Annotated in this window: 37 protein-coding genes and 1 riboswitch; of the genes, 12 read left to right on the forward strand and 25 right to left on the reverse strand. The window is 72.8% G+C overall.

The annotated features are described in order from the left end of the window. Positions 1-187: 187 nt before the first annotated feature. From ABZ484_RS24375 to ABZ484_RS24390, 4 genes are all read right to left on the reverse strand, one after another. Positions 188-4954, reverse strand: coding sequence for a hypothetical protein (locus ABZ484_RS24375; protein WP_358868039.1), 4767 nt, complete (start codon positions 4952-4954; stop codon positions 188-190). Positions 4955-4991: 37 nt separating this feature from the next. Beyond that, positions 4992-5882, reverse strand: a complete 891-nt coding sequence (locus ABZ484_RS24380; protein WP_358868040.1) for a hypothetical protein — start codon at positions 5880-5882, stop codon at positions 4992-4994. 31 nt (positions 5883-5913) lie between these two features. Next, a complete protein-coding gene (locus ABZ484_RS24385) occupies positions 5914-7443 on the reverse strand; it encodes a hypothetical protein (RefSeq protein ID WP_358868041.1) in 1530 nt (509 codons plus the stop codon). 194 nt (positions 7444-7637) lie between these two features. Beyond that, positions 7638-8333, reverse strand: a complete 696-nt coding sequence (locus tag ABZ484_RS24390) for a GntR family transcriptional regulator (RefSeq protein WP_358868042.1) — start codon at positions 8331-8333, stop codon at positions 7638-7640. Between the two features lie 184 nt (positions 8334-8517). Here ABZ484_RS24390 and ABZ484_RS24395 point away from each other — a divergent pair, with 184 nt between their 5' ends. Continuing rightward, on the forward strand, positions 8518-9837 hold the full coding sequence (locus ABZ484_RS24395; protein WP_358868043.1) for an MFS transporter: 1320 nt from the start codon (positions 8518-8520) through the stop codon (positions 9835-9837). Positions 9838-9929: 92 nt separating this feature from the next. After that, entirely contained in the window at positions 9930-10727 is a 798-nt protein-coding gene (locus ABZ484_RS24400) for a putative hydro-lyase (RefSeq protein WP_358868069.1), read from the forward strand. A 169-nt stretch (positions 10728-10896) separates the two neighbouring features. Here ABZ484_RS24400 and ABZ484_RS24405 read toward each other — a convergent pair whose 3' ends face one another. Next, the gene (locus ABZ484_RS24405) at positions 10897-12315 is read right to left on the reverse strand and encodes a HEAT repeat domain-containing protein (RefSeq protein ID WP_358868044.1); all 1419 of its coding nucleotides are present in this window, start codon (positions 12313-12315) and stop codon (positions 10897-10899) included. Between the two features lie 322 nt (positions 12316-12637). After that, the gene (locus ABZ484_RS24410) at positions 12638-13042 is read right to left on the reverse strand and encodes an ankyrin repeat domain-containing protein (RefSeq protein ID WP_358868045.1); all 405 of its coding nucleotides are present in this window, start codon (positions 13040-13042) and stop codon (positions 12638-12640) included. 373 nt (positions 13043-13415) lie between these two features. Here ABZ484_RS24410 and ABZ484_RS24415 point away from each other — a divergent pair, with 373 nt between their 5' ends. Both ABZ484_RS24415 and ABZ484_RS24420 read left to right on the forward strand, forming a co-directional pair. Further along, complete coding sequence (locus tag ABZ484_RS24415; protein ID WP_030175692.1) at positions 13416-13610, forward strand: hypothetical protein; 195 nt, start codon at positions 13416-13418, stop codon at positions 13608-13610. 49 nt (positions 13611-13659) lie between these two features. Next, the gene (locus tag ABZ484_RS24420) at positions 13660-15240 is read left to right on the forward strand and encodes a hypothetical protein (protein WP_358868046.1); all 1581 of its coding nucleotides are present in this window, start codon (positions 13660-13662) and stop codon (positions 15238-15240) included. Between the two features lie 64 nt (positions 15241-15304). On the opposite strand, the gene ABZ484_RS24425 is transcribed toward ABZ484_RS24420, so the two are convergent. Next, positions 15305-16804 carry a PLP-dependent aminotransferase family protein gene (locus ABZ484_RS24425; RefSeq protein WP_358868047.1) on the reverse strand — a complete coding sequence of 500 codons (1500 nt, stop codon included), beginning with the start codon at positions 16802-16804 and terminating at the stop codon, positions 15305-15307. 34 nt (positions 16805-16838) lie between these two features. Here ABZ484_RS24425 and ABZ484_RS24430 point away from each other — a divergent pair, with 34 nt between their 5' ends. The 4 genes from ABZ484_RS24430 to ABZ484_RS24445 all read left to right on the forward strand — a co-directional run bounded on the left by ABZ484_RS24430 (position 16839) and on the right by ABZ484_RS24445 (position 20401). After that, positions 16839-17570 (forward strand): hypothetical protein, encoded by a 732-nt coding sequence (locus tag ABZ484_RS24430; protein WP_358868048.1) that lies wholly within the window; start codon positions 16839-16841, stop codon positions 17568-17570. Further along, the gene (locus tag ABZ484_RS24435; protein WP_358868049.1) at positions 17567-18334 is read left to right on the forward strand and encodes a glycerophosphodiester phosphodiesterase; all 768 of its coding nucleotides are present in this window, start codon (positions 17567-17569) and stop codon (positions 18332-18334) included. The genes ABZ484_RS24430 and ABZ484_RS24435 overlap by 4 nt, the downstream gene beginning before the upstream one ends. Before the next feature lie 66 nt (positions 18335-18400). Beyond that, positions 18401-19747 carry an MFS transporter gene (locus ABZ484_RS24440; protein WP_358868050.1) on the forward strand — a complete coding sequence of 449 codons (1347 nt, stop codon included), beginning with the start codon at positions 18401-18403 and terminating at the stop codon, positions 19745-19747. A gap of 279 nt (positions 19748-20026) precedes the next feature. Next, entirely contained in the window at positions 20027-20401 is a 375-nt protein-coding gene (locus tag ABZ484_RS24445; RefSeq protein WP_003977404.1) for an RNA polymerase-binding protein RbpA, read from the forward strand. A 145-nt stretch (positions 20402-20546) separates the two neighbouring features. Here ABZ484_RS24445 and fxsA read toward each other — a convergent pair whose 3' ends face one another. The 4 genes from fxsA to ABZ484_RS24465 all read right to left on the reverse strand — a co-directional run bounded on the left by fxsA (position 20547) and on the right by ABZ484_RS24465 (position 24824). Beyond that, positions 20547-21104: an FxsA family membrane protein gene (gene fxsA, locus ABZ484_RS24450; RefSeq protein WP_358868051.1), complete on the reverse strand. Its 558-nt coding sequence runs from the start codon at positions 21102-21104 to the stop codon at positions 20547-20549. A 41-nt stretch (positions 21105-21145) separates the two neighbouring features. Continuing rightward, positions 21146-21946, reverse strand: a complete 801-nt coding sequence (locus ABZ484_RS24455) for a polyprenol monophosphomannose synthase (RefSeq protein WP_358868052.1) — start codon at positions 21944-21946, stop codon at positions 21146-21148. A 585-nt stretch (positions 21947-22531) separates the two neighbouring features. After that, positions 22532-24136 (reverse strand): amidohydrolase, encoded by a 1605-nt coding sequence (locus ABZ484_RS24460; protein WP_358868053.1) that lies wholly within the window; start codon positions 24134-24136, stop codon positions 22532-22534. Positions 24137-24383: 247 nt separating this feature from the next. Next, the gene (locus tag ABZ484_RS24465) at positions 24384-24824 is read right to left on the reverse strand and encodes an Lrp/AsnC family transcriptional regulator (RefSeq protein ID WP_358868054.1); all 441 of its coding nucleotides are present in this window, start codon (positions 24822-24824) and stop codon (positions 24384-24386) included. A gap of 238 nt (positions 24825-25062) precedes the next feature. Between ABZ484_RS24465 and ABZ484_RS24470 the strand changes: the two genes are divergently transcribed. After that, positions 25063-25500: a hypothetical protein gene (locus ABZ484_RS24470; RefSeq protein WP_358868055.1), complete on the forward strand. Its 438-nt coding sequence runs from the start codon at positions 25063-25065 to the stop codon at positions 25498-25500. A 368-nt stretch (positions 25501-25868) separates the two neighbouring features. Here the strand turns inward: ABZ484_RS24470 and ABZ484_RS24475 are convergent, their stop codons facing one another. The 5 genes from ABZ484_RS24475 to ABZ484_RS24495 form a co-directional block, all read right to left on the reverse strand. Further along, positions 25869-27041: an acyl-CoA dehydrogenase gene (locus ABZ484_RS24475; protein ID WP_358868056.1), complete on the reverse strand. Its 1173-nt coding sequence runs from the start codon at positions 27039-27041 to the stop codon at positions 25869-25871. Between the two features lie 259 nt (positions 27042-27300). Beyond that, positions 27301-27960, reverse strand: coding sequence for a TetR/AcrR family transcriptional regulator (locus ABZ484_RS24480; protein ID WP_358868057.1), 660 nt, complete (start codon positions 27958-27960; stop codon positions 27301-27303). 118 nt (positions 27961-28078) lie between these two features. Beyond that, on the reverse strand, positions 28079-29449 hold the full coding sequence (locus tag ABZ484_RS24485; protein WP_358868058.1) for a peptidase C39 family protein: 1371 nt from the start codon (positions 29447-29449) through the stop codon (positions 28079-28081). 208 nt (positions 29450-29657) lie between these two features. After that, on the reverse strand, positions 29658-31112 hold the full coding sequence (locus ABZ484_RS24490; RefSeq protein ID WP_358868070.1) for an amino acid permease: 1455 nt from the start codon (positions 31110-31112) through the stop codon (positions 29658-29660). Positions 31113-31220: 108 nt separating this feature from the next. Next, on the reverse strand, positions 31221-32177 hold the full coding sequence (locus ABZ484_RS24495) for a hypothetical protein (RefSeq protein ID WP_358868059.1): 957 nt from the start codon (positions 32175-32177) through the stop codon (positions 31221-31223). Between the two features lie 247 nt (positions 32178-32424). Between ABZ484_RS24495 and ABZ484_RS24500 the strand changes: the two genes are divergently transcribed. After that, complete coding sequence (locus tag ABZ484_RS24500) at positions 32425-33045, forward strand: hypothetical protein (protein WP_358868071.1); 621 nt, start codon at positions 32425-32427, stop codon at positions 33043-33045. 428 nt (positions 33046-33473) lie between these two features. Further along, positions 33474-35339 (forward strand): AAA family ATPase, encoded by a 1866-nt coding sequence (locus ABZ484_RS24505; RefSeq protein WP_358868060.1) that lies wholly within the window; start codon positions 33474-33476, stop codon positions 35337-35339. A gap of 91 nt (positions 35340-35430) precedes the next feature. Here ABZ484_RS24505 and ABZ484_RS24510 read toward each other — a convergent pair whose 3' ends face one another. The 9 genes from ABZ484_RS24510 to ABZ484_RS24550 all read right to left on the reverse strand — a co-directional run bounded on the left by ABZ484_RS24510 (position 35431) and on the right by ABZ484_RS24550 (position 42997). Continuing rightward, positions 35431-36516: a hemolysin family protein gene (locus ABZ484_RS24510; RefSeq protein ID WP_358868061.1), complete on the reverse strand. Its 1086-nt coding sequence runs from the start codon at positions 36514-36516 to the stop codon at positions 35431-35433. Then, complete coding sequence (locus tag ABZ484_RS24515; protein WP_358868062.1) at positions 36513-37859, reverse strand: hemolysin family protein; 1347 nt, start codon at positions 37857-37859, stop codon at positions 36513-36515. The genes ABZ484_RS24510 and ABZ484_RS24515 overlap by 4 nt, the downstream gene beginning before the upstream one ends. 233 nt (positions 37860-38092) lie before the next feature. Then, entirely contained in the window at positions 38093-38560 is a 468-nt protein-coding gene (locus ABZ484_RS24520; RefSeq protein WP_358868063.1) for a PH domain-containing protein, read from the reverse strand. A gap of 52 nt (positions 38561-38612) precedes the next feature. Continuing rightward, entirely contained in the window at positions 38613-39461 is an 849-nt protein-coding gene (hisG, locus tag ABZ484_RS24525) for an ATP phosphoribosyltransferase (protein ID WP_030175635.1), read from the reverse strand. Positions 39462-39542: 81 nt separating this feature from the next. Then, the gene (locus ABZ484_RS24530; RefSeq protein WP_016434182.1) at positions 39543-39815 is read right to left on the reverse strand and encodes a phosphoribosyl-ATP diphosphatase; all 273 of its coding nucleotides are present in this window, start codon (positions 39813-39815) and stop codon (positions 39543-39545) included. 34 nt (positions 39816-39849) lie between these two features. Further along, a complete protein-coding gene (gene ribH, locus ABZ484_RS24535; RefSeq protein WP_358868064.1) occupies positions 39850-40335 on the reverse strand; it encodes a 6,7-dimethyl-8-ribityllumazine synthase in 486 nt (161 codons plus the stop codon). A gap of 48 nt (positions 40336-40383) precedes the next feature. Then, positions 40384-41751: a bifunctional 3,4-dihydroxy-2-butanone-4-phosphate synthase/GTP cyclohydrolase II gene (locus ABZ484_RS24540; RefSeq protein ID WP_358868065.1), complete on the reverse strand. Its 1368-nt coding sequence runs from the start codon at positions 41749-41751 to the stop codon at positions 40384-40386. After that, positions 41748-42392 carry a nicotinamide riboside transporter PnuC gene (gene pnuC, locus ABZ484_RS24545; protein WP_358868066.1) on the reverse strand — a complete coding sequence of 215 codons (645 nt, stop codon included), beginning with the start codon at positions 42390-42392 and terminating at the stop codon, positions 41748-41750. Before pnuC ends, ABZ484_RS24540 begins: the two co-directional genes overlap by 4 nt. Next, positions 42389-42997, reverse strand: coding sequence for a riboflavin synthase (locus ABZ484_RS24550; protein ID WP_358868067.1), 609 nt, complete (start codon positions 42995-42997; stop codon positions 42389-42391). Before ABZ484_RS24550 ends, pnuC begins: the two co-directional genes overlap by 4 nt. A gap of 154 nt (positions 42998-43151) precedes the next feature. Continuing rightward, positions 43152-43282: riboswitch (FMN riboswitch) on the reverse strand. 491 nt (positions 43283-43773) lie between these two features. Between ABZ484_RS24550 and ABZ484_RS24555 the strand changes: the two genes are divergently transcribed. Further along, entirely contained in the window at positions 43774-44535 is a 762-nt protein-coding gene (locus ABZ484_RS24555; RefSeq protein ID WP_358868068.1) for an SDR family oxidoreductase, read from the forward strand. Positions 44536-44963: the final 428 nt, after the last annotated feature.

The raw sequence follows: 44963 nt of genomic DNA on the forward strand, positions 1-44963 counted from the left end.
GACGCCGCGCTCGCCCTCGACGATCGTCATGTTCGACAGGTCGAAGCCGCGTACCTGGTAGATGCCCTCGGTCACCTCGAACAGCCCGTGCTCGCGAGCGCCGCAGAGCCCGGCGGGAGGAACGGGCGGCCGAGCGCGCCCAGCAGCGAATACGCCGACGGGGCGGCGCGGGCCGGCTGTCTCACTCCTAGATCGGGTACGTCTGGGCGGGGCGCTTGTACATCCGTGTCGCCGTGATCTCGCTGTGAACCGCCTCTCCGGCGGGGGTCGGCTGGGGCAGGCCCGGGCGCAGGTGTTCCTCCACGCTGATGTACTTCAGCCCGGCCCTGAGGTCGGCGTCGTTGCGCAGCCGGATGACCAGCGGGAATTCCGCCAGCGCCGTCGTGTCGAACAGGCCGGTGGTGTACAGGAGCTGGACGCCGAGCGCGTCGGAGACGGCCCGCTGGAGCTCCAGCAGGTACGTGGCGTTGGCGCGGCCGATGGGATTGTCCAGGAACAGCGTGCCCGCGTGCCGGTGCTTGTCGCGGCCGCGGTCGTTGGAGCGCAGCGCGGCCATCGTGCAGTACAGGGCGATGGCCGCGGTGAGCAGCTGACCGCCCGAGAACACGTCGCCCATCTGACCGACGGGCACGCGCTCGGCGCGCAGCACGGCGTCGGGCTTGAGGATCTCCACGGCGACGCCCTTGGGCTGAAGCGCGGCTGCCACTCCGCGCAGCAGCAGGGACATGCCGTCGCGCCGCAGGTCGGAGTTCTTCCTCACGGCGGCCCGGGTCGCCTCGTCGATGACCTCGCCGAGCCGCTCGGTGAGTGTGGCCTGGTCGGGTTCCTCGAAGCGGATGCGCAGGAACTCCTGCCCCGACCACTCGCCGAGGCCTTCGGGGAGACGGGAGAGGCGCTGGGCGGAGCGGAGCGTGGCGAGTGCCGACTCCACGAGGCCGCGCAGCCGGTCGACGATCGAGTCGCGGTTGCGTTCCAGCTGCGCCAGCTCGTCGGTGAGGACGCGCAGCCGGGGTGCGAAGGCCTCGGCCCACTTCTGGGCGTGCTCGGGCAGGGCGGAGGCGGGCAGCTCGCGGATCTGTTGCCGGGCGGGGGTGCGCACCTGTTCGTAGCGGGTGGAGTTGGCGTGCCGGACGAGGACGTCGCCGGCCTCGCGCACGGCGGCCTCGGCGGCGGACAGGTCGGCGGCGCAGCCGCGCAGCGACCGGCGGGCCTCGGCGGCGGCCTGCCGGGCCGCATCCGGGCTGCCCGGGTACGGCTCCGGTTCCTCCTGCTCCTCGTCGACGCTGTGCTCGCGCAGCAGGTCGCGGAGCATGGCGGCGATCTCGTCGAAGCCGCTTGCCGCGTCCTCGGCGGCGCGGTGGGCCTCGAGCAGTTCGGCGTGCGCCTCGCGGGCCTGGGCCAACGCCTCGGTGCGGGAGGCGAGTTCGGTGGTGGCCGTGCGCAGCAGGGCCTGGGCGTGCTCGGCGTCGCGTGGGAGCAGTTCCTCGGGCAGCTCGGTGTGCGCCTCGCCGTCCTCGGGTGCCAGCCGCTCGGCCTCGCCGCGCAGCCGGCCGAGCTGTTCGCTGGCGGACGACATGCGGGTCTCCAGGAGCTGCACCAGTTCCTCGGCGCGGGCGGCGGCGGCCTGCCGGGACGGTCCGTCGGACCCGTCGGGTGACTCCAGGAGCTGCTCGGCGCGGGTGCGGACCTTGTTGCTGAGCCGGTCCAGTTCGGCGCGGGCCGCGCTCTCGTCGCTCTCCGCGCGAGCCTGTTCGGCGCGCAGGTCGGCGCCGACGCCGACCTTCTCGTACACCTGGGAGGCGGCGCGGTAGGCCTCGCGGAGGGCCGGCAGGGACGCCTTCGGCGCGTCCCCGTCGGTCTCGGGCAGGTCGTCGGGGGCTCCGGCGATCTCCGATCGTTCGGCGCGCAGCGCGCGGGCGGTGCGGCGGGCGTCGTCGGCGGCGCGCTGGGCGGCGCGCCGGTCCTCGTCGGCCGCGCGGGCCCGTTCCAGGCAGGTCTGGGCGCGGGCCTCCGACTCGGTGGCCTCGTCGGCGAGTTCGCGAAGTCTGGCCTGCCAGCCGGCGCGCTCGCGCAGCCGGAAGGCGAGCCCGGCGAGGGCGTCGGCGGCGCGCCGGGCCTTCTGCGCGGCCTCCTGGCGTTCGTCGCGCACCTGTGTGGCCTCGGCGGCGGCCTCCTCGGCCTCCGCCCGTGCGGTCCGTGCCTCGGCGAGCTCTGCCTCGGCCTCCTCGGCGAACGCGCGGGCGTCGCGGGCGGTCTCGGCCAGTTCGGACAGCCGCCCGGCGGGGCAGCCGGTGCGCCAGGAGGCGAGCCGGGCGGCGAGCTCGCGGTCCTTGCCGAGCCGGGCGGCCATGCGGCGGATCTCCTCGTCCCGCTCGGTCGCCCGCGCGCGCAGCGCCTGCCGTTCCTCGTCGGCGGCGTGCTCGTCGTGCATGGCCGGGTTCGGCGGCACCAGGAAGACGTCGGCGTTCGCCGAGTCCGCTGCCGGGGTGGGGGCGAGCAGGGCGGCCGCGGTGCCGACGGCCACGGCGGACCGGGGCAGCAGGGCGGCCTCGGCGAGTGTCTCGCGGGCGCGGGCGTGCGTGTCCGGGTCGGTGATGACCACCCCGTCGACCAGTTCGGGCCGGGCGGCCAGCACGCGCGCGTGGTCGGCGGGGTCGACGGCCTGGGCGAGGTAGCGCCAGCCGGGCAGCGCGGGGATGCCGTGCTCGCCGAGGAACTCGACGGTGGCGAGCACGTCGGGGCCGGGCGGGAGCAGACCGCCGTCGCCGAGCGCGCCCAGGATCCGGGCGTCGTCGGCGGCCGCCGTCCGCAGTTCGAACAGGTGCCGCTCGGCGGAGGAGACGGCGTCGTCGAGGAGTTCGCGCAGTTCGTCGGCGAAGCGGTCCAGGTCCTCGGGGCTGAGGGGGCCTTCGGAGGGCGGGCGCGGCGTGCCCTCGGCCGGGGCGCTGGCCGGGCCCGTGGCTCCGGCGCCGTGCCGCCCGGTCGCGTCGGCGCCGGGGTGCGCCTCGTCCGCCGCCTTCCCCGCCCTCTCGTCGACCGGTGTGCCGGCCGACGCGCCGTCCGATCCCGTCCGGGGAGCGGGTACCGCGGCCCGCCCGGCCGTGACGGCGCCGGGCACGCTCAGCAGTTCGGCGAGCCGCTCCTCGGCCGCCAGCGCCTCGGCGATGCGCCGCTCGGCCTCGTGGGCCCGATCCGCCGCCGCAGCGGCGTCGGACGAGCGGGCCGCGGTGAGTTCCGCGCGGGTCTCTGCTGAGGCCGTCTCACGCGCGTGCTCCGTGGCCCTCCGGGCGGCCTCGCGGGCCTCGTCCCAGGCGGCGACGGCCGTCTTCTCGGCGTCGCTGGCGGCCAGCGCGGCGCGCGCCGGATCGGCGTCGGGGGCGCTGTCGTCGAGCCAGCCGGCGCGGACGGCCTCGGCGGTCTCCTGCTCGACCTCGGTCAGCCGCTGGCGCAGGTGGCCGGCCTCGCTGCGGGCCCGCTGGGCCTCGGTTGCGGCGGCCGTAGCGTCGCGGTGGGCCGTCTCCCCCGCCTCCTGAAGCTGCGCGGACCGCTCGTCGCCCTCGTTGGCGAGGGCTTCGGCGCTCTCCGCGGCCGCGTGCAGGGCCCGTACGAGGTCCACGGCGGCCTTGGCGCGTGCGGCGAGCGCCGGAGCCGCGTCCCGCTCGGCCTCCTGGATGGCCGCGGAGACGCGGGCCACGCGGTCGGCGGCGGCCCGGTGGCGCAGTACGGCCTCGGCGGCCTGCCACGCGGAGTGCAGGGTGCGGGCGTCGGCCAGTTCCCGCTTCTGCGCGGCGGCGGACTTCTCGGCGGCGGCCAGGGCCAGCGAGGCGTGCCGGTAGGCGAGTTCGGCGGCGATCAGCGCGCTGCGCTCCCGGGCGCCCTCGGAGTGCGTGACGGCGTAGGCGGCGGCGGTGACGCGCTGGGCGAGGTCGGCGGCGCGCACCCGTTCCCGCACGGCCCGGGCGGACAGCCGGCGCGCCAGCGTGCGCGTGCGCCGCTCGGCCGAGGTGTGGATGTCCCGCGCGCGGGTGCGGGCCTCGGCGGCCTCGACGATCCGTCCGAGCAGGTCGACCGAGCCCGCGGTGAAGTCCCGTTCGGCGATGAGTTCGGCGCGCCGGCCCAGCTTGTTGCCGAAGCCGCTGACGAGGTCGGCGAGTCCGTCGGTGTCGCGGGTGTCGGTGACCGCGCGCAGCAGCAGGTCCGTGAAGTCGGAGTCCTTCTTCACCGCGAACAGGCCGGCCGCCTCGCCCTCGTCGGCGTTCATCTCCCGCTGGTAGCGGAAGAGTTCCGGGTCGAGGCCGAGGTCGCCCAGGTGCTCGGTCCAGCGCTCGTGGATCTCCTCCCAGTGCACCTCCAGGTGCGGGTAGGCCTTGCCGGCCTCGCTGATCGCGTCGCGGAAGCCCTTCATGGTGCGGCGCCGGCCCTGTGCGCCGGAGGCGCCCTCGGCGGGCGGCCGCACGGAGGTGGTCTCGGCGACGGGGAGGTTGTCCAGGGTGAGTCCGGGGCCGGGCCGGAAGGAGTACCAGGCCTCGGCGAACTTGCGCGGGTCGCCCGAGACCTGGCGTCCGCGCCACTCGCTCACCTTGCCGACGACCACGCACTCGCCGGTCTGCACATGCTGCCACTCCAGTGCCACGTGCCCGCAGTCGTCGGCGAGCAGGAACTTGCGCAGCACGCCGGAGCTGGCGCCGCCGAGGGTGTTGCGGTGGCCGGGCAGCATCACCGAGAAGATCAGCTTGAGGAGCACCGACTTTCCGCCGCCGTTCTCCAGGAAGAGCACGCCGGCGGGCGCGGGGCGGCGCGGCGGACCGACCGGCTCCTCCTCGAAGAACTCCGCCTGGATGGGCGCGGGGTCGGGCACCGGCTCGCCCACGCCCCGCAGGTCAAGCACGGTGTCGGCGTAGCGCGCACCGGCGGGACCGATGGAGTAGAGGCGGACCCGGGACAGCTCGTACATGGCGGACTCTCGTCAGTCTTCCGGCAGATCGGGGGGTTCAGGAGTGGGACGGGGCGTGGAGCGGCAGTCCGGCGTCGGCCACCAGGTCCAGGTCGTCGGTGTCCTCGGCGGGCAGCAGGCTCGGGGTGCCGTCGGTCACCGGGACGACGCCCAGGTCGAGGAGTTCGGCCAGGGCGGCGCTGCCCGCCATGTCGCGCACCTGGAGCTGGTAGCGGGCCGTGGTGCGGTAGGTGCCGCCGCTCTCGTCGCCGGTGCGCTGGAGGAACCCGGAGTCGGTGAGGAACGCCAGGGCCTTGGCGACGATGCCGGTCGTGGAGGCGGCGGGGCGGCGGGCGTCCTTGGTGGCGCCGGTCGCGCTGCGTCTGGCCCAGATCCGCCAGGCCGCCTCCAGTCCGGGCGCGTCGGTGGCCGGGTCGGTGTTCTCGCCCTGTGCCTCGGCGCGCTCCTCCAGGCGGCGGCAGGCCTGGCGGACGAAGGCGTCGACTCCGTTGACCGTGACGCGCCCGATGTAGCCGTCGTCGGCCAGGTCCTCGGGGCGCGGGAAGGCCAGGGCGGCCACGGCCAGATGGGCCAGTCCGTGCAGGAAGCGGTCCCCGGAGTCGGCGGCGGTACGACGCGCGTAGTCGCCCATGCGGACGGCGAACACCGAGTCCTCGGCGGCCGTCACCGCCATGCCCGCGCGAGGGGACACCTCCAGCACGATCAGTCCGAGGCCGGCGGCCACGGCGTCCGCCAGCCGTGCGAACGCCGGGTCCTCGCGGTGGCGGCGCAGCAGCTCGGCGTACTCCTGGTCGCGCGCGGGCTGCAGTTTGGGCTGCAGGCCGAAGGCGACGAGCCGGGCCGCGTCGGCGGCGTCGGCGGGGGTGACGGCGCCGGACGCCGACGGGGCGGGGGTCTCCGCCTCACTCCACTCGACGTGCTCGCTCACGGGTTGGGCTCCTTGTCACGCTCTTGATCACTCATGCCGCCTCCGTCCGGTCGGCCGCCATGCCGGCCGCGTCCAGCGACGCGGTTCCGACGATGAGATCGGCGCCGCCGAACTCGGGGTCGTCCAGCTCGGTGCCGTCGTCCACGGCGAACAGCAGCTTCTCCTCGCCCTGCCGGTAGGCGGTGCCGACGGCCGGGCTGGCCGCGTGGACCGCCAGCAGGGCGACCAGGTAGGCGAGATCGGGGTCCCCGGTGCGCCGGGCCTCGGCCAGCAGTCCGGACAGCCGGCGCGGCGCGTCCGCCGGGAGGTCGAGCAGTTCCGTCGCCGCCGCCAGCTGCTCCTCGCTGAACCGGCTGTCGTCGGGGGTGGCGATGAGGTCGGGCTCGGGCATCTCCGCGCCCAGGTGCTCCCGCTCCACGGGCGGGGTGAGCAGCAGGTCCACGAGGTCGCCGACCCGGACGGACACCGGTGTGCGCAGCCCGGTGCCGTGCGCGAAGAAGGCGTCCGTGACGCGGATCGCGTGCTCCAGGGGCAGCGGCAGGGTGGGCGCGAGCAGGTGGCCGTAGAGGTCCGTCCCGGAGGTGGTCAGGGGGGTGGCGAAGGCCTGGCGGTCCTGTTCGGCGCGGAAGAGGGGGCCGGCCTCCAGCAGCCGGGTCTGGAGCTGTGTGTGCCGGCGGATGCAGTCCTTGACGATGTCGACGAGCTCGGCGGCGCGCCGCTTGTGCTCGGGCTCCTCGGACTCGTCGCGCGCCTTGCGGATGTTGGTCAGGATCGCGTTCTCGTGCCGGTAGCGGTCGGCGACGTGGTCCAGGGCCTCGGTGATCATGTCCGGTACGGCGCGCAGCCAGTCCACCGCGCGGACGTTGCGCCGGGTGGCCTCCAGGGCCCGGCGCAGGGTCTCGGAGTACTGCACGGTGCGGTAGCGGGCCTGCTCGGCGGCGAGCTGGGCGTCGGCGAGGCGGCCCCGGTTGATGAGCACCTCCAGCTTGACCTCGGCGGCGATCTGCGCGCTGGTGACGTCCGTGTCCAGGGCGCCCACGAGGACGTTGACCGCCTCGTCCGTGGTGCGCAGGTAGACGCTGCCGCCGGGGCCGGGCACCTCCTCGATCAGCTTGAAGTCGTAGTCCCGGCGCACGTACGTACCGTCCGGCGCGAAGGTGCCGTAGACCGCGCGGAAGCCCCGGTCGACGCTGCCGACGTTGATCAGGTTCTCCAGGACCCAGCGGGCCACCCGCTCGTGCTCGGCGGCCGGCCGCCGCGGCGCCTGGGCGGCGACGCGCGGCAGCAGCCGGGCCACGATCTGCTCGTGGTCGGCGCCGGTGTCGAAGTCCATGTTGAGCGTGACCAGGTCGATGGCGGCGAGCGCGACCTCGGCCATGCCGTACACCGAGTACTCGCCCGCGAGGTTCGCCTTGCGCGTGTCGAGGTCGTGCAGCGGCGCGGTGCAGGCGAGCGCGCGCAGCCGCCGCGCCAGCCCCTCGTCGGCGGCCGGCCCCGGGGCGGGGCGCGGCCCCGCGCTGAGCTGGGGCGGAACACGGTCCGTCGGTGCAGGCGAAGTCACGGTGCACAGACTAGGTCCTCGGTCTGACATCGGCCCAAACGGCGCAGACGCACCCCCGGCGCCACCGCGACCGCACCCGGCTCGCGGGACCCCTGGCACGGCTCCCGACCCGCGACCCGTGACCTCCGAGCGACCCGTGACCTCCGACGCGCGGCTTGGACCCGCGACCCACGGCTCCGGCTTCCCGCTCCCGCCTACGCGTCCTCGCCGACGCGCCGCCGGTACACCTCCACGACCTTCTCCAGCGAGTCGTCGAGGTAGACCGCGAGCATCTTCTCCGCCCCGTCCCGGTCGCCGGCCTGGAGCGCCTGGAGGATCTGCTGGTTGCGGGTGAGGTACGGCTCGTGCAGCCGCCGCGGGTCGTCCACGACGTGGAAGGCGAGGCGCAGTTCGGCGAAGACGCTGCGCATCAGTTCGTCGGTGCGCTCACTGCCCGCGAGCGCCACCAGCTCGGTGTGGAAGTGGATGTTGGCCGTGCCCAGCTCTTTCCAGTCGCTTTCGCGGGTGGCCCGCCGTCCCTCGGCGACGGCCTCGGCCAGTCCGTCCAGCGCGTACGGCGCGGGTCCGAGCCCCCGTACGACGGCGCACTCCACGAGGCGGCGGGTGCGGTAGATGTCCTCGACGTCCTCGACGGTCAGCACCCGTACGAAGACACCGCGGTTCAACTCGTGGACGAGCAGCCGCTCGTGCGTCAGCAGCCGGAACGCCTCGCGCAGCGTGTTGCGGGAGACGCCGAGCGCGCCTCCGATGCTGTCCTCCGACAGCCGGGTGCCGGGCGGGAAGTAGCCGTCGGCGATACGGCTTCTGAGGATGTCCGAGACGCGCTCGGCGGTGCTGGTGCGGCCCAGCAGGGCGCGGTCGTCGGCCAGTCCCTTCAGCTGCTCTGCCATGCCCGGAATTCAACCGCAGATACGAGAACGAGACAACGGGGGTATTGAAGGATCGTTGAACGATCCTCTACGGTGCTGGGCGCGGCGCCGCTCGTCCCCGCCCACCCGGACACCGGGGGGCCGCCGCTTCCGCACGGCACTGCTCACTCACCAGCACCCTCCGTCCCTCAACTGCGAGGTGCCCATGAGCACGACCCCTCCACCGCAGGCACTGACCTCCGGCAAGCGCCCCCGACGCGGTGAACGCGATGCCGGAGACGGCACGTTGGGCTGGCTGCGGGCCCTGGATCCACGGGGCCGGCGCGCCTTCGCGGGCGCGTTCGGCGGCTATGCGCTGGACTCGTACGACTACTTCACGCTGCCGCTGAGCATGGTGGCGCTGGCCTCGTACTTCGGCCTGGACAGCGGCCAGACGGGGCTGTTCACCACCGTCACCCTGGTCGTGTCCGCGATCGGCGGCGCCGTCGCCGGCGTGGTCGCCGACCGGGTCGGGCGGGTCCGGGCACTGATGATCACGGTGATCACCTACGCGGTGTTCACCGTCGCCTGCGGTTTCGCGCCCACCTACGAGACGCTGCTGGTCTTCCGCGCCTTGCAGGGCCTCGGTTTCGGCGGCGAGTGGGCGGTCGGCGCGATCCTGGTCGCCGAGTACGCGAGCGCGAAGCACCGGGGCCGCACACTCGGCGCGGTGCAGAGCTCCTGGGCGGTCGGCTGGGCGCTGGCCGCGGTCGTCTACACGCTGGTGTTCTCCGTCGCCGGCGACGACCTGGCCTGGCGTGTGATGTTCTGGACGGGCGCGCTGCCCGCGCTGCTGGTGGTGTGGGTGCGCCGCCGGGTGCACGACGCGCCGGAGGCGATGGCGGTGCGCGAACAGAGCGCGCGGAGGGGCTCGTTCGCGGCCATCTTCACACCGGGCACGGCCGGCTCGCCGGGGCTGCTGCGCACCACGGTCTTCGCGGGCCTGCTCTCCGCCGGTGTCCAGGGCGGCTACTACACGCTGGCCACGTGGGTGCCGACGTATCTGAAGACGGAGCGGGGCCTGTCGGTCGTCGGGACCGGCTCGTACCTGACGTTCCTGATCTCGGGCGCCTTCGCCGGCTATCTGACCGGCGGTCACCTCACCGACCGGCTGGGCCGCCGGCGCAACATCTGGCTGTTCGCGCTGCTGTCCGCCCTGTGCGTCGTGGCGTACGCGAACATCCCGAGCGGTGCGAACGCCCTGCTGCTGGTGCTCGGTTTCCCGCTGGGTTTCTGCATGTCGGCGATCTTCAGCGGTTTCGGCTCCTACCTGAGCGAGCTGTACCCGACGGAGGTGCGCGGCACCGGTCAGGGCTTCACGTACAACACCGGCCGGGCCGTCGGCGCCGTCTTCCCCACCCTGGTGGGCTTCCTGGCGGACAGCTGGGGCGTGGGCGGGGCGCTGGTCTTCGGCGCGGTCGGCTACGGCGTGGCGGCGCTGGCCCTGCTGGGGCTGCCCGAGACGCGCGGGAAGGAGCTGGCGTGAGCCGCACGGACACGGACACGGACACCACCGGAACCAGGCGGGCCGCGCATGTCACGGACTCCCGCCGTCCGGTCGGGGCGCAGGACCGCCCCGTGATCCTCGTCGACGAGCACGCGCGCGCGTGGAGCCCGCGTACGGCCCGGGAACGCTTCCGGGACGGGCTGGCGGGGCCCACCGCCGGGGTCGCCGCGGGGCACACCCAGGTGAACCTGATCTCTGTCCCCGCCGACTGGGCGTACGAGACGCTGCTGTTCTGCCAGCGCAATCCCAAGCCGTGTCCCGTCCTGGACGTCACCGACGCCGGTTCCTTCCGGACCGTCCTCGCCGACGGCGCGGACCTGCGCACCGACCTGCCGCGCTACCGGGTGTGGCGGGAGGGCGAGCTGGTGGACGAGCCGACGGACGTGCGCGGGCACTGGCGCGGTGACCTGGTGACGTTCCTGATCGGGTGCAGCTTCACCTTCGAGTGGGCGCTGTCCTCCGCGGGCGTGCCGATCCGCCACATCGAGCAGGGACGCAACGTCCCCATGTATGTGACGAGCCGTCAGTGCAGGTCGGCCGGGCGGTTGCACGGCCCGATGGTGGTGTCCATGCGTCCGGTGCCGCCACGCCACCTGCCGGCGGCCATCCGGGAGAGCGGACTGCTCCCGGCGGTGCACGGCAGCCCGGTTCACTGCGGCGATCCGTCCGCGCTGGGCATCGCGGACCTCGCCCGCCCCGACTTCGGCGACCCGGTGGCGGCCGAGCCGGACGACATCCCGGTGTTCTGGGCCTGCGGGGTGACTCCGCAGGCCGCGGTGATGGCCTCCCGGCCGCCTTTCGCCATCACTCACGCACCGGGGCAGATGTTCCTGACGGACGCCCGCGACGAGCGGTACCGCGTGGCCTGAGGGGCCCTCATGGCGCCGCTTCCGGGGCGGGCCGGCGGTGGCGGCGCCCCGGCCGGGCGGGTCAGCCCGTGTCCAGATCGCGACCGATCCACGCCCTTCACGCCGCCGACAGACCAGAACCGGCTCCGGACGCTCACGCGGCCGGCCGATCACGGCCGGTCCGCGACGTTCACGCGGCCGGCAGGTCGGGGTTGATCCGGCTGCGTACGGCGGTCTGGACCTCGGCCTCCTCGGCGGGGTCGGCGGCGAGGCGCCGCAGTTGCTCGACGACCCGGGCGTCGCCGGTCTCGGCGTGGCGGGCGGCGAGTTCGCGGGTGGTCTCCTCGCAGTCCCACAGGCACTCCACGGCGAAGCCGGCGGGGAAGGACGGGTCGGTTGCGGCCAGCGCGCGGGCGGCGCGGCCGCGCAGATGGGAGGAGGCGGTCTCGCGGTAGACGTGCCGCAGGACGGGTGCGGCACAGGTGATGCCGAGGCGTCCGGTGCCGTCGACGAGGGCGCACAGGGTGGGCGCGTCGGGGCCTTCGCCCCGGACCGCCTCCCGGAGGGCGGCGAGGACGAGGTCGCGGTCCCGGGCTCCGCCGCGACAGGCGAGCATCCGGCCGGCGGCGGCGCCCAGCGGGTCGGGGCGGCGGGCCCAGCCGCGGGCCCGGTCCACGGCGGCGACGCTGCGCATGCGTTCGAAGGCGTCCACGGCGGCCTCCACCGCGGTGGACGAGCCGTCGGACACGGCGGCCTCGATCAGGTCGAGGGCGTCGGGATCGTTGCCGTCGGCGAGATAGCGCAAGGCGGTGCAGCGGGCGCCGTCCGTGCCCTGCCGGGCGGCCCGGAGGATCTCCGGCCGGTCCTCGGGACCGGCCACGGCGGCCAGGCACCGGGCGGCCGGGACGTGGAGGGCGGCACCGCGGTCGATGCCCTGCTGGGCCCACTCGAACACGGCCTGCACGCTCCAGCCCGGGCGTGGCCCGGTGGGCCGCAGCTGCCGCTGCCAGCGGTCGAAGCAGCCGGCCTCGTGGGCGGCACGCACGCGCGTGGCGATCGATGCGCGCGGATCCTCCGCCCACAGCCGCCACGGCCGTGGCTCGAAAGCATCGCGTACGGCGGCGGCCAGTTCGGCCTCGCCCTCGGTGTCGGTGGAGAAGCGCGCGAGCACGGGCGCGGCCAGCGCGCGCAGGCCGGCGTCGTCGTCGCGCAGCGCCAGTTCGTCCAGGGCCCAGGCCCAGTTGGCGCCGGTGGCGGCGTACCTGCGCAGCAGGACGAGCGCGTCCCGCCTGCCGTAGGAGGCGAGGTGCCCGAGGACGGCGAGGGCGAGCCCGGTGCGGGACTCCTCGGTGTCGAGGACGTCCTCGGGGTCGAAGAGGTGCGCCTCGATGGAGTCCAGCTCGCCGTTCAGGTCGAGGTAGAGCCGGGCGTAGTACAGGGAGCGGTTCTCCACCTGCCAGTCGTGGCGGGGGTCGCGCACCACGCAGTGGTCGAGAGCCGCGAGCGCTTCGGCGCGCGGGGCGGTGAGCGCGTGCAGTGTGCCGTCGCCGCGGCCCCGCTGGAGCAGGCCGAGCAGCGTGCCGCTGGGCGCTATGACCGGATCGAACATGGGAAACAGCCTCACATCAAGCGTCGACGCAACCGGGGAACACGCACTACCTGGCCGCGTGACAACACGTCGGGGCGCCCGCCGTCTCTTGCTTGCTGTAGACCATCTTCCTCTGCCTCTCGTCGGTGGCCCATGCGGACCGATCACGGTCCGCGCGGTGCGGCAACACCTGCCCAGCCATCGCGTCCGTGAATCACGACGTCATGATGACCCGGCGTCCGTGCCGCCGCGACCGAAATTTCCGGCGGTCTCGCACCGCCTCCCCCGTTTTCGGTGTCTTTACTGGTCAGAACGCTGCTTCAGCAGTCCCCGGCGCCGGGGTTCACTGCTCGGTCGGCTGCTCGCCGAACAGCCGCAGCAGTTCGGCCCGGCCGAACATCCGGGCCGTGTCCAGGGCCGACGGCGTGCCCGCGGAGGGGTCCGCGCCGCCCTCCAGCAGGGCCTTGATCACGTCCTGCTCGCCCTTGAAGACCGCTCCGGCGAGGGGTGTCTGGCCTCTGTCGTTGACGCGGTCGGCATCGGCACCGCGGGCCAGCAGGGCGCGGACGGCGTCGGCGTGACCGTGGTAGGCGGCGAGCATCACCAGGGAGTCGCCGCGATCGTTGGTGAGGTCGGCCGGGACGCCCGCGTCCACGTACGCCACGAGCGCCTCCGTCCGGCCCTGCCGGGCCAGATCGAAGATCTTGGTCGCGAGCTCCACGACCTCGGGGTCGGGGGCTTCACTCATGGCCGGACCGCCTCTCACTGCGAGCGTTGGGGACTGCGGGTACTGCTGGGGGACGGGTACTGCTGGGGAGTGCGTGCGGGCGCCGCTTCGCGGACCTGCGGGGAGAAGCGTACGACCGCGAGCGCTACTCGGCCGTACGGGTGAATCGCCAGGGTACTGGCTCGCGCGGCACATGGCCCGGGACACCCGAGGCAAAGATCACCATGGACCAGGACGCACGGGACAGGACCGCTCGACCACCCCGCCCACCGGCTCCGCCGGCCGAGGGAAATCGAACGAAATTCACCCACTTGCACCTTTTGTCATATGGATACATCCTGTGATGCTGGAAGGACTCAGGGTGACTGTCCCCCTCGACACCAGGAGATCTCTCATGATCCTCTCCATCTCAGGCGTCGTCCTGTTCGGCACCATCGGCTTCATCTTCTTCCGCAAGGACGGGCTGAAGCCCTCACACGCATGTGTGTCGGTCCTGTTCGGTTTCTACCTCGCGAGCACCGCCATCGCTCCGAGCATCAGAGCCGGCGGCGAGTCCCTGGCGAGCCTGATCGGCGGCATGAGGTTCTGACGCACCCACCCCGGGGACCCCTCGCCCGTACGCACGACAGGAGGCAGCAGTGGCCCGGCGCCCCCTCCCCCGCATTCTGAGCACAGGCAGCGCGCAGCTCGCCCGGAGCCGGGAGCTCGCCCGGACGGCGGCGGACAACGCCACGGACATCCTCCACCCGCTGATCACCATCGCCCGCGGTCTGTGCCGGCTCGCCGCGGCCGGCCGGCGCAGATGGGCGGACACGCCCAAGGACCGGCGCGGGCCGCTGCTGTTCCTGGTGGCCTCGGTGATCCTGGTCCTGATGATGGTCCCGTACGGCCCGCTGCTCGCCGCCGTCGTGGTGACGGCGGCGGCGGCCTGGCTGGGCCGTGACCGCACCCCGCCCGAACCCGAGGGCCCCGACGAGTCGCACGTCCGCCGCCTGTCGTCGCTGTACGAGGCGCTGGTGCCGTACTTCTCGGCCGCCGAGGACCCGGCGCCGCTGTACGCGCACGGCGGTGAGTGGCAGAAGGCCTTCCCCTCGTACACGTTCGACGACTCGGGCCGCGTCGCCCACCTGCTGATCCGCTACCCGGCGTACTTCACCGACGGCGAGCCCGAGGCGCGGGCGCGGATCGAGCACCTGCTCGCCGTCAAGACCGGCCGCGGCCGCGAGTACCTCTTCGCCTGGGACGAGGAGGGCAACGAGCTCGCGGTCACCGCGCTGACCCCGCTGCCCACCGGCATTCCGGCCCAGCGGTTCGTCACCGCGCCCGGCGAGACCGTGCTGGGATTCACCGATCCGAGCGAGGTCCAGCGCACCCTCCCCCTCGCCTTCGGCGAGGAACAGCACGACGTGCCGCCGGTCGTCTGGCGCACGGGCCCGCGCTCCACCGAGCCGCACCTGCTGGCCATGGGCCAGCCGGGCAGCGGCACCTCCACGCTTGTGCGCTCGATCGCGCTCCAGGCCCTCCAGCACGGCGACGTGCTCGTCGTCGACGGCGGCGGCACCGGCGAGTACGCCTGCCTGACGGGCCGTGACGGCGTCCTGGCCGTCGAGTGCGGGCTGGCCGGGGTGCTGGCGAGCCTGGAGTGGGCCGCCACCGAGACCGAGCGGCGGTTGATCGCCGTCAACCGGGCGCGGCAGGCGGGCCACCCGCCGCCGGACGACACCACGCGCCCGCTGTGGCTGCTGCTCGACCGGCCGACCGCCTTCACGCACCTGGCCGCCGCGAACGGCCGCAAGGACCCCCAGGCGCTGCTCCAGGTGCCGCTGCGGCACGGCCGCGCGGTCAACGTCACGGTCGTCGTGGCCGAGCAGTTCGACAGCGCGGAGGCGCTCGGTGATCCGCTGCGGCAGCACACCCGCGCGCGGGTCGTGCTCGGGCCCGCGACGGCGGAGCAGGTCAAGGCGGTGCTGGGGGCGCCGCCGCACACGACGGCGCCGCCCGTCTTCCCGCCCGGGCGGGGGTATGCGCGGCTGGGCACGGGGGCCGTGCACCGGCTTCAGGTCCCGGCGACGCCCGATCCGTACGACGACTCGGTGAGTGAGGGGTTGCGGGAGGCGGTGCTGGAGTTGTTGCCGGCGAAGACGCTGCCGGCGGACGGGGAGACGGTTCCGGAACCCGGGGAGGCCGTGGCCGAGGCCGCCGTGGCCGAGCCGTCCTGAGGCCGCGGCCGAGGCCGCTGTGCTGTGGCCGAGCCGTCCTGAGGCCGCGGCCGTGCGGCTGTGCCTACGCCACGAACGTCCTCGGGGACTCACCGTTGCCCGACGCCCCGGTCTCCACCAGGCGGGCCGCTGCCGCGAGCCGCGTCGCCGCTTCCTCGGCCACCGCTCCCGAGACGGTGAACGGCAGGCGGACGTAGCCCTCGAAGGCGCCGTCGACGCCGAAGCGCGGGCCGGACGGAACCCGTACGCCCACGCGCTCGCCCGCCTCGGCCAGGCGGGACCCGGACAGGCCGCCGGTGCGCACCCACAGGGTCAGGCCGCCCCGCGGGACCTCGAACTCCCAGTCGGGCAGCTCGCGCCGGACCGCCGCGACCAGGGCGTCGCGGTTGTCGCGGGCCTGGCCGCGCCGGAGCTCCACGGCCTCCTCCCAGCCGCCGGTGCTGAACAGCCAGTTCACGGCCAGCTGTTCGAGCACGGGGGTGCCCAGGTCGGCGTAGGCCCGCGCGGCCACCAGGCTGCGGATCACGTCGGGGGCCGCCCGCACCCAGCCGATGCGCATCCCGGCCCAGAAGGCCTTGCTGGCGGACCCGACGGTGATCACCGTGGAGCCGGCCGGGTCGAAGGCGCACACCCGCCGGGGCATGTGGAGATCCGGCTCCAGGTACAGCTCGCTCATCGTCTCGTCGACGACGAGCACGGTCCCCGCGGAGCGGGCCGCCTCGACCAGGCGGCGCCGCTGGTCCTCGTCGGCCAGGGCACCGGTCGGGTTGTGGAAGTCGGCGACGACGTAGGCGATCCGGGGCGCGGCCTCCCGCAGCACCTGGCGCCAGCGGTCCAGGTCCCATCCGGTGAGCCCCTCGGCCATGGCCACCGGAACCAGCCGGGCGCCCGCCTCCCGCATCAGCTGGAGGATGTTGGCGTAGGACGGCGACTCCACGGCGATGCGCTCGCCGCGCCCGCCGAAGAGATGGCAGATGGCGTCGATGGCGCCCATGGCGCCCGTCGTGACCATGATCTGCTCCGGCATGGTCGGGATCCCGCGCGCGGTGTACCGCTCGGCGATCATCGAGCGCAGCGCGGGCAGCCCGGCCGGGTAGTCGCCGTGCGTGTGGGCGTACGGCGGCAGTTCCTCCAGGGCGCCCTGCACGGCGCGGGTGAGCCAGGGCTCCGGGGCCTGGAGCGCCGCGGTGCCGAGGTCGATCATCGAGCCCAGTGCCTCCGGGGGCAGGGGTTCGAGCCCCCGCGCGGGCAGCGGGTTGCCGGCCGGGACGGCCGTCCAGCTGCCCGCGCCGCGCCGGGACTCCAGGAAGCCCTCGGTGCGCAGCGCCTCGTAGGCGGCGGCGACCGTGGTGCGGCTGACGGACAGGGCCAGGGCCAGCTCGCGTTCGGCGGGCAGCCGGGCGGCCACCGGCACCCGGCCCTCCAGGACCAGCAGCCGGATGCCGTCGGCGAGCGCACGGTAGGCGGGCGGACGGCGGGTGCCGGGGCCGGCCGGGCGCTTCTGCTGGGAGACGAGCAGCCGGGCGAGCTGTGTGGCGCCCACCGCCGAAGTCCACTGCGCCATGACGACCAGTCCACCTTCCCCGAATTGGCCATGGATGAGTTGTGTTCCCCCGCCACAGAGTGTCACGAGTCAGGCCACTTCCACCACCAGGGGGGACATTTTGTCCACACAGGGGCCCATACCGGGCCGTCTCGGGCGGCGACTCCTTCAGCTCTACGCCGGTCTCGTCCTGTACGGGGTCAGCTCCGGGCTCCTCGTCGAGGCGGGCCTCGGCCTGGAGCCGTGGGGCGTGCTGCACCAGGGGCTGGCCGAGCGCAGCGGCCTGACCATCGGTGTGGTGTCGATCGTCGTAGGGGCGGCGGTGCTGCTGCTGTGGATCCCGCTGCGCCAGCGGCCCGGCCTGGGCACGGTCTCCAACGTCGTCGTCATCGGTCTCGCCATGGACGGCACACTGGCCGCACTGCCCGGCGTCCACGCCCTGGCCGTGCGGATTCCGCTGCTCCTGGCGGCCATCGTGCTCAACGGTGTGGCCACCGGTCTGTACATCGCCGCCCGCTTCGGACCCGGGCCCAGGGACGGGTTGATGACGGGGCTGCACCGGCGCACCGGCCGCTCGATCCGGCTGACGCGGACGGTGGTGGAGGTCGTGGTCGTCGTCACCGGGTTCGTCCTCGGCGGCACCGTCGGCGTCGGCACCCTGCTGTACGCCGTCTCGATCGGCCCGCTGGCCCAGCTCTTCCTGCGTCTGTTCGCCGTGCCGGCGGCCACCGGCGGCAGCACGGCCGTTGCCGCGGCGTCACCCGAAGGAGCGATACTGCGTCCGTGACCACGCTCGTACGCCACCCGTTCCTCGACCACCCGGGGCCTCTCGCCTTCGCCCACCGCGGCGGAGCCGCCGAAGGACTGGAGAACACCGTGGCGCAGTTCCGGCGGGCGGTCGAACTCGGTTACCGGTACATCGAGACCGATGTACACGCCACTGCCGACGGCCGGCTGGTCGCCTTCCACGACGCGACCCTGGACCGGGTGACCGACGGGGCGGGCCGGATCGCGGACCTGCCGTGGGAGGAGGTGCGGCAGGCGCGGGTGGCGGGCAGGGAGCCGGTACCGCTCTTCGACGAGTTGCTGGAGACCTTCCCCGAGGTGCGCTGGAACGTCGACGTCAAGGCGGAGCCCGCGCTGGGGCCCCTGCTGGACCTGATCGCGCGGACGGACGCCTGGGGGCGCGTCTGCGTGGGCTCGTTCTCCGAGGCACGCCTGGTCCGGGCCCGGCGGCTGGCCGGAGAGCGCCTGGCGACGTCGTACGGGACGCGGGGGGTGCTGGCGCTCCGGCTGCGCTCCTGGGGGGTGCCGGCCAGGCTGCGCCGGTCCGCCGTGGCCGCGCAGGTGCCGCTCTCCCAGTCGGGTGTGCCCGTGGTCGATCCGCTGTTCCTCCGCGCGGCCCACGCGCGCGGGCTGCACGTGCACGTGTGGACCATCAACGAACCGGAGCGGATGCACCGGCTCCTGGACCTCGGTGTCGATGGCATCATGACCGATCACATCGACACGCTGCGCAAGGTCATGGAGGAGCGGGGGGTCTGGGTCTGAGCCCCCGCCCGGTCCACGGAGCCCGCGCGGCATCGCGGCATCTTCGGCGGGGAAGCGAGGGCACGGGTGGGCACCGGTACCGTGCGGGCACAGGCGGACGACGAGGCCGCCGACCGGCGGCGCGAGCAGCGCGGCTGGTACTTCTACGACTGGGCGTGCTCCGTCTACTCGACCAGCGTGCTCACCGTGTTCCTCGGGCCGTACCTGACCTCGGTCGCCCGGTCGGCGGCGGACGCGGACGGGTTCGTGCATCCGCTGGGGATCCCGGTGCGGGCCGGGTCGTTCTTCGCGTACTGCGTCTCGGCGTCGGTGATCGTGGCGATCCTGGTGATGCCGGTCGCGGGTGCGGCGGCCGACCGCACCGGCCGCCGGAAACCGCTGCTGGCGGCCGCCGCCTACACGGGCGCCGCCGCGACGACGGGCCTGTTCTTCCTGGACGGCGACCGCTATCTGCTGGGCGGTGCGCTGCTGATCGTCGCCAATGCCTCGGTGGCCGTCTCGATGGTCCTCTACAACTCCTACCTGCCGCTGATCGCGCCGCCCGACGAGCGGGACGCGGTCTCCTCCCGGGGCTGGGCCTTCGGCTACGCGGCCGGTTCCCTCGTGCTGGTGGTGAACCTGGTGCTGTTCACCGCCCACGACTCCTTCGGTGTCTCCGAGGCGACGGCGGTGCGCATCTGCCTGGCCTCGGCGGGGCTGTGGTGGGGTGTCTTCACCCTGGTTCCGCTGCGGCGGCTGCGCGACCGGCGCACGGCTCCGACCGCCGTGCCGGTGCACGGCTGGCGCCAACTGGCGGCCACGATCCGGGACATGCGGGGCAAACCGCTCACCCTGGCCTTCCTGCTGGCCTACCTCGTCTACAACGACGGCATCCAGACCGTGATCTCCCAGGCCTCGGTGTACGGCTCGGAGGAACTGGGACTGAGCCAGTCCACCCTGATCACCGCGGTGCTGATGGTGCAGGTGCTCGCGGTGGCGGGAGCCCTCGGGATGGGGCGGCTGGCGCGGAGATACGGAGCGCAGCGGACGATCCTCGGGTCTCTGGTCGCCTGGACGCTCACCCTGGGGGCCGGGTACTTCCTGCCGGCCGGGGCACCGGTGTGGTTCTTCGTGCTGGCGGCCGGGATCGGGCTGGTCCTCGGCGGCAGCCAGGCGCTGTCCCGGTCGCTTTTCTCACATCTGGTCCCGCCCGGCAAGGAGGCCGAGTACTTCTCCGCGTACGAGATGAGCGATCGCGGCATGAGCTGGCTGGGGCCGTTGCTGTTCGGCGTCACGTACCAGCTGACCGGGAGCTATCGGGACGCGATCATCTCGCTGGTGGCGTTCTTCGCGATCGGATTCGTCCTGCTCGCCCGGGTCCCGGTGCGGCGGGCGATCCACGACGCGGGCAATCCGGTCCCTGATCGGATTTAGCACTCCGGGCGAAAGGGCGGTAGTGTACGCGTTTGGCCTGCCAGGCGTACCGTTACTGCGCGTCAAAGATGCCGAAACGCTGGGTGACATCTCCTTGCAGATGTGACAAACCGGGCGCCGGTGGGTACTGCACTGGTTGACAAGGCTGCGGCTACGACGGCGACACATGACCCGGAACGGGACATCGGAACGGGAATCTTTACCGCCGACCGGACGTTGACCGGATGACGACGACAGCGACACCTGTCCTGTGGGCGACAAGCCCGGGAGGCACGATTCATGAGTGAGCGAGCTCTTCGCGGCACGCGCCTCGTGGTGACCAGCTACGAGACCGACCGCGGTATCGACCTGGCTCCGCGCCAGGCCGTGGAGTACGCATGCGAGAAGGGGCACCGTTTCGAGATGCCCTTCTCGGTCGAGGCGGAGATCCCGCCGGAGTGGGAGTGCAAGGTCTGCGGGGCCCAGGCACTTCTCGTGGACGGCGACGGTCCTGAGGAGAAGAAGGCGAAGCCGGCGCGTACGCACTGGGACATGCTGATGGAGCGGCGCACCCGTGAGGAGCTCGAAGAGGTCCTCGAGGAGCGTCTCGCCGTTCTGCGCTCCGGTGCGATGAACATCGCCGTGCATCCCCGGGACAGCCGCAAGAGCGCGTAGCCCTGCGGGGCTCGGGCGGCCGGTTTTCAGTGCACGTGAGTTGACCGCGGGCGCCGTACGTCATGGTGACGTACGGCGCCCGCGGTTTTTGCTGTGGGCACGGTTTTCGTTTTCCGGCGAGCTAGCACTCCCTGCGAGCTAGCACTCACCGAGTGAGAGGTGGGCGCTGCTCGCGCGGGTCGTCGCCCTGTTCCTCCCTGATCACCTCGCCCTGGACGACCTTGCCGTCGGGGCGGTGGATGCGGGCCTGGCGGAAGGCGTCGCCCAGGGTGCCGGGGGCGGCCTCGCGGAGTCTGCGGTCGACCGTGCGCTCCGTGTAGCGGCCGATGGCGCGCTGGACCGGCGGGATCAGCAGGAGCAGGCCCACCGCGTCGGAGATCATGCCGGGGATCATCAGGAGCAGGCCGCCCAGCATCATCAGGCCGTTGCCGCCGCGGCGCGAGGAGGGGGCGCCGCCTCGCTGGAGTGCCTCGTTGAGGTTCTGGAAGGCGCGGCGGCCCGCCCGCTTGATCACCACGGCGCCGGACACGAAGGCGGCGAGCAGCAGCAGGAAGACCGTGAACCCGCCCGCCGCGCCCGCGACCACGGTCAGCAGCCAGATCTCCAGCACCAGCCACACAGCGATGCCCAGCGGCAGCAGCCTGCGCGGCCGGGAGCGCCGGGGCCGGGCCGAGTACGAAGAGGTCGGAGCGCCTGTCGTCATACTCCCAGTGTGCCTGGCGTCTGCTCAGCGCCGGATAAGTGCTATCCCTGGGACTTGTCGCCCCGGCCGGTGATCCTGGTCACCCGCTCCCCCACGCCCCAGGCGGTCACCCGCCACAGCGCCTCCACGAGGATGTCACGGCTCATCTTGGAGTCGCCGAGTTCGCGCTCGACGAAGGTGATGGGGACCTCGACGACGTGGTAACCGGCCTTCACGGCCCGGCGCGCCAGGTCGACCTGGAAGCAGTAGCCCTGCGAGGCGACCTCGTCCAGACCCAGGCCTTCGAGCGTCTCCCGACGGAAGGCCCGGTAGCCGCCGGTGATGTCCCGCAGCGGCAGGTCCAGAGCGAGACGCGAGTACAGGCTGCCGCCCCGGGAGATGAACTCGCGGGTCCTGGGCCAGTTCACCACCCGTCCGCCCGGCACCCAGCGCGAGCCGAGCACCAGGTCCGCGCCCTTGAGGGCGGTCAGCAGACGGGGCAGTTCCTCGGGCTGGTGGGAGCCGTCCGCGTCCATCTCGACCAGCACGCCGTAGTCGCGCTCCAGGCCCCAGCGGAAGCCCGCGAGGTAGGCGGCGCCGAGGCCCTCCTTGCCCGTGCGGTGCAGCACGTGGACCTGCGCGTCCTCGGTGGCGAGTTCGTCGGCGAGCTTGCCGGTGCCGTCGGGGCTGTTGTCGTCGGCCACGAGGACGTGCGCCTCGGGGACGGCCTTGCGCACCCGGCCCACGATCGTCTTGATGTTCTCCGCCTCGTTGTAGGTCGGAATGATCACCAAGGCCGTGCCGAGCGGGCCGAACCGCCTCTCCTGGCCCCGAGCCGCGCGGGTGCCGTCGCCGTCGTTCACTGCTGCCCCTTCATGTCCATCCGCAGGGGACCACCATAGTGGCCACGGCCTGCGGGGATGCGACACCACGTGCGTAAGCGGGTGTCGATTCGGCAAGAGCGGGGTAGGGACGCTCTTTTCGGGATGTGTTTCCGAGTGTGCCGGACGAGCCGGACGGACGGTATGTGCCGCGGGACCCGCGGTGCTGCGGAGGGGGGCCCGGCGCCCTTCGGGCCGACCTGGGACCCGCTGGCTGCGGATCGACCGAGAGCCGTTGTCTACTGAGCGGCCGGGCCCCACCCGGGTCACACCCTGCCGACCGTCCGGAACGTTCCCCCGCCGACGCGGACGCTGCGCCTGGCTCCCGTGACGGTGACCCGGTGCGGCACACCGTCCCTGACCCAGCGGCACTGCGACACGGGTACGGAAGTTCCCAGGTCGGGCGTCCGGTGGTGGACCCGGCAGAACCTACCGGCCACCTGCCGTCGGCTGTCAAACAGCCACGTGAGGGGCCCCGTCGCCCGGGCCGAGCGGGTCGGCGCGGAGGATTCCCAGGTCGCGCGACGGGCACGCACCCCCGGATCGCCGTCGCGTCGGCCCTGGAGATCACTCGCCCGGCCGTACGAAAACCGTCCGTCCGCCCACCACGGTCCGCAGGCAGAGGGGCAGGTCACGGCCCGGGTGGAGGTCGGGCAGGCCGGGGGTGCCGGAGCGGGGATCGGTCGACCAGCGCGCCACCCGGTCGTCGGGGGCCTGGACGACGAGCTCGTCCGTGCGCCAGACGGCGTAGTCCGCCGGGGCTCCGGGCACCAGGATGCCCGCGTCGTCCCTTCCGACCGCCCGCCAGCCGCCACGCGTGTGCGCGGTGAAGGCGGCGCGCACGGAGACACGGTGCTCGGGGGTGCGGTGGAAGGCGGCAGCCCGGACCGTGCCCCACGGGTCCAGCGGTGTGACCGGGCTGTCGGAGCCGAAGGCGAGCGGCACGCCGGTGCGCAGCAGGGTCGCGAAGGGGTTCAGCGTACGGGCCCGCTCGGCACCCAGGCGCTGTGCGTACATGCCGTCCTCGCCGCCCCACAGCGCGTCGAACGCGGGCTGCACGGACGCGGTCAGCCCGAGGTCGGCGAAGGCCGCGACGGTATCCGCCGTGAGCATCTCGGCGTGCTCGACACGGTGCCGCGCGGCGCGCACACGGGCCAGGCCCACCTTCTCGGCGGCGGCGCGCACGCCCTCGACGACGACGGTGACGGCGGCGTCGCCGATGGCGTGGAAACCGGCCTGGAGGCCCGCCTCCGTGCACGCGATGACATGGGCGGCGACGGCACGGGCGTCCAGGTAGGCGGTGCCGGTGTGGCCGGCGTCGGAGTACGGCGTGTGCAGGCAGGCGGTGTGAGAGCCGATGGACCCGTCGACGAACAGATCACCGGCCGCGCCGAGCGCGCCCAGCTCCCGCGCCTTGTCGACGTCCTCCTCCGCCCAGTAGCCGACGACACGGAGGCCGGGTTCGTCGGCGGCCAGCCGGAGCAGGCCCGTGAAGTCGTCCTCGGAGGAGATGTCCGGGCCGCCGCACTCGTGGACCGAGCCGATGCCCAGGGAGGCCGCGTGGGCGAGCGCGGCGCGCTGCGCCTCGGTGCGCTGGGCGGGGGTGACCGCGCCGAACGCCGCGGCGCGCACCGCGTGGTGGGCGTCGGCGGTGAGCGGGCCGTCCACGGACCCCAGGTCGCCGCCCACCAGGTCGAGCAGGGCGGTGGTGACGACGGCGGAGTGGACGTCGATCCGGCTGAGGTAGAGGGGGCGGCCGCCGGTGGCCGCGTCGAGTTCCGCGCGCGTCGGGGGGCGGCCGCCGGGCCAGCGGGCCGCGTCCCAGCCGTGGCCGAGCAGGACCCTGTCGTCCGGGCGGGCGGCGGCGAAGTCCCGCACCCGGGCCAGGGCCGCCTCCAGGGAGGGCGCGTCGGACAGGTCCAGGCCGGTGAGCGCGAGGCCGGTGGCGGTGGTGTGTACGTGGGCGTCGGTGAACGCGGGGGTGACGAGGGCGCCGTCCAGGTCGATCACCTCGTCCACGCCGTCGGCGAACGCGTCGGCCGCGCCCTCGGAGCCGACCCAGGCGACGTGCCCCGCCTCCACCACCATCGCGGTCGCGAACGGGTCGGCGGGACTGTGGACCTCCCCGCGGCGTAGAAGAACGGTCTGCGGTTCGGCGCTGCGCTCACTCATGGACACCAGTCTCCCGCCTCCCCGGAGCGGGCCCGCACGCAGGGCGTCCGGACAGCGGTGCGTGGCTGCCGTCCCCGGCCCCGGCTGCCCTCCCCGGCCCCGGCGGCCGGTCCCGCCCGACCGGGCGACGCGCCCGGCTTCGACGCCGCCGGCCGCGAGCGGGCGGGCGGTGTCTCCGGCCTCACCGAAGGAGGGCGCCACCCTTCCGGCCGGTTCCGCCCCCCGCCGACTGCCGCGCCCTCTCGGGTCAGATGCGGGGCGGGCGTGACTCGTACGGGGTGGAGAGGACCACGGTCGTGCGGGTCGAGACGCCGGCCAGGCTGCGGACGCGGGCCAGGAGTTCTTCCAGTTCGTGCGGGGTGGCCACGCGTACCTTGAGGATGTAGTTCTCGTCGCCGGCCACGCTGTGGCAGGCCTCGATCTCCGGGACGCCGGCCAGGCGGTCCGCGATGTCGTCGGGTGCGCTGGGGTCGAAGGGTTTGACCGAGATGAAGGCGGTCATGGGCAGTCCCACCGCCTCCGCGTCGACGACCGCGGCGTAGCCGCGGATGACGCCACGCTGCTCCAGCCGCCGCACCCGCTGGTGCACGGCCGACGTGGACAGGCCCGTGGCCTTGCCCAGGTCGGTGTAGCTCATCCGCCCGTCCGTGACGAGCAGCTGCACGATCTGTCGGTCCAGCTCCTCCATGGCGCAAGAACCTACAGTGCCGCTGATCTCCTCGGATACCTCGGCAGCCCAGGTCATGCCCCGTTCGCCGGGGGACGGATCCCTCGCGGCGAGCACCTGCGCGCGGCATGTGACGAACGCCACAGCCCCTAGACGCTCTCCGTGATGTTCTCGTGATTACCGCCGAGACCGGACGGGAAATGCTTGCTGTGGTCGAGGCCGCAGCGCCTTCACGGCCCAGCCTTAGGGGGAGAATCCCATGCAGAGTCTTAAGCGCCCTGGTCGTTCCGTGCCCAAGCGGCAGCAGCCGGTCATCGAACCTCAGCCGGAGGGCGTCGAACCCGACGACTTCGACGGCGAGGAGATGGACGCCTACGACACCTTCGAGATGTACCGGGTGATCTGCCCGGAGTGCGCGCAGCCCATCGCCCTGCTGGCGGACGAGGAGGTCCTGCCGGAGCACGCGCTGTGCGCCTCGCCGTGGAACCCGTTCGGTCTCACGGTCTGCGCCGGCACCGGCCGCAAGGCCTCCGACGCCCGGCCGGCGGACGAGTCCGTCGAGCCGCAGGAGCAGCAGACCGCCCTGTTGTTGACGCTCCCCCAGGGGCTCGACTGGCGGACGCAGCCCTTCTCGCACGTCGGCGGCCCGGGCTCGCGCCCCATGCGTGTGCCGGCGATGCGCCGCCACGCCGCCTGAAGCGGGCGCTCCCACCTCCCGGCACCTGCCCTGCACCACGGCGCACGGACCGCCCTGGTGCAGGATCGGTGCGCCGCAACGCGGGCCGGACGCCGGTGAACTCACTCTCGATTCCGGCGATCGGTGACCTGTCCGCCGGGCACCGCGTTGCCCAGGTATGACCCTCATCCAGTCGGCAACCGGGCGTCGGCGCCGGATCTTCGTGCCGCCGCCCGCGGAACCGGTTCCGCCCGCGCCGCCGCAGCTCCCGGACCCGCCGATCTACCGCGACATGGTGCGCGCGTGGGCCGACCGGGGCCGCACCCTGCCGGGGCGCCACGACCCGGAGTGGGTCCGGCTCGCCGCGCCCTTTCCCGGCCTGGGGCAGTTCAGCGGGTCTCGGGACCCGCGACGTGACGGGCGATGACCATCCGCTGGATCTGGTTGGTGCCCTCGACGATCTGCAGCACCTTCGCCTCACGCATGTAGCGCTCGGCCGGGAAGTCGGCGGTGTAGCCGTATCCGCCGAGCACCTGGACGGCGTCGGTGGTGACCTTCATCGCCGTGTCCGTGCAGAACAGCTTGGCCATGGCCGCCTGCCGCGCGAACGGCCGGCCGGCGTCCCGCAGCCGCGCCGCCGCCAGGTACAGCGCCCGGCCCGCCTCGATCTGCGTCGCCATGTCGGCGAGCATGAAGCGCAGCCCCTGGAAGTCGGCGATCGGCCGCCCGAACTGCCGCCGGTCGGTGGCGTAGGAGACCGCCTCGTCGAGCGCCGCCTGCGCGAGTCCGATGGCGCACGCGGCGATACCGAGCCGCCCCGAGTCCAGCGCGGACAGTGCGATGGCGAAGCCCTGGCCCTCCTCCCCGAGCCGGCGGTCGTCGGCGACCCGCACCCCGTCGAGGTGGATCTGCGCGGTGGGCGAGCCCTTCAGGCCCATCTTCTTCTCCGGTGCCGCCGCGCTCAGTCCCTCGGCGTCGCCGGGCACCAGGAACGCCGTGATGCCACGGGGTCCCTCCCCTCCCGTGCGGGCCATGACCGTGTAGAAGTCGGCGATCCCGCCATGGGTGATCCAGGCCTTGGTGCCCGTGATCACCCAGTCGTCGCCGTCCCGGACCGCCTTGGTGCGCAGCGAGGCGGCGTCGGAGCCGGAGGCGGGCTCGGAGAGGGCGTAGGCGCCGAGCAGTCCGCCGCCGAGGATGGCGGGCAGGTGCTCGGCCTTCTGCTCCTTGGTCCCGTAGGCGGCCAGCCCGTAGGCGGCCAGGGTGTGCACGCTCAGGCCGAGCCCGACGGTGAGCCGGGCCGCGGCCAGTTCCTCCAGGACCTGGAGGTACACCTCGTACGGCTGGTCTCCGCCGGCGTACTCGGAGTCGTAGGGCAGGCCGAGGAGCCCCGATCGGGACATCAGGGTGAAGACCTCGCGCGGGAAGCGCCCGGCGTCCTCCTCCTCGGCCGCCTTCGGGGCGATCTCGTGCTGCGCGATGTCGCGGACGAGCGAGATCAGATCCCGGGCCTCGTCCGTGGGCAGTTGCCGTTCCACCGGCTGCGGGGCGCGGTCGGGCATGGCGACGCTCTCCTCCCTGTCGGGCACATCGGCGGACGTGCGCCTTGGGTGGGGCGGCTCCGCCGGAGTCTTCCTCAGCCGGCCGATCCTCGCGCCTTCGGGTCACGGAAGCGGCTGACCAGCGGCTGTGCGCTGTGAGTATGCCCGATCGACGGCACGGAGTCACCGGTTAACGACCGCTTACTTCAAGAAAGGGCCGGCCGCCTCCTGACACGTCGGACCACGACCGCGTGCGTCGCGCCGGTTCCGCCGGTTCTTCTCAGCCGTCGCGGCGGGCGGCGGCGGGGGCGGGATAGGCGGGGTCCAGTTCCTCCACGGCCCGCAGGGCGCCGCCCAGCGTCTTCACCAGCAGCTCGCGCATGGCGTCGCGGGAGAGCTCCGGGCGGTCGATCCACTCCAGGGTGGCACCCTCGACGCCGCACACCCAGGAGAGCAGGCCCATCCGGGCGAGCGGGGCGATGGCGGTGCGGCCGTAGGCGCCCTCCGCGATGGTCGTGACGATCGCCTCGCGCACGCCGTCGCGGATGGCGTGCACCTCCGCGTCGAAACCGACCCCGCCGCTGACGATGGTGCGGTAGGCGGCCTGATGGTGCTCGGCGTAGCGGAGGTAGCCGTCGACGGTGCGGTGCACCCGTTCCACGGCCGGAAGGTCGCGGCCGCTCGCCGCGAAGGTGACGAGGTCGGCGACCGAGTCCTCGACGATGGCCAGGTAGTAGCCGCGCTTGGACTGGAAGTAGTAGTAGATCAGCCCCTTGGCTACATGGGCCTGCCGGGCGATGTCGTCCATCGACAGGGCGTCGTAGGAGGTGTCGGCGAACAACCGCCGCCCGATCGTGATGAGTTCGGCGCGACGTGCCGACGAACGCTCGGTGCCGCGCGCCCGGGGGTGGGCGCTCTCGCGGTGTTCACTCGTATTCAATTTCGGCCCCGGTCTCCAACTGGCCATCGACGCCCGCAGTATGGCAGGTCCGGGTATGAGTCAGCTCACAGTGGTCCACGCGCGAAAGGCCCCGGTCTCCCGGGGCCTTCGCACACGGTCAGCGCACGCCCACCGCCGCGAGCGCCATGCGCTGGTGGGGGGTGGGGTGCGCCGGGAAGTAGAGGTAGCAGACGCCGCCGCTGCCGGAGACCACCTTGCCGGAGGCGTTGTACCGCTTGTTCCTGAGCCAGATGTTCTCGAACTGCCGGCGCAGGTACACGCGCCGCACCGCCGCGTCGCTCGGCGAGGCCGGGTCGTTGGCGATCACGTCGCCGTCGGCGGTGAAGCCGATGATCGTCATCAGGTGGCCGGAGGTGCCGTAGCCCGCGCCCGTGAGTTCGGTCTTCAGGAAGGACTGGGACGTTATGGCGGGGATGCCCGCGGCGATCAGGGTCTCAACGTCGTTGAGGGAGCCGAGGCGGGTGACGACGCCCTGAAGTCCGTCGAAGGTCGCCGCGTAGGCCGCGTTGAAGGGCCAGTTGCCGCAGCCGGCGTACTGGTAGTCGTACGTGGACCGGGCCGCGTGGCAGACCTGGGGGTCGGCGTAGGACGGGTCGACCCAGGAGAGCTGCTCGGGGGTGAGCCGGCCGCCCCAGTACTCGATGATCATCTGCGAGGAGGTGGGGCTGCACCAGGCCTCGCCGCCGTTGTCGTACTGGGGGTACTGGCCCGCGTGGATCTCCTGCGAGAAGCGCGGGACGAGCAGTTCCCTCCCGGGCAGGGCGGCCGTGGAGGCGGGGACGGTGAAGCGGTCGGGGATGTCGGAGCCCATCGCGCCGATGCGCCACACGGTCGGGGTGAGGTCGGTGCCGGGCCTGCGGTACAGGGTGAGACGGAGCCGGTAGGAGGCCAGACGCAGACCGGAGGCCGGGTCGTCGATGGAGAAGGTGTCCGTCCAGATGGTGCTTCTGTCGTCGGTCTGGTCGTCGACGGAGGTCCGTTTGATGTCCTGGTCGCCGGCCGCCCAGCGTCCCATGACGTACCAGGGGGTGTCCGTGCCGTCGGAGTACGTGCCCCGCAGTTCGACCTGTAGCCAGGTGCCGGCCGGGGTGTGGGCGTTCCAGGAGGCGATCGCCTCCGTCGCGGGGACGGAGAGCCGGTGGACCGGGCCGGTCCAGGTGGCGTACTCCCAGGTCGCGGTGGTCCCGGTGTGCGGGTCGGTGTACTCGGTGGTGCCGGCGGGGGCGGCGATTTGGAGGCCGGGGCGCAGGCCCGCGAAGGGGCGGGTGCCCTGGGACGTGCCGGAGCGCCAGTCGATGTACGTGGTCCAGGCGCGGTAGTCGACCGGGCGGCCGGAGCTCGCGGCGGTCTGTGCGGTGGTGGCGGTGCGCTCCGTCGCGGCGGCCGTCGGGGCGGCGGCGCCGGCCACGGCGGCGGCGACCGCGGCGGTCAGGACGGATCTGCGGGACAGGTGTTCGGCACTGCTCATGAGTGGGAGACCCCCAGGTGTCCGAGTCGGGGCGGGAGCGGGTCCGTGCACGGCAATGGGCCCACTATGGCCGCGGGGACGGGCTGCTGCCAGCACTTCGACACACGCCACGCCTACCAATATTGGTCTCTACCAGTGGCATGACCTGGGGGTCCTTGCCGCGGGGCGGGCCCCGGCCGCTCACGGCACCGGGGCGGGCCCGTGAGCGTCAGATCAGGTCCATCGCCGCCACCTCGTCCGGACGGCCGTAGCTGACCGGCCCCTGGAAGCGGCGGCGCGCCGTGGCGAACCACCACAGGGTGGCCACGAGCAGGACCACGGCCAGGGCGACGGGGGCGTAGTTGAAGGAGTCGACGGTGACCGGGGAGGCCTGGGGCAGCATGAACAGCACGCTGCTCAGGGCGATCCAGGTGACGGCCACGATCCCCACCGGGCGGCCCCAGCGGCCCAGGTGCCAGGGACCCGGCTGGAACTCGTCGCCCAGGCGCAGGCGGAGCAGGATCGGCACGGCGTAGGCGAGGAAGAGCCCGACGACGTTGACGCTGACGATGGCGGTGAAGGCCGTGTGCGACCACCAGCCGGGCAGGACCAGCGCCAGGGAGCAGGCGACGGCCAGCCAGACCGCCTTGACGGGGGTACGGGTGCGCGGGGAGACCGAGTGCCACCAGCGGGAGCCGGGCATGGCGCCGTCCCGGGAGAAGGCGAAGATCTGCCGGGTGTTGCTGGTGAGGTTGGCCAGGCCGCAGAAGAGCATGGCACCGATCACGATCAGCAGCAGGGCCTTGGCGGTGCCGAGGCCGAGCGCGTCGATGAGGATCTGGACGGGCGGCGCGTCCGCGGCGGCCACACGGCCGTAGTCGCGAATGCTGAGCACCAGGGCGAGCATGAGGATCAGACCGGTGACGGCGGAATAGCCGATGGCGCGGGTAATGCCTCGGGGTGCGTTGACGGTCGCCCGGACCGTTTCCTCGGACATGTGGAAGCTGCCGTCGAAGCCGGTGAAGGTCCAGCTGGTGACCAGGAGGCCGAGCATGCCTCCGTAAAGTCCGCTCGTGAAACCGGTGTTGTTCGCGAAATGGGTGACGAAGGACGCGGGACGGTGGTGGTCGGGGACGGCCACGAGAGCCGTCACGATCACCACGAGACCGATGAGCAGCCACCAGACGGAGATCCGGTTCAGGACGGCGACCAACTGGACGGTGTAGGTGTTGGCCAGTCCCTGGACCACGATGATCAGCGCCGTGATCAGCACCGTCTGATGCGCCGTGGGCCGGTAGGAGGGCCACTGGAGGGCGATGAGGGCCTGGACGAAGGTGGCCGCCGCGTAGCCGGTGGCCGCGGTGCCGCCGACCTGGCCGACGAAGTTCAGCCAGCCGGTGAACCAGGACCAGGCCCCCTTGTGTCGTCTGGCGAGTTTTCCGGCCGAGAAATACAGCGCGCCGCTCGTCGGATATGCGGAGGCCACTTCGGCCATGGCCGCGCCGATGAAGAGCACCATGACGGACACGCCGATCCAGCCGAATACGAGAATGCGTGGGCCGCCCGCGTTCATCCCGAATCCGAACGAGGAGAAAATGCCCGAGATGATGTTGATGATGGTGAAGGATATGGCGAAGTTGTCGAACGCCTTGAAGCGTCGGGTGAGTTTTCTCGGGTAACCCATCGCGTGCAGGGTGGCGTCGTCGTCGAGGGTGTTCGGGTCGGCCTTGCCGTGGAGCGTCGTCCGTTCCGGCACGTGTCGGCCTTTCTCTCGGTGGGGGGTCGGTCGAGGTCAGGGGGTGGGGGGCACGGGCAGACCGCAGGCGCGCCGGGCCCGGGAGAGCTGCTCGACGGGGTCGCCGAAGACGCACCAGGGCATGCGTGAGGCGTAGGGACCCATGGCGGTGAGGACCGCGCGTGCCTCGAACTCACGCCCGCCCTGCACCAGGGCGTGGGCGAGGTAGGCCAGGTCGAGCACCGGGGTGAAGCGGTGACCGGCCACCGTGGGCAGCCAGTTCTGGTAGATGGCGAGCGCGGTGGAGCGCCACTGCGGCTGTTCCCAGACGCGGCCGGCGAGCAGTCGGGCGGGGTCGTGGCTCTCCACCAGGGCGACCAGCGGCAGCAGCCGGAGCGCGGAGTCGGCCGGTGCCCGCTGGCCGAGGAAGGCGGCGACGTCCCAGGCGGCGTTGACCGAGCCGCCGTACCGGGCGAAGAAGCACGCGAGGAAACGGTGGTGGGCCTCGCGGTGCCAGGGGTCGAGGGACAGGATGTGGGCGAACAGCCGCCAGGGTCCGGGCGGTGCGGTGAGCAGCCCCTGAGGCGCCGGATCGCGCAGCCGGTGCAGCCGGGCCATGGCCAGTTTGGCGACCCACGGGGTGGGGTCGGCGGGCGCCATGGCCGCGGCCCGTTCGCAGGCGGACAGCGCTATCCGCTCCAGCGGTTCGGCCCGCGGGTCGCGGGTGTCGGCGGCGCGCAGCGCCCTGAGCACCGCCACCCGTGCCCACACCAGCGCGGACTCGGGTGCGGGCTCCTCCGCCAGCCAGTGTTCGGCGAGGTCGGAGTCGGCCGCCTCGGAGGCCACCACCAGGGAGCGGTGGGCCCGGAGCGCGAAGTCGTCGCGGGTCTCGGCGAGGGCGGCCCGGGCGCTCGCCCAGCGGCCGGCCCGGACGTCGACGCACGTGCTCGCGAGGACGCGGTCGTCCGCCGCCGGGTGCCAGACATACTGCCCTTCGAATAACCCAGCGGCCATCTACCCCGTCCGTCCCCGTACGACGCCTCACGGTTGCGCATCAGGCACTTTACTCATCACCGGGCACAACCGGAACGCCGTTTTCGATATGTCCACCCATGGATTCCCGGAGGAAATGGAGGGGTTCGGCGGACGTTCGCTCGGTAGTTCAATTCGGCACCATTCGAGGGGCGCCTATCGGGCCAGGTCGGGGCGACCACTAGAATGTTCCTCGCACATATGCCGCCTCATCGCCCCGGGAATCGCCATTCGCACCCTCGCCGCCCGCCTCCGGGACCTCCCGCCGTCCTGCGGCCCCGTCCGCCTGGTCGGCGTCGACGGGCACGCGGGGTCCGGGAAGTCCACGTTCGCCGGCCACCTGGCCGCGGCACTGGGCGGCGCCCCGGTGCTGCACCTGGACGACATCGCCAGCCATGAGGAGCTGTTCGCGTGGGACGGACGGCTGCTGACCGAGGTGATCGAGCCGCTGGCCCGGGGCGCGACGGCTCACTACTCCCCCTACGACTGGCGCGCCCGGCGCCTCGGCCCCGCCCGCGCGCTGCCGCCGGCGCCGGTGGTGCTCGTCGAGGGCGTGGGGGCCGGCCGCCGGGCGCTGCGCCCGCATCTGGCCCGCCTGCTGTGGATGGAGGTGCCTCGCGAGGAGTCGTGGGCGCGGGGGCGGGCCCGGGACGGGGAGGAGCAGCGGGAGTTCTGGGCCGGATGGGTCGAGGCGGAGCGCCGGCACTTCGCCGCGGACCCCTCGCGGCCCTTCGCGGATCTTCTGGTGCGGCAGTTGGCGCAGGGATACGAGGTGCTCACGGCACCGGCCGGGATCGTTGATACGGACCAGAGTGTCACTCACCGTGACGGATCACCGGCGATGTGGTGAACCTGTGAAGACCCTTGCGGAGGAACTTGGCTGAGTACCTCAACTCCGCTTGACCGGGGGACCATACAGGTCTTACGTTCTCAATGTGCGGTCGAGACGGACCGCCCGCAGTCGCGAAGCCCCCGGTTGTTCCCCCGTGATCGGGGGCTTCGTTCTGCCCGCGTCCCGTATTCCGGACGCCGCGCGACGCCGTTCGCTCACCCTCGGTCACCGGCGCACGACCCGCCCCGTCTGCTCCCACCTCCCCGAACGCCCCCTGCCGCACCCTTCGGCGGGCGGCGGCCCCGCGGGTACGATGCCCTCGGTGCGACCTTCGAACGGCTGCTTCGCGCACCTGCAACTCCGGTCCGCGGCAGAGCGGTTCGGCCAGAGGCAACCGCCGGGTGGATGCCCGGCGGCGTACGGGGGCACGGTTTGTGGGGGACGTGATGGACTTCGGCACGCAGGGCCCCGAGGCCCCGGCCGACCTCGCCTGGCTGCGCGGCGTGGACGCCTACACCATGGGCGCCTATCCGCAGGCCGAGGAGGAGTTCCGGGTCGCGGTGCGGATGGATCCCGGGATGGCCGACGGCTGGCTCGGGCTGCACGCGCTGCGCGTCGACACGACGACGGCGCTGCTGAAGATGTTCCGGCACCGGGACCGCTTCGGCGAACAGCGCGCCCGGCACCGCCGCACCCTCAACTCCTGGTACTGGCTGGGCTGGTGGGTGCAGCCGGTGCTGGAGAGCCCCCGCGATCTGCTGCTCGCGCACGCCTCGCACTGGCTGGACGGGCGCCACGTGCCCGAACTGGACCGGGCGCTCGCCGGACTGCCGCCCGTGGACACCGACCCCCAGGTCCGCTTCCTGCACGCCTGCCGCGCCTATCTGGTCAAGGACTGGGAGCAGCTGGTCCGGCACACCGATCCGCTGGTCGACGATCCGCTGCTCGGCATCGAGGCCGGCCTGTTCGGCGGCATGGCCCGGGTCCGGCTGGAGATGTACGGGCAGGCCGAGCCGCTGCTGTCGGCCTCCCTGATGCGCTGCCGCAGCGAGCAGCCGCAGCGCAAGGAACTCAGATACTGGCTCGCCAGGGCCCACGAGGGCACCGGCCGCAGCGCCGCCGCCCTCCCGCTGTACAGGGCCGTGCACCGGGTCGACCCGGCCTTCATGGACACCTCCGCGCGGCTCGCGGCCATCGCCGAGGGCGACGGATACGACGACGCCGCCGATCTCGCGGCGATCACCCTCACCGGCGTGGGTCAGGACTCCGTGGACGGCTCGGACGTCCTGGACCCGCTGTTCGGCACCGAGGGCCGCGACGTGAAGCTCGACCAGCCCGATCCGGCGGCCTCCGGTCCCCTGCCCTCGGCGGCCGACCCCGCGGTGCGCGAACGGGCCACAGTCGCCGCCGGGCCGCTGCCCAGCGGGCCCACCGACCCCGCGTTACTCGAACAGGCGCTCGCCGAGCTCGAGCGCATGGTGGGTCTGGAACCGGTGAAACGCCAGGTCAAGGCCCTGTCCGCCCAGCTCAACATGGCCCGGTTGCGCGCCGGGCAGGGGCTGCCCGTGCAACCGCCGAAACGCCACTTCGTCTTCTCCGGCCCGTCGGGCACCGGCAAGACCACCGTGGCCCGCATCCTCGGCCGCGTCTTCTACGCCCTCGGCCTGCTCGGCGGCGACCATCTGGTGGAGGCCCAGCGGGCCGACCTGGTCGGGGAGTATCTGGGCCAGACCGCTGTCAAGGCCAACGAGCTGATCGACTCCGCCATCGGCGGGGTGCTGTTCGTGGACGAGGCCTACTCGCTGTCCAACTCCGGGTACGGCAAGGGCGACGCCTACGGCGACGAGGCGCTGCAGGTGCTGCTGAAGCGGGCGGAGGACAACCGGGACCACCTCGTGGTGATCCTCGCCGGCTATCCCGAGGGGATGGACCGGCTGCTCGCCGCCAACCCCGGCCTGTCGTCCCGCTTCACCACCCGGGTGGACTTCCCGTCGTACCGGCCCGGGGAACTCACCGAGATCGGCAAGGTGCTCGCCGCGGAGAACGGCGACCAGTGGGACGACGAGGCTCTCGGCGAGCTGCGCTCGATCGCCGGGCACGTGGTGGACCAGGGCTGGATCGACGAGCTCGGCAACGGGCGGTTCCTGCGCACGCTGTACGAGAAGAGCTGCGCCTACCGTGACCTGCGGCTGTCGACGTATCCCGGCACGCTGTCACGGGACGATCTGGCGACGCTGCGGCTGCCGGATCTCATGCAGGCCTACGGCGAGGTGCTCTCGGGTCGGGGGCCGCAGGATCCGTCGGCACTGTGACGGATCCCGCGGCACGGCTGCCCGCAGCTGCCCGGAGCCCTAGGTCGCCAGGACCTCCGCGCGGCACGCCTGCGCGCAGCCGCCCGGGGTCCTAGGTCGCCAGGACCTCCTCCGGTTCTCCGCTTCCCCTGGGTTCCGTGAGGCGGATCTCTGTCGCCACCCTGTGGGCGGGGTCGCGCACCTCACCCACGAGGAGTTCCAGTACGTCCTCCAGGGCCACCACGCCCAGCACCTTGCCGGAGGCGTCGGCGACCTGGGCCAGGTGGGTGGCCGCCCGGCGCATCACGGTCAGGGCGTCGTCCAGCGGCAGCTCGGAGCGGAGCGTCGCCATCGGGCGCCATATCCGCTGCGGCACGGCGCGGTCGGAGTCCTCCAGGTCGAGGACGTCCTTGACGTGCAGGTAGCCCATGAAGGCGCCGTTCTCCGCGGCGACCGGGAAGCGGGAGTACCCGGTGCGGGCGGTGAGCGCGACGATCTCGCCCGGGGTGACCGACGGGCTGACGGTCACCAGCGCCTCACGGCCCAGCAGCACGTCCAGGACCGGGCGGGAGCCCAGCTCCAGCGCGTCCTCCAGCCGCTCCTGCTCCTCGGGGTCCAGCAGCCCGGCCTGGCCGGAGTCCTCCACCAGGCGGTTGAGCTGCTCGCTGGTGAAGGCGGCCTCGACCTCGTCCTTCGGTTCGACGCGGAACAGCCGCAGGACGCCCTTGGCGCAGGCACCGAGCGCCACGGTCACCGGCTTGCAGACGCGGGCGAAGGCGACCAGGCCGGGGCTGAGCCACAGCGCGGCCTTCTCCGGCGCGGCCATGGCGAGGTTCTTCGGCACCATCTCGCCGATGACCAGGTGGAAGAAGACCACGGCCGCGAGCGCGATGACGTAGCCGAGCGGGTGGACCATGCCGTCCGGCAGGTGCATCCAGGCGAACACCGGCTCCAGCAGGTGTGCCACCGTCGGTTCGGCGACCGCGCCGAGGGTCAGCGAGCAGACGGTGATGCCGAACTGGGCGGCGGCCATCATCTGCGGCAGCCGCTCCAGGCCGTAGAGCACCTGGCGGGCGCGGGCGGTGCCGAGCGGTTCGATCTGGCTGCGGCGGACGGAGACGAGCGCGAACTCGGCGCCGACGAAGAAGCCGTTGGCGAGCACGAGGAGCCCGGCGAAGACCAGTTGCAGAACGCTCATCGGGCGGCCTCCACCACACTCGCCACGGCGTCGTCCGCGGGCGCGGTCCGCACCAGGCGGACGCGCTCGGCGCGGTAGTGCCCGACCTGGCGCACGGACAGCCGCCAGCCCGGCAGCTCAGCCCGGTCGCCGGGGGCCGGGATCCGGCCGAGCAGGTCGGCGACCAGACCGGCGACGGTCTCGTAGGGGCCTTCGGGCGCCTCCAGACCGATGCGCTTGAGCAGGTCGACGCGGCAGCCGCCGTCGACGTCCCAGGCGGGCCGGCCGTCCTCCGGCGGTGCGGGGGCGAGCTCGGGCATGTCCTTGGCATCGTGCTCGTCGCGGACCTCGCCGACGAGTTCCTCGACGATGTCCTCCAGCGTGACGACGCCCGCGGTGCCGCCGTACTCGTCGACGACGACCGCGATGGGCTGCTCGCTGCGCAGCTGGGCGAGCAGCGGCTGCACCGGCAGGGTCTCGGGGACCAGCAGGGCGGGGCGGGCGATCCGGCCGACGGGGGTGCGCAGCCTGTCGTGCACCGGAACCGCGAGGGCGTCCTTGAGGTGGACCATGCCGACGATCTCGTCGATCTTCTCGTGGTAGACGGGGAAGCGGGACAGACCGGTGGCGCGGGTCAGGTTGACGACGTCCTCGGCGGTCGCCGAGGACTGAAGCGCGCTGACCTTCACGCGCGGGGTCATGACGTGCTGCGCGGTCAGCTCGCCCAGGGACAGCGTGCGGACGAACAGGTCGGCCGTGTCCTGCTCCAGTGCGCCGGCCTGGGCCGAGTGGCGGGCCAGGGAGACCAGCTCGCCCGGGGTGCGTGCGGAGGCCAGCTCCTCGGCGGGCTCGACGCCCAGGGCCCGCACCAGCCGGTTGGCGACGGCGTTGAGCGAGGCGATCACCGGGCGGAACAGGCGGGAGAAGAGATGCTGCGGGCCGGCGACGAACCGGGCGACCTGCAACGGTCTGGACACCGCCCAGTTCTTGGGCACGAGCTCGCCGATCACCATCTGGAGCGCGGAGGCGAGCAGCATCCCGACGACCACGGCGACCCCGGAGACGGCGCCCTCGGGGACGCCGATCGCGGTGAAGGGCCGGCTCAGCAGATCGGCCAGCGCCGGTTCGGCGAGCATGCCGACGACCAGGGAGGTGATGGTGATGCCGAGCTGGGTGCCGGACAGCTGGAAGGACAGCTCCCCCAGCGACTCGACGACCGTACGGGCACGCTTGTCGCCCTCGGCGGCCGCTTTCTCGGCGTCCGGGCGCTCGACCGTCACCAGGCCGAACTCGGCCGCGACGAAGAAGCCGTTGGCGAGGATGAGCAGGAAGGCCGCTCCCAGGAGCAGCAGGGGGATGGTCATGATGCCGCCGCCTCCGCGTGGGCGCGGACCTCGGTGTGGGGGTCCGCGCTATGTCGGCAGGGGGCGGCGCAGGTACTACAGGACGATCCGTCCATCGCTGGAGGGAGTCACTCCTCGGGTAGCAGGAGCCCCTGGCGCCGGTCGGAGCTCAGGGGCGGAGGCGCCGCGAAAAACGCCTCCGTCAACAGATTAATCAAGACCCGGCCCTGTGTGTCAGGGTGGACGTCCCCGAGTCAGCCCTGAGGTTCACCCTCGGACCGCTCGGGGTCGTGGACGGAGCGGGCCTCGACGAGGGCGCGCAGGGCGCGTGCGTCGGCGATCGCGCGCTGCTTGGCGATGCCGGGCTGGATGCCGAGGGCGGGCAGGCTGGTGCCGTCGCTGAGGTTGAGGAACACCCACGGGTCGCCGGGGCGCAGGTTCACCTGGAGGATCTCCGGCCACTCCAGACGGCGCCGGCCGGCGATGTTGACGACGGTGACCCCGGAGTCGTCGGCGACGACCTTCGGCCGGGCGAGCAGCACCAGCACCCCGAACAGGAGTGCGCCCGTGAAGACGAAGCTGACGCGTTCCCCGGGGCTGAGCTGCTCCAGCAGCAGCGCTACGACCGTGATCACCACGAAGATCGCCACCCCGGCCGTGAGCAGCACCGCGCGGGTCTGCGCCGGCCGGAACGTGACGGGGAGTTCGGGCAGGTCGGACATCGTCGTGGACCCTCTCTGACCTTCTGCGTGCCGCTCGTGACCGTCCGGCCGCTCAGAGGCGGCAGGCGTGGATGGCCGTGGTCAGGATGGCGCGCGCGCCGATGGCGTACAGGTCGTCCATGATCCGCTGGGCCTCCCTGGCCGGGACCATGGCGCGGACGGCGACCCAGCCCTCGTTGTGCAGCGGGGAGACGGTCGGGGACTCCAGGCCGGGAGTCAGCGCGACGGCCTTCTCCAGCTGCTCGACCCGGCAGTCGTAGTCCATCATCACGTACGTCCGGGCGACCAGCACGCCCTGGAGGCGGCGCAGGAACTGCTGAACCTTGGGCTCCTCGGCGTCGGCGCCGGTGCGGCGGACGACGATCGCCTCGGACTTCATGATCGGCTCGCCGATGACCTCCAGCCCGGCGTTGCGCAGCGAGGTGCCGGTCTCGACGACGTCGGCGATGACCTCGGCGACGCCCAGCTCGATGGCGGTCTCCACGGCGCCGTCGAGGTGGACGACGGACGCGTCGATGCCGTTGTCCGCGAGGTGCTTGGCGACGATGCCCTCGTAGGAGGTCGCGACCGTCATGCCGTTCAGGTCCGCCACGCCGTTCGCGGTGCCGGGCTTGGTGGCGTAGCGGAAGGTGGAGCGGGCGAAGCCGAGGGGCAGGATCTCCTCGGCGTTGGCGCCGGAGTCGATGAGCAGGTCGCGGCCGGTGATGCCGATGTCGAGGCGGCCGGAGGAGACGTAGATCGCGATGTCGCGGGGGCGGAGGTAGAAGAACTCCACCTCGTTCTCCGGGTCGACGATCCGCAGTTCCTTGGACTCGCGGCGCTGCTGGTAGCCGGCCTCATGCAGCATGTCCGCCGCAGGGCCGGAGAGTGAACCCTTGTTGGGGACGGCGATGCGCAGCATGAGGTCGGCTTCCTTTGCGTGAAGGGGGTTTCTGCGGGCTGTTTCTACGGGCTGTTTCTACGGCTGTTCGCGGCAGGCGGGTCACAGGTGGGCGTAGACGTCGTCCAGGGAGATGCCGCGGGCGACCATCATCACCTGGACGTGGTAGAGCAGCTGCGAGATCTCCTCGGCGGCCGCCTCCTTGCCCTCGTGCTCGGCGGCCATCCAGACCTCGGCGGCCTCCTCGACGACCTTCTTGCCGATGGCATGCACCCCCTTGCCCACCAGCTCGGCGGTGCGGGAGGTGGCGGGGTCGCCGTGGGCGGCCTTGTGCTGGAGCTCCGTGAAGAGCTCCTCGAACGTCTTCTTGGACATGGTGCTGCTAACCCTACGCGCTCCGGACCGCTCCTCAGCGCCAGGGTTCGGATACTGAACGCAGCGTGGCGGCCGTCGCGACCGCCGCGGTCACCGCCTCGTGGCCCTTGTCCTCGCTGGAACCCGCCAGCCCGGCCCGGTCCAGGGCCTGTTCCTCGGTGTCGCAGGTGAGCACCCCGAAGCCGACGGGCACGCCGGTCTCGACCGACACCTGGGTCAGGCCGCCTGTGACGCCCTGGCAGACGTAGTCGAAGTGCGGCGTGCCGCCGCGGATGACGACCCCGAGGGCCACGATCGCGTCGTAGCCGCGGCCCGCCAGCACCTTCGCCACCACCGGGAGCTCGAAGCTGCCGGGGACCCTGAGCAGGGTCGGCTCGTCGATCCCCAGCTCGTGCAGGGCGCGCAGGGCGCCGTCCACCAGTCCGTCCATCACCTTCTCGTGCCACTGTGCCGCGATGACGGCGACCCTGAGGTCCCCGACGTTCCGGACGGACAGTTCCGGTGCACCCTTGCCGCTCACGTGTCTCCTCGGTTCCTGGTCCTACTGGTCTTACTGGTCTCGCTGGTCCTACTGGTTGCCGCAGGTGGCCGCGGTCGCGGCCACGGAAGCCGCGGCGGTCGCGGCCGTGGGGGCCGCCGGGGCCGGGGTGTCCAGCCAGGGCAGGTCGTGCCCCATCCGGTCCCGCTTGGTGCGCAGGTAACGCAGGTTGTGCTCGCCCGCCTGGACGGGCATGGGCTCCCGTCCGGTGACCTTGATGCCGTGGCGCAGCAGCGCCTCGGTCTTGTCGGGGTTGTTGGTCATCAGGCGGACGCCGGTGACCCCGAGGTCCTCGAGGATCTGCGCGCCGGCGCCGTAGTCACGGGCGTCGGCGGGCAGCCCGAGTTCGAGGTTGGCGTCCAGCGTGTCGCGGCCGCGCTCCTGGAGCTCGTAGGCCCGCAGCTTGGACATCAGGCCGATGCCGCGCCCCTCGTGGCCGCGCAGATAGACCACCACTCCCCTGCCCTCGGCCTGGATGCGTTCCAGGGCGGCGTCGAGCTGGGGGCCGCAGTCGCAGCGCAGCGAGCCGAAGACGTCGCCGGTCAGGCACTCGGAGTGGACGCGGACCAGGACGTCCTCGCCGTCGCCGATCTCGCCGTGGACGAGGGCGACGTGCTCGACGCCGTCGGCGGTGGAGCGGTAGCCGTACGCCGTGAAGACGCCGTGCCGGGTGGGCAGGCTGACCTCGGCCTCGCGGCGGACGGTGGGCTCGCCGACGGGGGACTCGCCGCCGCGCCGGTAGGCGATCAGGTCCGCGATGGAGATGATCGTCAGACCGTGCTTGCGGGCGAAGACCATCAGCTCGGGCAGGCGCAGCATCCGGCCGTCCTCGCCGGCGATCTCGACGATCGCGCCGGCCGGGCGCAGCCCCGCGAGCCGGGCCAGGTCGACGGCGGCCTCGGTGTGGCCGTCGCGGACGAGCACACCGCCGGGCCTGGCGCGCAGCGGGAAGACATGGCCGGGGCGGACGAGGTCGGTCGGCTCGGCCGTGCCGCTCGCCAGCAGCTGGAGGGTGGTGGCGCGGTCGGCGGCGGAGATGCCGGTGGTGACGCCGTGGGCGGCGGAGGCGTCGACGGAGACCGTGAAGGCGGTCTTCATCGACTCGGTGTTGTCCTCCACCATCTGCGGCAGCCTGAGCCGGTCGAGTTCCTCACCCTCCATGGGGGCGCAGATCAGGCCGCGGCACTCGCTCATCATGAAGGCGACGATCTCGGGGGTCGCCTTCTCGGCGGCGATGACGAGGTCGCCCTCGTTCTCGCGGTCCTCGTCGTCGACGACCACGACGGGGCGGCCGGCCGCGATGTCCGCGATGGCCTGCTCGACCGGGTCGAGCGTGAAGTCCTCGGCCGTGTCGGTGCCGTAGGCGTCGGTGCTGTAGAGGATGGGTGCCGCGGTCATGCGGGCGCTCCTTCCGGGACGGGCTGCGCGGCTCGGCGGGAGCGCAGCCACCAGTCGCGCATGCCCCACAGGACGAGCGCGCCGTAGATGACGTAGACGAAGCCGGAGAAGGCGAAGCCGTTGGCGAAGTTGAGCGGGACGCCGACGACGTCGACGAGCAGCCAGGCGAACCAGAACTCGACCATGCCGCGCGCCTGGGAGTACATGGCGACGATGGTGCCGACGAAGATGTAGGCGTCGGGCCAGGGGTCCCAGGACAGGGACGGGTAGGCCTTGAACAGGGCGGCGACCGCGACCGTGCCGACGGCGGCGGCGCCGAGCAGGACCGCCCGCTCGCGCCAGGTGGCGAACCGTACGGCGATGTGGCCGTCCGCCGCCTGGTCCTTGCCGCGGTTCCACTGCCACCAGCCGTAGACCGCGACGACCATCACGACGATCTGCTTGCCGGCGCTGCCGGAGAGATGGGCGGTGGCGAAGGCGGCGAAGAGGATCAGGCCGGACAGGAACTGGGTGGGCCAGCTCCATATGGAGCGGCGCCAGCCGAACGCCAGGCCGAGCAGGCCGATGACGTTGCCGATCATGTCGGACCACTTGATGTGCTGGCCCAGGAGGGTGAAGGCCTCGGAGTTCAGCCAGTTCACTTGCCGGCCCCCTGCGCACGGTCGCCGAGCAGCCGCTCGACGTACTTGGCGACGACGTCGACCTCGAGGTTGACCGGGTCGCCGGGCTGCTTCAGACCGAGGGTGGTCAGGGCGAGGGTGGTGGGGATGAGGCTGACGGTGAAGTGGTCGGCGCCGGCGTCGACGACGGTGAGGCTGATGCCGTCGACGGTGATGGAGCCCTTCTCGACGACGTAGCGCGCGAGGTCCGCCGGAAGCGAGATCTTCACGATCTCCCAGTGCTCGGAGGGCGTGCGCTCCAGGATCGTGCCGGTGCCGTCGACGTGTCCCTGCACGATGTGCCCGCCGAGGCGCGCGCCGACGGCGGTGGGGCGTTCGAGGTTGACGCGGGAGCCGACGGCGAGGACGCCGAGGCTTGAGCGCTTGAGGGTCTCCGCCATGACGTCGGCGGTGAACTCGTCGCCCTCGTGTTCGACGACGGTGAGACAGACCCCGTTCACGGCGATGGAGTCGCCGTGCTGTGCGCCCTGGGTCACGACGGGGCCGCGGAGCCTGAAGCGAGCGGCGTCGCCAAGGTTCTCGACGACGGTGACCTCGCCCAGCTCTTCGACGATTCCGGTGAACACTTCCCGGGTCCTCCTGCCTCTTCGGGCACGGACTCCGGGGCTGTCGATGACGACAGAGGACACGAACGAGAACACTCGGTACGGCGACGCCGACGGCAACTCGCCGTGAGGGCGAGCCCGTAGACGGCGGCGCGCACACATGGGTGCCCGCTCGCCGCGCACTGCCTCCCATCCGGACTTTAACCGTCGGTCCAGGAATTCCACCTGGTCAACCGGCCGCTGGAAGCGACCGGGTCGCGGACTGTAACCGCCGGTTCGGACTTTCACCGACCCCGGAGTGCGCTGCTACTGGTACGAAGCCAGTCTGCCACGCGCACTCGGCGTCCATACAGACGAACGGTGTGGGTTCGCTCACAGAGTGCATCGCCGCTCGAGTGAACGTGGCCGCCACCGCGACCGGCACACGACCGGCACACGACCGCGACGCGACTGGAGCGACGCACGCGACCGGAGGGGAGCCTGACCGATTGAAAGGTCCGGCGGCGGGCAAGGGCCGTCGTCACCGCCGCCGGACCAGCCTGTGCAGGTGTCAGACACTAAAAGGACTAGACCAAAGCGTCAACCGTCAACATCTCCGCGCCGGGGGCGAGTTCACGCCTGCCCACGGCTGCCCTCCCCCGCCGCACCGCACGCACGATCTGCGCGGCGATCAGGTGTATGCGGCCATCCGATGGCGCGACCGCGGGTGATGATGATCCCGGGCAAGCGGGAATGGCTGACGAGGGGCGCTCACCTGGGAGCGCCGATGTCCGGAGTGTCCGGAGGGACGGAACAGCATGACCATGATCCTGGTGACCGGCGGCACCGGAACGCTCGGCCGGCTCGTCGTCGAGCGGCTGCGCACGGACGGACACGAGGTGCGGGTGCTCAGCCGGCACGCCGAGCCGTACGCCGTCGATCTGCGTGAGGGCGGTCCCGCGCTGGACGCGGCGGTCGCGGGCGTGGACTCGGTCGTGCACTGCGCGAGCTCGCCCAGGGGCGGCGACGAGGAGGCGGCCGCGCATCTGATCGCGGCGGCGCGCAGGGCGGGGGTGGGCCACCTGGTCTACATCTCCATCGTGGGGGTCGACCGGGTCCCGCTCGGCTACTACGAGACCAAGCACGCCGTGGAGAAGCTGATCGAGGAATCGGGCCTGGGCTGGACGGTGCTGCGGACCACCCAGTTCCACGACCTGCTGGCCACTCTGTTCCGGGCGTTGGCCAAGCCGCCGGTCATGCTGCTCCCGGCGGGCGTGCGCGACCAGCCGATCGAGGTCGCCGAAGTCGCCGCGAGACTCGCCGAGTTGGCCACCTCCGCACCGGCGGGCCGCGTCCCGGACATGGGCGGCCCGGAGGTCCGCACCTTCGACTCCCTCGCCCGCGCCTACCTGAAGGCCACGGCCCGCCGCCGCCCGGTACTGACCGTCCCCCTGGCCGGCCGGACCTACCGAGCCTTCCGCGAGGGCGGCCACCTCACTCCCACTCAGACCGTGGGCAAGCGAACCTTCGAGGACTTCCTCACAACACGTTTCGGGGGTGGCGGCCACCGGCAGGGCTGAGGTCGGAGGGGCTGCGGGGGGGCTCCGGGGGACGAAGCCCGGGCCGGGCCAGGGGCGCAGGGGGCAAGGCCCCCGCGGGGGTCCGGGGCGGAGCCCCGGGGGGCCACTTCTGGAGTTACCGAGTCGGGTGGGCGGGTGGGCAGAGCCCGGGGGTGCAGGGGGCGGAACCCCCGCCGGGGTTCAGGGCGGAGCCCCAGGCGGGCCACTTCCGAGCCCACCGAGCCGGGCCGGCAGGGGGGCAGAGCCCCGGGGCACAGGGGCGAAGCCCCCCCGGAGGCCACTTCCGAGCCCGCCGAGCCGGGTCGGCGGGTGGGCAGAGCCCGGGGGTGCAGGGTCGCGGACCAAGGTGCGGGGCCGTTCAGGCTTGTACTCGACGGGGCTCATCCGAGAGCGTCTCCTTATGTGCGGTCGGATGGCAGGGACGGCTC

It is taken from the genome of Streptomyces sp. NPDC006393, assembly GCF_040628575.1.
Lineage (GTDB): Bacteria > Actinomycetota > Actinomycetes > Streptomycetales > Streptomycetaceae > Streptomyces.

Coding starts and splice junctions, on each gene's coding strand:
- ABZ484_RS24375 (WP_358868039.1), bottom strand. CDS start 4,954: ATGTACGAGCTGTCCCGGGTCCGCCTCTACTCCATCGGTCCCGCCGGT.
- ABZ484_RS24390 (WP_358868042.1), bottom strand. CDS start 8,333: ATGGCAGAGCAGCTGAAGGGACTGGCCGACGACCGCGCCCTGCTGGGC.
- ABZ484_RS24395 (WP_358868043.1), top strand. CDS start 8,518: ATGAGCACGACCCCTCCACCGCAGGCACTGACCTCCGGCAAGCGCCCC.
- ABZ484_RS24405 (WP_358868044.1), bottom strand. CDS start 12,315: ATGTTCGATCCGGTCATAGCGCCCAGCGGCACGCTGCTCGGCCTGCTC.
- ABZ484_RS24410 (WP_358868045.1), bottom strand. CDS start 13,042: ATGAGTGAAGCCCCCGACCCCGAGGTCGTGGAGCTCGCGACCAAGATC.
- ABZ484_RS24415 (WP_030175692.1), top strand. CDS start 13,416: ATGATCCTCTCCATCTCAGGCGTCGTCCTGTTCGGCACCATCGGCTTC.
- ABZ484_RS24425 (WP_358868047.1), bottom strand. CDS start 16,804: ATGGCGCAGTGGACTTCGGCGGTGGGCGCCACACAGCTCGCCCGGCTG.
- ABZ484_RS24430 (WP_358868048.1), top strand. CDS start 16,839: ATGAGTTGTGTTCCCCCGCCACAGAGTGTCACGAGTCAGGCCACTTCC.
- ABZ484_RS24445 (WP_003977404.1), top strand. CDS start 20,027: ATGAGTGAGCGAGCTCTTCGCGGCACGCGCCTCGTGGTGACCAGCTAC.
- fxsA (WP_358868051.1), bottom strand. CDS start 21,104: ATGACGACAGGCGCTCCGACCTCTTCGTACTCGGCCCGGCCCCGGCGC.
- ABZ484_RS24460 (WP_358868053.1), bottom strand. CDS start 24,136: ATGAGTGAGCGCAGCGCCGAACCGCAGACCGTTCTTCTACGCCGCGGG.
- ABZ484_RS24465 (WP_358868054.1), bottom strand. CDS start 24,824: ATGGAGGAGCTGGACCGACAGATCGTGCAGCTGCTCGTCACGGACGGG.
- ABZ484_RS24470 (WP_358868055.1), top strand. CDS start 25,063: ATGCAGAGTCTTAAGCGCCCTGGTCGTTCCGTGCCCAAGCGGCAGCAG.
- ABZ484_RS24475 (WP_358868056.1), bottom strand. CDS start 27,041: ATGCCCGACCGCGCCCCGCAGCCGGTGGAACGGCAACTGCCCACGGAC.
- ABZ484_RS24485 (WP_358868058.1), bottom strand. CDS start 29,449: ATGAGCAGTGCCGAACACCTGTCCCGCAGATCCGTCCTGACCGCCGCG.
- ABZ484_RS24490 (WP_358868070.1), bottom strand. CDS start 31,112: ATGGGTTACCCGAGAAAACTCACCCGACGCTTCAAGGCGTTCGACAAC.
- ABZ484_RS24495 (WP_358868059.1), bottom strand. CDS start 32,177: ATGGCCGCTGGGTTATTCGAAGGGCAGTATGTCTGGCACCCGGCGGCG.
- ABZ484_RS24505 (WP_358868060.1), top strand. CDS start 33,474: ATGGACTTCGGCACGCAGGGCCCCGAGGCCCCGGCCGACCTCGCCTGG.
- ABZ484_RS24510 (WP_358868061.1), bottom strand. CDS start 36,516: ATGAGCGTTCTGCAACTGGTCTTCGCCGGGCTCCTCGTGCTCGCCAAC.
- ABZ484_RS24515 (WP_358868062.1), bottom strand. CDS start 37,859: ATGACCATCCCCCTGCTGCTCCTGGGAGCGGCCTTCCTGCTCATCCTC.
- ABZ484_RS24520 (WP_358868063.1), bottom strand. CDS start 38,560: ATGTCCGACCTGCCCGAACTCCCCGTCACGTTCCGGCCGGCGCAGACC.
- hisG (WP_030175635.1), bottom strand. CDS start 39,461: ATGCTGCGCATCGCCGTCCCCAACAAGGGTTCACTCTCCGGCCCTGCG.
- ABZ484_RS24530 (WP_016434182.1), bottom strand. CDS start 39,815: ATGTCCAAGAAGACGTTCGAGGAGCTCTTCACGGAGCTCCAGCACAAG.
- ABZ484_RS24540 (WP_358868065.1), bottom strand. CDS start 41,751: ATGACCGCGGCACCCATCCTCTACAGCACCGACGCCTACGGCACCGAC.
- ABZ484_RS24555 (WP_358868068.1), top strand. CDS start 43,774: ATGACCATGATCCTGGTGACCGGCGGCACCGGAACGCTCGGCCGGCTC.